Below are 57401 nucleotides of genomic sequence, written 5' to 3' on the forward strand. Positions count from 1 at the left end.
TTTGCCTCTTGACAATGTCCTGCTCATATTAAAAGGAACGTCCCTAACTGCCGCATCCGGAGTAAGACAACGCCGCAGGCAGAGGACCGACAGCGAGTGGGGCTCATTTGAGGCAAGGTGACGTGAAACGAAAGGGCGCTGACCTTCTGGTCGCGCCCTTGAAGTTGAACGTCAGATTGTCCAAATGCGGCCCGCGTAACTAAACCCGCTCCGCGATCTCGTGGATGAGGTAGTCGGTCTTTTCCCAGCCCAGGCACGGGTCGGTGATCGACTTACCAAAGACCCCACCATCGACCGGCTGGTTGCCGTCCTCAAGGTAAGATTCGATCATAAAGCCCTTGACCAGTTTGGAGATGGACTCGTTGCGGCGGCAGCTGTCGAGTACCTCCTTGCAAATGCGGTACTGCTCCAGCGGGCGCTTGCCCGAGTTGTCGTGGTTGCAGTCGATGACTGCCGCCGGATTGGCGTAGCCGGCATGCTCGGTATAGCGCTCGGCCAGGCGCTCCAGGTGCTCGTAGTGGTAATTGGGGTAGGTGCGACCGTCGAGACCGATGTAGCCACGCATGACGGCGTGCGCGAGCGGGTTGCCGTCGCACTCGACCTCCCAGTTGCGGAAGATAAAGCTCTGATGTGCCTGGGCGGCGTAGATGGAGTTGAGCATAACGGTGGTGGAACCGGCGGTGGGGTTTTTCATGCCCACAGGCACCGAAATGCCGCTCGACACCAGACGATGCTCCTGGTTCTCGACCGAGCGCGCGCCCACGGCGACGTAGCTCAGCAGGTCGACGAGGTACTGGTAGTTGGACGGGTAGAGCATCTCGTCGGCGGTAAAGAAGCCAGTCTCCTCGATGACGCGCAGGTGCATGTGGCGGATGGCCTTAACGCCTTCAAGCAGGTCATCGGGCGCCTCGGGGTCGGGGTTGTGCAGCAGCCCCTTGTAGCCGGTGCCCTTGGTGCGCGGCTTGTTGGTATAGACGCGCGGAATGATGATGAGCTTGTCCTTGACCTCCTCGGCGGTCTTGGCCAGTCGGTTCATGTACTCAAGCACCGAATCCTCGCGGTCGGCAGAGCACGGGCCGATGATGAGCACCTTGCGTGCGTCTTCGCCGGTAAAGACCTTGGCGACCTCGGCGTCGAATGCCTGCTTTTTGGCGGTAAGCTCGGCGGAAAGCGGCATTTCCTCGCGGATCTCCATGGGGATCGGCAGCCTGCGCTTGAATTCCATGGCCATATGGGGCCTCCTTTATCAATTAACGGCAACAATTGGCAAATTCTCGAATGCTCGGCATTATCCGCTGTCGCACGCTAAAGTGCAAGTGAAACCTGCCGAAAAGGGACAGGTTTATTTTGGTCGGTTTTATCTGGGGAAATGTCGGCGCTCGCCGGAAGGGGAGGGCCAACGTACGGCACGCTGGAGCAAGTTGGATCTTCTGCGGCATACCCTGTGGACAAAAAATGGCAAATATGAGTACTGTTGCTAGCGTAGTATCATATCGATCTTACAAGATAATAGACACAACAGTAAATATGTTCATTAACGTTGGCACACAGAAGTATGCTACCGGGCATTTTGATCAATTTGAAGGCATATCTAGGCCGCAATGAGGTCGTTTGGGGCAGTTTTGGCTGTTACTAAAAAGGTGACAGTACTCATATTTGCCATTTTTTGTCCACGGGGCCTTGAGGGAGGGCGTCAATCAGGTCCCAGGGGAGGCGGTTCGAGGGCTGCAAAACAAAAACGGGGACGCAGATTGTCCTGCGTCCCCGTTCTCGGGCGTTATTCGTTCCCTGCGGCAGAATTTACGCCGCTTCGTCGAACTGCGAGTTATACAGGTCGGCGTAGAAGCCACCCTGGGCGAGCAGTTCGTCGTGCGTGCCCTTCTCGACGATGTCGCCGTCGCGAATCACCAAGATCACGTCGGCGTTGCGGATCGTGGACAGGCGATGCGCGATGACAAAGCTCGTGCGGCCCTGCATCAGCGCATCCATGGCGCGCTGGATGAGCTCCTCGGTGCGGGTATCGACGTTGGAGGTCGCCTCGTCCAAAATCAGCGCCGGACGGTCGGCTAAAATGGCGCGGGCGATGGTCACGAGCTGGCGCTGACCCTGCGACAGGTTAGTGCCCTCCTCGTTGATCATAAAGTCGTAGCCACCGGCGAGCGTATGGATAAAGTGGTCGCAGCGTGCGGCGCGTGCGGCGGCCTCGACCTCGGCGTCGGTCGCATCGGGGCGTCCGTAGCGGATGTTCTCGCGGATGGTGCCGTTAAACAGCCAGGTGTCCTGCAGCACCATGGCAAACTCGCCGCGCAGCGCCGCGCGGTCCCAGTCGCGCACGTCGATGCCCTCGACGCGCAGCGAACCGCCGTCCACGTCGTAGAAGCGCTGCAGCAGCTTAATGAGCGTGGTCTTGCCAGCGCCGGTGGGGCCGACGATGGCGATGGTCTGACCGGGCTGCGCCTCGCAGCTAAAGTCGTGGATGATGGTCTTGTCCGGCGTGTAGCCAAACTTGACGTGGTCGAACTCCACGTGGCCGGGGCGCTTCTCGGGAATCTGCGCGTCGGCCTTCTGCTCCTCCTCGGCCGCGGCCAGGAACTCAAAGACGCGCTCGGTGGCGGCGGCCATCGACTGCATCGTGTTGCTCACGTTGCCCAGCTGCTGCACGGGTTGCGTAAAGTTGCGAACGTACTGGATAAAGCTCTGGATGTCGCCGGGTGTGGCATTGCCGGTCAGCGCGAGCTGCGCGCCCACCACGACGACGCCCACGTAGCCCATGTTGCCCACCAGACTCATAAGCGGCATCATCAGGCCCGACAGGAACTGAGAGCGCCAACCGCTCATAAAGAGGCGGTCGTTCTCTTTGTCGAACTCCTCGATCGAGGCCTCGGCGCGGTCGAACACCTGAATGACGTTCTGGCCGGCAAAGTCCTCCTCGATGATGCCGTTGACGGCGCCCAGGACCTGCTGCTGCTCGCGGAAGTACGGCTGCGAGAAGTGAATCATCACGGTCAGGATAATCGCGGCTGCCGGCAGCGTGAGCACGGTGACGCCGGTGAGCGGCAGACTGATCGACAGCATCATGACGAGCACGCCGATAATCTGCGTCACCGATGTGATGAGTTGCGTCACGCTCTGGTTGAGTGACTGACCCAGCGTGTCGACATCGTTGGTGATGCGGCTGAGCACGTCGCCCTTGCTGTGGCCGTTGAAGTAGCTCATCGGCACGACAGCGATCTTGGCGGCGATCTCCTTGCGCATGCGATAACAAATCTTTTGCGTGACGCCGGTCATGAGCCAGCCTTGGATCAGGCTGCAGGCAGAGCTCGCCAGATACAGACAGAGCAAAAAGCCGAGCGTCTTGGCGATCCAGGCAAAGTCGACATCGCCGGTGCCGTTGACCTTGGCAACCAAGCCCTCGAACAGCTTAGTCGTAACCTGGCCAAGCACCTTGGGCCCCACAATGTTAAAGATGACCGAGCACACGGCAAAGGCGACGGCGGCAAACACGGCAATCTTGTGCTGGCCGATATAGCCGAGCAGCTGCCTCATGGTGCCCTTAAAGTCCTTGGCCTTTTCGCCACGGCGCATGCCACCCATGCGGCCCATGGGACCACGCTGGCGGGTGGGCTTGGGAATCTGAGTCTTGGTCTCGTCTGCCATTAGCGCTCGCCTCCTTCCATGACGGCTGCAATTTCTTCTTGGGTAAGCCCCAGCTCCTCGGCGGAAAGCTGCGACTGTGCAATCTCCAGGTACGCCGGGCAGCCGTGCAGCAGCTCCTCGTGCGTGCCGGTGCCCACTACGTGACCGTCGTCGAGCACGATGATCTGATCGGCGTGCATGATGGTCGCGATGCGCTGGGCCACGACCACGAGCGCGGCGTCGGTAACGTTTTTGGCAAGCTCCTCGCGCAGGCGCGCGTCGGTCTTGTAGTCGAGGGCGCTAAACGAGTCATCGAACACCACGACCTCGGGCTTTTTGGCCAACGCGCGGGCGATGGCCAGGCGCTGGCGCTGACCGCCCGAGACATTGGAGCCGCCCTGGCTGATGGGGGAGTCGTAGCCGCCCTCGCGCTCGGCGATAAAGTCCTCGGCCTGTGCGATGCGTGCCGCCTGGCGCATGTCATCATCGCTCACCATGTCGCCGGCAAATTTGAGGTTGCTCTCGACGGTGCCCGAGAACAGGCGACCCTGCTGCGGGATGTAACCAATGCGGCGGCGCAGCTCGGAAAGGGTCATGTCGCGCACGTCGATGCCGTCGAGCGAAATGCTGCCGCCCGTGACGTCGTATAAGCGCGGAATCAGCTGCACGAGCGTGGACTTGCCCGAGCCCGTGGAGCCAATGATGCCGAGCATCTGACCGGCATGCGTGGTGAAGTTCACGCCGCTGATGACATCGGCGCGGGCATCGGGATACTGGAAGCTCACGTTGCGGAAGGTGAGCTCACCGCGCGGCGCGCTGGCCGCGGGCAGTTTGGGCGAGGCAGGGTCGTTGATGCTGGTGGGGCAGGTGATGACCTCTTCCACGCGCTCGGCTGCGACCTCGGCGCGGGGCAGGATGACCGAAACCATGGTGAGGATCATAAACGCCATGACGATCTGCATGGTGTAGGAGATGAACGCCATCATGTTGCCGACCTGCATCACACCGTCGGACACGCCCTGCGCGCCAAACCAGACGATAAGCACGGTGATGCAGTTCATAACGAGCATCATGAGCGGCATCATAAAGCTCATGGCGCGGTTGGTGTAGAGCTGTGTGGTCATCAGGTCGAGTGATGCCTTGTCAAAACGCTCGAGCTCATGCTCCTCGCGGTTGAACGAGCGGATGGGCATAAGACCGTCGAGCAGCTCGCGGGCGGTAAGGTTCACACGGTCCACAAAGCTCTGCATCTTTTTGAACTTGGGCATGGTGAGGCCCATGAGCACGCCGACGACGGCCGAGACCGCGATGATGGCCACGGCGATGGTCCACTCCAGGCCGGTGTGGTTGGCCAGGACGCGCATGACGGCGACGATGCCCATGACGGGCGCCATGAGGCACATGCGGATAAACAGGGTTGCGGCCATCTGAATCTGCTGAATGTCGTTGGTGCAGCGAGTGATGAGCGAGGCCTGGCTAAACTTGCCCACCTCGGCCGGCGAGAAGTGCATAACCTTGTTGAAGGTCTCGCGGCGCAGGTCGCGGGCGATGGAGCAGGCGGTGCGCGAAGCCACGGCGCCGGTCAGGATGGTGGCGACAAGCGACACCAGGCACAGGCCAAACATCGTGGTCGCCATGCGGCCCAGGTAGGCGTTCTGCACGTCGGCGGGGTTGATGCCCTGTGCCTTGTACTCGTCCTGCACATAGCTCACGGCGCGCTGAGTGACGATGGAGCCCGACATGGAGCCCATTTTGTCCGCCATTTCGTTGGCGCCCTCGACGAGCTTGCCTTGGTCGATGAGGCCGCCTTCAACGCCTAGACGCAGGCTCTTCATGGTGATCTTGCCGCCGTCGGCATCAATCTGCTTTTGCATGTTCTGCGCCGCTGCGGCCTTCTGCTGCATCTCGGCGAGCTGCTCGGGCGTCATTGCCGCCATCTGCTCGGGGGTGGGCATGGCCTGGGGGTCGCTGTTGTCTTTCTCGCTGGACGCGCCCATCATGTCGCCCATGGAGCTGGCATCGATGCCTTGGTTGAGCGAAAGTACGACGGTCTCGGGCAGGCTCATGATGTCGGCAATCTTGCTGCCGTCGGCGCGCTCGTCCTCGGTGCCCTTGTACGTGCGGATGCCGTTCTTGTCCGCCTTGCCAAACGCAGCCTCTACCGTCTTGGCATCCTTGGCGCTCATAAAGAGTTCGAGGTCGTCGAGCGATTCGGCGCGAATGGTGTCGGGCACGGGCGAGGCGATGCCGCCTTGCTGCACGCCCACGTCGACGATGTCGCTCATGTAGGTAGGCAGTGCCAGATCGGCGTTGCAGCTGATTACGATAAGTACGATAGCTGTGAACAGTGCCAGGACATGCTTTTTAAAGAGCTTGAGAATCCTCACTCGGCATCTCTCCTTTCTTGATTGCGGTCGATAATTTCGTTGAAACGCCTTAGAAGGCGCACCATCTCTTGGGTATCTGTTTCGCCGAGCTGCTCGAGGAAGGCCGCGGTGCGCTCCTCGAATTCCCGACGTTTGATTTCGAGATTCTGGAATCCCTTATCGGTCATCGTGACGTGTACACGACGACGGTCGGTCTTTGAGTGCTCGCGCTCGACCCAGCCCTTGGCTTCGAGAGTGCGTAAGATATTGGCGATGCGGGCACTCGAGACCCAGGCGCGATTTGCGAGTTCGCTCGGCGTGAGCGAACCGCCAGCGAGCATGAGGGCGCGCATGACAGCCATCTCGCCGCCGAGAGCTTTGTCCGCAGAGCGCGAAATGCGCTGATGCATGCTGCCAAACTCAGTTAAGAGTTGACGCCCAAGCTCATGGAAATCGGTATCTTCCACCGAAAACCCCTAACACTAGAAACTATTTTCGGTGGAAGATGATACCCGCATATTCGGGCCTCATTCAGTGGGCAATATAAAGAGCGCATAAAGAGTTAAAAAATTCAATTGCTGAAGCGTTTCAAAGAACTATTATGCCCGCGGTTAGGCGAGGGGTTGTCACCACCATGACGACTGGGACTCATTAATCGCCACGTGCGATGCTCCAACTTCCCGCAAGGAGACACCTTATATAAAGGGGGATGGAGTCATGGCATTTGACTTCACGGGCAAGACCGCGATTGTCACGGGTGGCACTCAGGGCATTGGCCTCGAGATCGCCAAGGGCATCGTCGCGGGCGGCGGACACGTCGCGCTCATCGCAAGGAACGCTGCCAAGGGCGAGGCCGCTGTGGCCGAGCTTGGCGAGGGCAACAAGTTCTATCAGCTCGATGTTGCCGATGCGCCTAAGGCGCGTGAGACCGTCGAGCAGATTTTTACGGACCTGCCGCAAACCAACATCCTGATCAACTGCGCTGGCGTCATCAGCACCAAGAAGTTCGACGAGATCGATGACACCGAGTGGCGTCGCACCATCGACATCAACCTCAACGGCGCCTTTACCATGATGAACGCCGTGTACCCGCACTTTAAGGCGGCCCATGCCGGCACTATCGTCAACGTGAGCTCTGTTGCTGGCAAGATCGGCGGCGGCCTGCTCGGCACCGCTGCCTACGCCAGCTCCAAAGCCGGTGTTAACGGTCTAACCAAGGCAGTCGCCAAGGAAGGCGGCAAGTTTGGCGTCCGCTGCAACGCCGTGTGCCCGTCGCTCACCCTTACCGATATGACCTCGATTCTCTCTGACGAGAACTCTCAGCGCATCATCAACGGTATTCCTCTGGGCCGCGCCGCCCAGGCCAGCGAGCCTGCGCAGATGGTGCTCTTCTTCGCTTCCGACCTCGCTAGCTTCGTGAACGGCGAGATCGGTGACTGCGACGGTGGCATCGTTCTGGACGGGTAATACCCCGCGACGTTAATTCGGCGACGGCTCCTGCGACTCGGGACCGTCGCCTTCTTTCTGACAAAGGCGCGTGCGGCTACGATTCGCATGCATCCAAAGGAGATATATATGAGTGAATCGACTGCGGTGGAGGCGCCGGCGGCAAAGGAGCCGTTCTTTAAGATGTCCTCCATCCCGGGTGCCAATATTTTGGTGCCGCTTTTGCTGGGCTGCCTGCTCAACACGCTATTCCCCGACCTGTTCAAAACGCTCGGCAGTTTTACGCTTGGCATGACTCAGCAGGGCGCAGGCCCGCTCGTGGGCGCTTTTTTGCTCATCGTCGGTACGACGATTTCGTTTAAGAGTGCTCCTGCCGCCGCTGCCCGCGGCGCCATCATCATCGCCGTCAAGCAGATCGTGGTCGTTGCCGTGTCGCTGCTCATCCTTTATGTATTCAACGACAACCTGTTTGGCATCTCTGCCATGGTGATGCTGGCCGCTTGCACCGGCGCCAACAACGCTATGTACGCTGGCCTGATGGGCACCATGGGCAATGAGGCCGAGCGTGGCGCCGTCGCCATCACCACGCTGGTTGTCGGCCCTCCGGTCACGATGATCGTGCTCGGCGCTGCCGGTCAGGCTCCGATCGGCTGGTCGCTCGTGGGCGCCATCCTGCCGATCGTCGTCGGCATTATTCTGGGTAACCTCTTCCCGAGCTTTAAGAAGATGATGGCACCGGCACTTTCCGCCATCATCGTGCTCGTCTTCTTTGCCATGGGCTCGACCATGACCTTTGGCCAGCTCATTAATGGCGGTCTTCCCGGTATTCTGCTCGGCGTGATCTGCTCGGTGGTCTTTGCAATTCCCGTCATCGCGGTTGATAAGCTCACGGGCGGTACGGGTGTCGCAGGTGCAGCCATTTCGAGCTGCGCCGGAGCCAATGTGGCCACGCCTGCTGCCATGGCAAGCGTCAACGAGACCATGTACGGCGGCGCGGTGCTCGCGACGGCTACGGCGCAGGTTGCAGCATGTGCTATCGTGACGGCCATTTTGACCCCGCTGGTCACCAGCTGGTGCTACAAGCATTTTGAGGGTCAGGGCCACAGCAAGGCAACGACCGACAAGGCCGCCGCAGCCGCCTAATGCCAAGCGGCAATCAAAGCTAAATAACTAACCATGCCACAGGGCGGTCCCGGGGGAAATCCCGTGGCCGCCCTGCAGTTTTTGCGGGGTCTCTGGAACACTTTACCCTGATAAAGCTGGCATAACAGCTAGAGTGAACGTCGTACAAAGGCAAGGAAAAATACCAAACAAATCGGTGAACGGTAGTTGTTCGCGCTCGCATTTCCTGCGGGTTTGTAAAAAACGCCTTTATGATATAAAAAAAGAAACATATAACAGCCCAGATGGAGAGGGTCGCTATGTTATCCTTCTCAAACGGGTGAAATCTTGGGTTTTGGGTTGTAGTTCCAAGGTGGACAAACGTTTTCCCTGCACCAACGTGTGGTGAAGAACGGAAGAAGCCGGTAGTGCAAGCCGAACATTCAAGAATTCAATAAGCAGCGGTGTGAGAGAGCGCCGCATTACACGTAACTAGGAGCGTGGTTACACAATGCAGGAGGCATGGGAAGGCTTCAAGGAAGGCATCTGGACGGGAGAAGTTGACGTCCGAGACTTCATCCAGAAGAACTACACCCCCTACGAGGGCGACGAGTCGTTCCTCGCCGGCCCGACCGAGCGTACCAAGGAGCTGTGGGGCGAGGTTCTCGACCTGCTGCTTAAGGAGCGCGAGCAGGGCGGTGTCCTCGATATGGACACCAAGACCGTTACGGGTATCGTGAGCCACCCCGCTGGCTACATCGATAACGCCCACCGCGAGAAGGAGACCATCGTCGGTCTCCAGACTGACAAGCCGCTCAAGCGCGCGCTGCACGTCAACGGTGGCATCCGCATCGCTTGCCAGGCTGCCAGCCAGCACGGCTATAAGGTCGACGAGAACGTTGTCGAGCGCTACACCTTCGAGCGCAAGACCCACAACGCTGGCGTCTTCGATGTTTACACCCCCGAGATGCGTGCTTGCCGCTCGGCTCACATCATCACCGGTCTGCCCGATGGCTATGGCCGCGGCCGCATCATCGGCGACTACCGTCGTGTTGCCCTGTACGGCGTCGACTACCTGATCAAGGACAAGGAGGCCCAGAAGGCTTCCACCCCGACGGTCATGACCGCCGACAACATCCGCGATCGTGAGGAGCTGCAGGAGCAGATCCGCGCCCTCGGCGAGCTCAAGATGATGGCCGAGACCTATGGTTTCGACATTTCCAACCCTGCTACCAACACGCAGGAGGCCATCCAGTGGATGTACTTCGCCTACCTCGCTTCCGTCAAGGAGCAGAACGGCGCCGCCATGTCCATCGGCCGTACCTCCACGTTCATCGACATCTACGCTGAGCGCGACCTTGCCAACGGTACCTTCACCGAGGAGCAGATCCAGGAGTTCGTGGATCACTTCATCATGAAGCTCCGCATGGTCAAGTTTGCCCGTACCCCCGAGTACCAGGCCCTGTTTACCGGCGATCCGCAGTGGGTCACCGAGTCCATCGGCGGCATGGGTGTTGACGGCCGTACGCTCGTTACCAAGATGAGCTACCGCTACCTGCACACGCTCGAGAACATGGGCACCAGCCCCGAGCCCAACATGACCGTTCTGTGGTCGACCCGTCTGCCCGAGAACTTCAAGAAGTTCTGCGCCAAGACTTCTGTCGCCAGCTCCTCGATCCAGTACGAGAACGATGACCTCATGCGCGTCTATCACGGCGACGACTACGGCATTGCCTGCTGCGTGTCCTCCATGCGCATCGGCAAGGAGATGCAGTTCTTCGGCGCCCGCGCCAACCTGGCCAAGTGCCTGCTGTACGCACTCAACGGCGGTGTTGACGAGGTCTCCAAGAAGCAGGTCGGCCCCAAGTACCGCGCCGTCGAGGGCGACACGCTCGATTACGACGACGTTGTGGCCAAGTACAACGACATGATGAAGTGGCTCGCTGGCGTGTACGTCAACTCGCTGAACATCATTCACTACATGCACGACAAGTATTGCTACGAGCGTATCCAGATGGCTCTGCACGACAAGCACGTGCACCGTTGGTTCGCTACGGGCATCGCTGGCCTTTCCGTCGTGGCCGACTCCCTGTCCGCCATCAAATACGCCAAGGTCCACCCCGTCCGTGACGAGAACGGCATCATCGTCGACTTCGAGACCGAGGGCGAGTTCCCCAAGTACGGTAACGACGACGACCGCGTCGACCAGATCGCTCACGACGTTGTGCACCAGTTCATGGAGTACATCCGCATGAACGACACCTACCGCAACTCCGTGCCCACGACCTCGGTTCTGACCATCACCTCCAACGTCGTGTACGGCAAGAAGACCGGTTCTACGCCTGATGGCCGCAAGGCTGGCCAGCCCTTCGCCCCGGGTGCTAACCCCATGCACAAGCGCGATAGCCACGGCGCCATCGCTTCGCTGTCTTCGGTTTCCAAGCTCCCGTTCCGCGATGCTCAGGACGGCATCTCCAACACCTTCTCCATCATCCCGGGTGCGCTCGGCAAGGAGGACCAGGTGTTCTTTGGCGATATCGACCTTGATCAGCTGGGCGAGTAACTATTGTTAGTGCTATACTAACAATAACGATTACTGATTAGTGCGCCGGTTTCGGCCGGCGCCTATCGATCGAAGGAGACACATTATGAAGGTTTCTGAAGTTTCCGAGACTCAGGCCGATAACCTGGTCCACATGCTCGACGCTTACGCCGAGAAGGGTGGCCACCACCTGAACATCAACGTCTTCAACCGTGAGACGCTGCTCGACGCTCAGGCTCACCCCGAGAAGTACCCGCAGCTGACCATTCGCGTTTCCGGCTACGCCGTGAACTTCCACACGCTCACCAAGGAGCAGCAGGACGAGGTCATTTCGCGTACCTTCCACAACAAGTTCTAAAGGGGTTTAACTCCCGCAGGATCGCCGGGGCTGTTTGGGCTACCTCCCAAAACGTCCTCGGACATGCAAGAAGCCCTCGCTGCGCACTTCGTGCGGCGAGGGCTTCTTGCGTCCTGCGGAATATTTTGGGAGGTAGCCCAAACAGCCCCGGCGGGGTCCTGTGTAGTCACCCTTTAGGCGGAACTCTCCTAATGGGTTGAGCGTTCTGGATTCTTGCTTGCTACCGTTTATCGCGTATAGCCACCGTTTGCGGAATAAGTAACACTCCTTAATAAACCGTGTAGAATCTCAGATAAGCACGGAGTTTTCCAGGGAGACGCTGTCCTTTGTTGTGTGCAAGGGGCGGCGTCTCTTTGGCGCTTGGAGGCCGTTCTGCAGCAGGACGGCGGACGTGCGTCACATATTCAAAAGCCAACGTCGAGATGGGTTGTGATGATAATGGGCAAGTACGTAATCGTGGTTGAGTCTGGTTCGGATGTGACGCCGGAGCTCTGCGAGCGCTATGGCATCATGCGCGTGCCCATGCATGTCACGATTGGTGACGAGACCGTCGAAGACGGATCGATCGACCCGCTTGAGATTTACTCGCGCTGCAACGAGTTTGGCGTGATGCCCAAGACCAGCGGTTGCTCGCCGGCGGATTTTGCGCATGTGTACGACCGCATTCACGCCGAGCAGCCCGACGCGACCATTTTGCATCTTGCGTATTCCGAGGTTACGACCTGCTCGCATCAGTCGTCGAAGATTGCGGCAAAGGGCCGCGATTACGTCTTCTCCATGGATACGCGCTTTGTGTCGGTGGGCCAGTCGCTTGTCGCCGTTGAGACCGCCAAGTATATCGAAGCCCATCCGGATGCCACCGTCGACGAGATTTTCGCCTTTACCAATTCGGTGATGGACCGCGTGCTGCTGGGCTTTGTTCCTACGGACCTTGCCTTCCTTAAGGCGGGTGGTCGCTTGTCCAACGTCGCGTTTCTTGGCGCCCATCTGCTCAAGATTAAGCCCTGCATTGAGGTAACGGGTGGCAAATTCGTGGCGACCAAGAAGCTCCGCGGCTCTATGCTCAAATGTGCCCGTGCCTTTATTGACCACATGGTTGCGAAGGGCGATATTGATTACTCGCACATTGGTTTGGCGTATTCAGTGGGCCTTTCCGAGGAGCTGCGCGACGATATGGAAGTCTATGCGCACGACCTGGGCTTTAAGGACGTTACCTGGACTCAGGTCGGCGGCGTCATCTCGAGCCACTGCGGCCCGACCGCCTTTGGCGCGGTGCTTACGCTTAAGGCGTAGGGCCTGGCGTCTATCGATTTCTATTGCTTCGGCGGCGAGCGGGTTGTGACAACCTTCCCGCCGCTTTTGCGTGGAGTCAAATAGGACGATCAAATTGACCGCTAAACCGTTTCGCCATCAGGCGTATGGGCTAGAATGGCTCTGGCATTTTAATTGGTTGCATCCAAGGAGAGGCAAGGTAGCGCGAATGGCAGAAATGACGCTTGAGGGTGTGGACGCTCGTCCCGAGGACTCTGCGTATGCCCTGGGTCGCGTGCATTCGATCGAGACGATGGGAACGGTCGACGGACCCGGCATCCGCTTTGTGGTGTTTGTTCAGGGCTGTCCCATGCGCTGCGCGTATTGCCACAATCCCGATACCTGGTCTGTTAACGGCGGCACGATGGTGACCGTCGAGCATCTCATGGACGAGTTCCAGAGCAACCATGAGTTCTACCGTAGCGGCGGCATTACCGTTTCGGGCGGCGAACCGCTCCTGCAGCCCGAGTTTTTGGCCGACCTGTTCCGTGCAATGCACAACAACCCCGATGGCCGCGTACACACCTGCCTAGACAGCTGTGGCTATGCATTTGATCCCAAGCATCCGGAGAAGTTCGATGCTGTTCTCAACGAGACCGATATGGTGCTGCTCGACATCAAGCATGCCGATCCGGTTGAGCATAAAAAGCTGACCGGTTGCGATCCTGCGCGCATCCTGGCGTTTGGCGATGAGCTTGCCCGTCGCAAGATTAAGGTTGTTATTCGCCACGTGGTGGTGCCGGGTATCACCGATACGGCGGAGGAATGCGAGAAGCTCGGTCGCCTGATCGCTCCATGGCACAACGTGGTGGGCCTGGAAATGCTGCCGTATCACACGATGGGTGTCGTCAAGTACGAGCAGCTGGGTATTCCCTATAAGCTCGAGGGCGTGCCCCAGATGGATACCGCGCGCATGCCCGAGCTGCGCAACGCCGTCATGGCCGGCATGAAAAAGCGCCGTGCGGAGCTCAGGTCGGCCATTGGCTAACAAGCCCGTCCCAAATTGACTACCCTTTAAGATGTGCAACAAGGTGGGTTGGGTCAGCGAGGATGGTTACTATTCGACATGCGATGCGGGCCTTATCGACATCGATGGCCGTACCTATGTCATGAGCGTCATGACATCGATGCCGTGGAGCGACCGCTCGAGCGAGGTTACGGCCGCGATTGCAAAGGCTCTGTTTGATACGCGAGCTGCACTGGCTTAGCGTGTTCGTTTGGCGAGGTCAAACAAAATGCTGGTACCATACCGTGGTTGAGAATTTCGTATAGGTTTGGGGAATGGTATGGCTACCATCGCGATTATCGGTGCGCTCGAAAAAGAGATCATGCAGATTAAGGAAGAGCTGAGCGACGTTTGCGAGGCGCGGGAGGCAGGCTTGACCGTTGTGAGCGGTGAGCTCGACGGTCTGACAGTTGTCGCCACAACGGCGGGCATGGGCACGGTGAACGCCGCCGCTGCAACACAGCACCTCATTAGCAAGTATGCTCCGCAGGCTGTTGTGTTTTCGGGCATTGCGGGCGGTTTGAACCCCAAGCTCCATATCGACGACGTGGTCATTGGCAAACGCCTACGCTATCTGGATACCGATACCGCGCTTATCGCCGAGTCCGCACCGGGGCTCGAGGAGTTTGGCTCGACACCCGCGCTGGTCGATATTGCCGTCGACGTGCTTGCTGAGCGTGGGTTTGTTGATGCTTCGACAAATGCAGCCGCTTCGAACGAGGGAGCCAAACAATTCCTGGTCGGCACGATTGCCACGGGTAACCGCTTTGTGACGGGCACCGCCATGCGCAACGACGCTATCGAGGCGACGCATGCCGATTGTGTCGGCATGGAGGGCGCGGCAATTGCCCATGTCGCAACCAAAAATGGTGTCGATTGCCTGGTGTTGCGCGCTATCAGCGATAATTGTGACGAGGCGTACGATGCAATTTGCGACCGAGAGTTCGATCTGTTCGAGTACGCGCGTGTCGCAAGTGACATCACGCTCGATATCGTCCGCCGCATTGCTGCTGCGCAATAGCGCGCTCTTTTGTAAGAACCTACGACCAAGGAGTGTCCATGGCCGATTCCATTAACTACCAGCTTGCCAAGTTCGTCGCCAGCTACGGCAAGGTTTCGCAGATTCCCGAGTCCACCTGCCCCGAGGTGAGCTTTGTCGGCCGCTCCAACGTGGGCAAGTCGTCGATTATGAACAAGCTCTTTGGCCGCAAGAACCTGGTCAAGGTTTCCAGTACGCCGGGCAAGACGAGCAACATCAACTTCTTTGAGGCCGACGACGTGCATTTCGTGGACCTGCCGGGTTACGGTTTCGCCCGTCGCTCCAAGGCCGAGCGCGACCGCTGGGCCGAGCTTATTGGCGACTTCTTTGACTCCGAGCGCAGCTTTAACCTGGTCGTATCGCTGGTTGACATTCGTCACGACCCCAGCAAGCTCGATCATGACATGATCGACTACCTGCAGGGCAACGAGTTCAACTTTATCGTCTGCCTCACCAAAGCCGACAAGCTCAGCCGCACCCAGCAGGCCCGCCAGGCAGCAGCCATCAAAAAGCAGCTCAACGTCCCGGCCGAAAACGTAATCATCACAAGCTCCCAAACCGGTGTGGGCATCGACGAGCTCAAGCGCCGCATTGCCGAGGCGTGCCTCTAATAAGTGCTTCAGTCTAGCAAGAGCCCCTACCAATAAAAAGCCAAACTATCAGCCCGGCGCCCCTTCAAAGCGTGGGTCCCTGTAGACATCCTCAGCAAGGTAGGCGCAGGGACGGTCGGGATGTTCCCTCAAAATCATTCCGCAGCGCGAAGGCCCCTTGTCCGTCGCTCCGTAGGAGCAGGACAAGGGGCCTTCATGCGCGAGGACGATTTTGAGGGAACATCCCGACCGTCCCGGACAGGTATATGAGGAGGATGTCTACAGGTACTCGATTTGAGCGCCTTCCGTGTCGCACGTCAGAATATGCGTATCGCACTTGGGGAACTGCTCGCGCAGCTTGACCTGCAGGAACTTCGCCACGATGGTATCGTCGGTTACGGCCATGAGGGTCGAGCCGGAGCCACTGATCCAGATGGTCTTGGCGCCGCCGTTAAGGCAGGTGTCGCGCACAGCGTTGTAGTCGGGAATCAGACGGCGACGATAGGGTTCCTGGATACGGTCGTCATTGGCGGCGGCAATCAGGTCCAGATCGCCGGTCTCGAGACCGCGCGTCATGCCGGCGATGCGGCCCATCTGCCATACGGCGGTGGAGAGTGGAATCTCCTGCGGCACAACCTTGCGCGCCTCGCTCGTATGCACCTCGTAGGGCGGAATCACGGTAATAAAACGCAAGCGATCGCTCACCTCGTAGCGCAGGCACTGGGGGAGCGAATCAGTCGGCGTAAAGGAGCAAACGGCGCCGCCCAGGATGGCAGGGGCGACGTTATCGGGATGGCCCTCGACCTCGGTGGCAATGCGGACGAGCTCGGCACGGTCGACGGTGTGGCCCGTCAGCGCGGCGGCCGCCATGATGCCAGCGACGACGCAGGTGGAGCTGGAACCCAGGCCGCGAGCGACGGGTACATCGGTCTGGATGTCGATGGCAACGGGGAAGGCCTGCTCGCCCCAGGCGGCCAGAGCATCGACAAAGCTCACATAGACCAGGTTGTTCTCGTTTTGGAACTCCTCGGGGCAGCCCGTGATGGTGAGCTTGTCGGTACGCTCGAAGGTGAAGTGCGAGTAGAGGCTGACGGCCATGCCGAGGGTGTCGTAGCCGATGCCTAGGTTGGCGCTGGTTGCTGGGACGGTGATTTTGATCATGTGGGTCCTCCTGGGCGGGTCTGGCCGTTTAGTTCGCTGCTCGGGCAGTCCTGGCTCGCTCGGAAAGCACATTAAGTGCTTTCCGGCTCGTGCGGAACTCGCGACGAACTAAACGGCCAGACCCGCTCGCATGCTCGTCATCATCCCGAAAGCTTAATAAAAAGAAGGTGCGCCGGCTTTCGACGGCGCTTAATAAGGGGTTTAGTTGGTGCTCATTCGTTTTGCTGCAGACTCGACGTAGCTTGCCATCTCATCGACGTCGCAGACGTCTTCGAAGCGGACGGGCTTGGACTCGAGTTCGGCGAGCTGGGTCGGGGCGACCGTGTTGGTGGCCTGCTCGAGCACACGCATAGCCTCAAAATCATCCTCGGGAACGTCGAGGCCCAAGGCGTCGCAGCAGGCTCGCGGGAACTTGTAGGGGCTGGCGGTCGAAAGCAACACGCGGGCCTTGGCGCCCTCGGCGGGAGCGACCTTTTCGAAGACGTGATAGCCGCAAGCGGTGTGCGGGTCGATCACGTAGCCGTTCGCGTCCCAGCAGCTCTTGATGGCAGTGAGGACCTCGTCCTCGCTGGCCCAACCGCAACCAAAGACGCTCTGAATCTTTGCCAGCAGGTCGGCGGGAACTTCGTAGCGACCAGTCTGTGCCAGCTGCTCCATAAGGCCGGCAACGAGCTCGCAGTCGCCGTCGGACAAGAAGTAGAGCATGCGCTCCAGGTTGGAGCTAATAAGGATGTCCATCGACGGCGAGATGGTCGTGAAGAACGGGCGGTTACGGTCGTAAACGCCGGTGGTCAGGAAGTCGGCAAGCACGTTGTTCTTGTCGCTCGCCACGACGAGCTTGGCGACGGGCAGACCCATGCACTTGGCGTAGTAGCCGGCCAAGATATCGCCAAAGTTGCCGGTGGGCACACAGAACTCTACGGCGTCGCCAGCCTCGATAGCGCCGGCGCGCAGCAGTTGCGCATAGGCGGCAAAGTAGTAGACAACCTGCGGCACCAGGCGGCCGACGTTGATGGAGTTGGCACTCGAAAGCACAGTGCCGGCGGCTTCCAGGCGCTCGGCAAGCTCCTTATCGGCAAAGATGCGCTTGACGGCACTCTGGGCATCGTCGAAGTTGCCGCGGATGCCGCAGACGGCGACGTTATCGCCCTCCTGCGTGGACATCTGCAGATTCTGCACGCGGCTGACTTTGCCTTCGGGATAAAAGACGGTGATGCCCGTGCCCGGGGCGTCGGCAAAGCCGGCGAGTGCTGCCTTGCCCGTGTCGCCCGACGTGGCGGTGACGATCATGATGCGCTCGGCGCCGCCGTCCTTGGCGGAAGTGCGGGCCATCAGACGGGGGAGCATCTGCAGGGCGACGTCCTTGAAGGCGCTTGTGGGGCCGCCAAAGAGCTCCATCACATAGGTCTGAGGGACGTCAGCGCCCGGTGCGGCGTCGAGTTTGACGAGCGGCGTGACCTCTTCGCTCGCGAACGTGCCGCGGTATGCCTCATTCACACAGGCCGAAATTTCTTCGGTCGTGTAATCATTCAGTAACATTCCCAACACATCTTGAGCGATTTCAAAGTACGATTTATCTGCAAGCGAGCTGATATCGACCTGCTGGGTGCCGAGCTCGTCCGAGACAAACAAACCCCCGTCGGGAGCGATGCCGGTACGGATTGCCACCTTACTTGAGCACGATAAAGTGCGTCCTCGTGTACTATGATAAGTTCCCATATAACACTGCTCCTCGGATGCCTTGGTCCCAATCGGTGAAACCATGGTATCAGAGCGCGCAAAATAGGTTCGCAGAGGCTTTTTAGAAAGGTAACCTCCAGCCCATGATTAAGATTGCCAAGTTTGGCGGCTCGTCGGTCGCCGACGCCGAACACTTTAAGAAGATCAAGGCCATCGTCGATGCCGATCCGGCCCGCCGTTTTGTGGTGGTTTCTGCCTGCGGTCGCCGTTTTAAGGGCGACACCAAGGTGACCGATCTGCTCTACTTGGTCAACGCGCACGTCAAGTACCACGTGTCGTGCGAGGAGCTGCTCGAGGACATCGGCCAGCGCTATTTTGATATCGCTGACGAGCTGGGGCTCACCTATCCCATCCGCGAAGAGTTTGCGGCCTTTGCCGAGCGTGCTCGCTCCGGTGGCTACTCTACTGAGGAGCTCGTAAGCCGCGGCGAGTACTTTACCGCTCGCCTGATGGCCGAGTACCTGGGCCTGCCGTTCCTGGATGCCGCGACGGTCGTGGCGTTCCATCATGACGGTACGCTCAGCATGAACCGCACCGCCGAGCTGGTGCAGGAGTACGGCCAGCAGGGCGGCTTTGTTATGCCCGGTTTCTACGGCGCGACGCGTGAGGGGCAGATCAAGCTGCTCGACCGTGGCGGCGGCGATATTTCCGGCTCGATTCTGGCCAAGTGCCTTGGTGCCGACCTGTACGAGAACTGGACCGACGTTTCGGGCTTCTATTCTGCCGATCCGCGTATTGTTCCCGAGGCTCAGCCCATTGCGCGCGTTACCTACGAGGAGCTGCGCGAGCTTTCGTACATGGGTGCAAGCGTCCTGCACGAGGAGGCCGTGTTCCCCGTGCGCGAGGCAGGCATTCCGCTGGTCATCAAGAACACCAATGCGCCGCAGGACCCCGGCACCATCATTAGCGAGACGGCTGACGAGGGTGAGGCGGAGCCTATCATTACCGGCGTGACCGGCAAGCGCGGCTTTGTCGCCATCAACGTTGCCCGCGACCGCACCAAGCCCCGTGTCGGCTTTATGCGCCGTGCACTTTCGGTGTTCGAACGCTATGACGTTTCCGTCGAGCATATGCCCACCGGCGTCGACCGCTTTGGCGCCGTGGTGCAGGAGCAGGATGTGCACGACTCGCTGTACTCGCTCGTGGGCGACATTCAGCAGGAGGTCGAGCCGCTCGAGATCGAGGTTGTCGAGGGTTTGGCGCTCATCGCGACCGTCGGCCGTAACCTTCGCGGCCGCGCAGGTATCTCGGGCCATCTGTTTGGCATGCTTGGTCAGGCCGGCGTGAGCGTACGTATGATTTCGCAGAGCTGCGACGAGATCAACATCATTATCGGCGTAGAGGAGAAGGACTTCGACCTGGCGATTCGGACCATTTACCGCGCCTTCTCCGACGAGAACGGCATTGTGAAGGTCTCCGACCTGGAGGCTCCCGTGCCGGTCGATCCCGCTCCGGCCGCGCTCCACAAGTAGCTGCTATCCCAGTAGATTTTTGGGACTTGCTTCAAAAACTACGGCGGGGCGTTTCGTTTCGGTTTCGTTTCGACGGGGCGGGTTTCGTGCCCGCCCTGTTCTTGTATACACTGGCAACAATAATCGGCCTGCTCGGCGTGCGGGCAAAAGCCACAGCCTTTAAAGGGGGAAGCATGAAACAGTACACGGTTGCTATTTTGGGCGCGACGGGAGCCGTGGGCACCCAGATGCTTGAGTGCCTCAACGAGCAGGAGTTTCCGGTCGGCAAGCTCAAGCTGCTAGCGAGCGCGCGCTCTGCGGGCAAGACCGTCGAGTTCCGCGGCGAGCAGGTTGTGATTGAGGAGGCTTGCCCCGAGGCCTTTGAGGGCTGCGACATCGTGCTCGGCGCCGCCGGCGACGATATTGCGAAGGAGCTACTGCCCGAGGCCGTCAAGCGCGGCGCCGTCGTGGTCGACAACAGCCACGCCTTCCGCATGGATCCCGAGGTGCCGCTGGTCGTGCCCGAGATCAATGCCGACGACATCAAGTGGCATCACGGCCTTATCGCCAATCCCAACTGCGCGACCATCATCGGCCTGGTTCCCACGTGGCCGCTGCACCAGCTTGCTGGCGTGAAGCGTATGATCGTGTCCACGTATCAGGCAGCTTCGGGCGCTGGCGCTCCCGGTATGGCCGAGCTCGAGGCTCAGCTTGCCGCCCTGGGCCGTGGCGAGGAGATTCCCGAGCCGCGCGCGTTTGCCGCCCAGCTGGCGAGCAACCTGATTCCGCAGATCGGCGGTGTCAAGGAGGAGGGCTTTACCTCCGAGGAGATGAAGTTGCAGAACGAGGGCCGCAAGATCATGCACCTGCCCGAGCTGCGCGTGAACTGCACCTGCGTGCGCGTGCCCGTGCTGCGCTCGCACTCCGAGAGCGTTACGCTCGAGTTTGAGCGCGACATCACGGTGGAAGAGGCCCGTGCTGCGCTGGCTGCCGCTCCGGGAGTGAAACTGGTTGACGACATGAGCGCCGAGGATGCACACGACCGCTTCCCCATGCCGATGGACACCTCCGACCAGGATTTGATTTGGGTCGGCCGTGTGCGTCGCGACATCTCGAACCCCGAGGCCGCGCGCGGCATCACCTTCTGGTGCTGCGGCGACCAAATCCGTAAGGGCGCGGCAACCAACGCCGTCCAGATCGCTAAGCTGCTCTGCGAGTAGTGCGACCTGTCCGGCGGGGTCCGGGCTTAGTTTTCAGAACGTCCTCGACCATGTGTGGCGCCTTGTCCTGCTCCTTCGGAGCTGCGGACAAGGCGCCACACTGGTCTGCGGAGTGTTCTGAAAACTAAGCCCGGACCCCGCCTGCGGCGACTCGGCTGCGAGCGGCCTGCGATGGAGCCGTTGCTGGTTGGGGCCGCTGGGCTGATGTGGGGGCACGTGGTTGTTGCGGGCCCTAGTCCCGGCGGCGGCCTCGGCGCTTTGCGCCTGCCGCCTTGGGGGGGGGCTGCGGAGCGCGGCCGGCAGCTGCGGCGCGTTGCGCCTGCTGCCTGCGGGGACTTTGGGGTCGTGCGGCAGCTGGGGCGCTGTCGCGCCTGCTGCCTTGGGTGACTTTGGGGTCGATTGGGGTTGTCTGCACAATTCGCGGTATTATGTTGCGGAGTTTTGAAAGGAGCCGCTGGTGGTCACGACGACATTTGCCTCGCCTTTGGGCGAAATCTTGCTTGCCGCTGATGGCCGCGGTCTGACGGGGCTTTGGTTTGAGGGGCAGGAGCACTTTGGTTCCACGCTTCTCCGGGAAGACTCCGAACATGTTGAAGGCGCCGACGCGGTTTCCGGTACCGGTGGCATGTTGCCGGTGAGTCCGGCAAATGGCGCGGCTTCTTCGGTGCTTGAGCGTTCTTGGGCTTGGCTGAATGCTTATTTTGCGGGGCAGGAGCCTCGGTTTACGCCGCCGTTGCATATGATCGGCACGGCGTTCCAGCGCGAGGTTTGGTTTGAGCTGCTTTCAATTCCGCGTGGCGAAGTCGCTACGTATGGCGAGATCGCTCAGCGTGTTGCGGCTCGACATCGTGTGCCGGGAAATGAGGCACCCGTCGTGTCTCCTCGTGCGGTGGGGGCTGCGGTTGCGCGTAATCCCATTTCGATTATCGTGCCGTGCCATCGCGTGGTCGCGGTCGACGGATCGCTCAACGGATATGCTGGCGGCCTTGATCGCAAGGAGTGGCTGCTTCGGCTTGAGGGCGCGTACGAGGAATAGCGCTCGAACGCTTTGCATAACTAGGACGCCGCGAAAGGACGAGCCTCCGTCCTTCTACGGCCGGCATGCGTCCAGACGCTTGGCATCTGCGCTTTAAGTTTGGCTAAGCCATATCTTGCGTATTTGAAAACGCGCAGGTTGAGCCGCTAGGGCTGTGCTAAGGCAGCTTTCGGTGCGCTATTATCGGCAGTATCGAAACCTGTATTTCCATGCGCCAAAGGAGCAACTATGAAGCTGATGCTTGCCGAGGACGAACCTGGTCTCTCCCGCGCCCTCACCGCGATTCTTCAACATAGCGACTACGAGGTCGACACCGCCCTCGACGGCTTGACGGCGCTCGAGAATCTACTTGCCAACGACTATGACGCCGCAATTTTGGACATCATGATGCCCGGCATGGACGGCATCGAGGTGCTCAAGCGCACGCGTGAGGCCGGCAAACGTCTGCCCATCATTATGCTTACGGCAAAAAGCGAGGTGTCCGATAAGGTCTAGGGCTTGGACGCCGGCGCCAACGATTACCTGACTAAGCCGTTCGCCGCCAAGGAGCTACTTGCTCGCATTCGTGCCATGACGCGTGCCGCCACGGCAATTGACGCCACGACGCTCAGCGTGGGCAACGTGCGCCTCGACACGGCATCGTGCACGCTTGCGGGTCCCTTGGGTGAGGAGCACCTGGCCAATCGTGAGTTTCAGCTTATGGAGCTCTTTATGCGCAACGCCGGCACGCGCATGCCCACTGAACGTCTGATGCTCGAGGTTTGGGGTGAGGACGCGCCCGAAGGCGCCAACGTGGTGTGGGTCTATATCCCGTACCTGCGCAAAAAGCTGACGGCGCTTGGTGCCAACGTTGCCATTCGCGCGTCGCGCAACCAGGGCTATTCGCTCGAGGTTGTCGAGGAAGGCGAATAAGCGTGAGCGCGAGCGCGTGGTGCAAGCGCATGACGGAGTGGTTTCACGCCGCCTCGAGTAGTACGGGGCGGGCTAATTCTGTTGACGCATTGGGCCGCCGTCTGCGTCGCAAGTTTATCCTCGTTGCCATGGGCGCCGTGACCGTGGTGCTCACGCTTATCATCGCCGGCATCAACATCGTCAATTATTCGCATGTCTGCAAGATGGCCGACGCTCGCCTGGACTATATTTTGGCGGGCAAGGACGGTATCGATTGGGGGGACGAGCCTAAAGCCGAGCCCGCTAATGGCAAGGATGCCGGCGATAGCCAAGCGGGCGTTCGCATCAGACACTTCGAAGGCATGACGGCGGAGTCTCCCTTCGACACGCGCTACTTTACGGTGACGATTGACGCCGGACAGGTTGCCGATGTCAATACGGCCCGCATTGCCGCGGTTGGTGCCAAGCGCGCCGCCAGTATTGCCGCAAGGCTGCATGCCAAGGGCTGGACCTCGGGCTTCTCTGGCAATTATCGTTATACGACCGACGTCCAGGACGACGAGATCACCTATGTGTTCGTGGACTGCTCGCGCGAGCTTGCAAGCTTTCATTCGTTTTTGAGCGCGAGCGTGGCGATCAGTTGAATTGGCTGGCTGGCGGTGCTGGCAATTGTGGCGGGTGCCTCGGGCGCGGTGATTCGACCGATGGTCGAGAGCTACAGCAAGCAAAAGCGCTTTATTACCGATGCGAGCCACGAGATCAAGACGCCGCTGGCTGTAATTGACGCCGCCAATGAGGTACAAGAGATCGAGAGCGGCGAAAGTGAGTGGACGCAGAGCATTCACGAGCAGGTTGCGCGGCTGACGGCGCTCACGGAACGTCTAGTGTTTTTGGCACGTATGGACGAGGGCTCGGCGGGCTTTACCATGACATCGATCGATCTTTCGGAGGCCGTGGACAAGGCTGCGGCGCCGTTTGAATCGGTGGCGGTTTCGCGCGGCAAGCGTCTGTCGACGTCGATTGCGTGCGGCGTGCGGGCCCATGCCGATGCTGCGGCGGTGGCGCAGGTGGTTGAGCTGCTTCTGGACAACGCCACGCGCTATGCGAGCGAGGGCAGCGTGATTGAGCTGAGCCTGCGTGCCGTTTCGCGCGTTCAGGGTAAGGGCGCCACCGAGCTCGTCGTATCGAACGCCGTGGACGAGCTGCCCGAAGGCGACCTAGATCGATTGTTCGACCGCTTCTATCGTGCGGACGTGTCGCGCAGCTCCAAGACGGGCGGCTCGGGCGTGGGCCTATCCGTGGTGCGTGCCATCGCCGAAGCCCATGGCGGGAGCGCTTCTGTCTGCGGCCACGGTAACCAGATCACCTTCACCGTCCGCCTCTAAGACCTGCCAAAAAGGGACAGGTTTATTTTGGCAGGTTTTATCTGTGCAGACGGCAGCGGAGGCTGGCGGTGATCGGCGCCATGAACGCCACCGACCCAAATAAACGCACCTCTAACTGCTAAAATATGGACATCGTTGTTCGGCTCCCGAAGGAAAGGAGACGGTCATGCAGTACGAGATCGGCGGAGGGGCTTTCCCGGTTGTTACGTGCAACCTTAGCGACGGCGAATCCATGATCACCGAAAGCGGTGCCATGGTCTGGATGACCCCCAACATGGAGATGTCCACCTCGGGCGGTGGTATAGGCAAGATGTTCTCTAAGGCTTTTTCGGGTGAGGCGTTGTTCCAAAACATTTGGACCGCGCACGGCGATGGCATGATTGCGTTTGGCTCTTGCTTCCCCGGCCGCATTATACCGATCGAGATTGGCCCTGGTAAGAGCTGGATTTTGCAGAAGCGTTCGTTCCTTGCCGCGGAAAGTGGTGTTGAGCTGAGCATCCACTTTAACAAGAAGGCAAAGACCGGCGTCTTTGGCGGCGAGGGTTTTATCATGCAAAAGCTCACGGGCTCGGGTATTGCCTTTGCCGAGATCGACGGCGACCTAGTTGAGTACGAGCTTGCTGCTGGCCAGCAAATGATTGTAGATACCGGCAACGTGGCCGGCTTTGAGGAGACGGTGAGCATCGACGCGCAGATGGTCAAGGGCGTCAAAAACATCATGTTTGGCGGTGAAGGCGTGTTCAACACTGTGCTCACCGGTCCGGGGCGCATCTGGCTGCAGACAATGCCCATTTCCAATCTTGCGGCAGCAGTGGCTTCGATGACCAACAACAATAACTAATCGTGTATAGGATGACGCGCGCGGCGGGCCCGGCCTGTCGTGCGCGTTTTTTGGTGGCAAACGCCCTGTTTATCGGGTGCGGCTGTGCTCCTGCAGCGCATAGATCGACTTATCCATGTTGAACAGGTAGGCCACGACGCAGACAATAAAGAACGTCGGCAGACTGCTAAAGCCAAAGACCTCGCAGCCAATAAAGATGGGCGCGAGCAGCGTATTGGTGGCGCTGCCAAAGACGGCGGCGTATCCCAGCGCGGCGCAGAGCTCGACGGGCATGCCGAGAATCCCGGCGAGTACGACACCCAGGCTGGCTCCGATGGAGAACAGCGGCGTCACCTCGCCACCCTGATATCCTGCGGCAAGCGTGGCGATGGTGAGTACGAATTTGAGCGCCCAGTCCCAAGGCATGATCGACGCCTCACCGTTGTCACCCAGTGCCGCGGATATCAGGTTGGTGCCAAGGCCGCAGTATCGCCCCTGCCACAGCGCGAACAGAATCGCCGACAGCGCAAGGCCCATAACGGCAACGCGTATGTAAGGGCTGGGGAGCAGCCGCGCTGCAAGGGTCTTGGCATGGGCAAGGCACCAGGCAAAAGCTCCACCTACCATACCAAACGCGATACCCAACAACGCCAGTCGTCCAAGACCGGGGAGGTCGAGCGCATACGAGGCGGTAACGGCGACCTCAAACTTCTCGAGCCCCAGAGCGCCGGAGGTCATGCTTGCGGCGAGCGAGGCTGTAAGCGCGGGAAACAGCGCGCGGTATTCCATGCGTCCTGCGACCAGTACTTCGATCGCAAAGACCGTGGCGGCGAGGGGCGTTCGAAAGAGTCCGGCAAAGCCGGCGGCCATGCCGATAAGCAAAAACGTGTTGCCGGGTTCTCGGAAAGGTAGACGTCGGCCGATCCAATGCGAGACGGTTGCGCCGATCTGCACGGCTACGCCTTCGCGTCCCGCGCTGCCGCCAAAGAGATGCGTGGCCCACGTGCTCAGCATAATGAGCGGCACCAGACGCGGGGAGATGGCGTCCTCGCGTTCGTGACCTACGTCGAATACTAAGCTCATGCCCCGATCGGTGCCTTTGCCCCAGGTGAGGTAGGCAAATACGATGGCCAAGCCCATGAGGGCGAGGAAGGGAAGGAGCAGTACGATGTGCTCGTCACGGAAGGCGCCGATTGCCAGGAGCACACGACCAAAAAGGGCACAGATGGCGCCAACGATAACGCCGATAGGGATTCCGACGGCGCCCATGAGCACGAGACCGCTATAGGTGTTGACCAGGCGTTTGATTCTGCTCGAAGCGCTGCTTTCTGACATTTTGCTTTCCGACACTTGCTCTCTTGATAGAAAAAGAGCTGGAGTTGCGCATCGTTGAGAGGCTTTCCAGCTTTAGCAAAACAAATTTATAAGATGCGACGGGCCGCGTCAAGATAATCACCGGACGGCCTAGGAGGCGGCTGGTTGGCTGGCTTAAAACCTAGCGCGTGAAATGACGCCCCACGCTATTCAGCGCGCTTGATAGGATGACGAACCACGGTCTTAAGTTTCTCCGGTGCGCATTTGCGTGGATCGGAGAGATAGATTTCGTGATGTAAACGGGTGTCTGAGAAGTCGGGAACATAGCCCAGCTCGGTCGTGTATTCATGCATAGCGTCTACGGTCGCCGGTTCGTTGTCGTAGGGCCCGGTGTGCATGCATTGAACGCAGAGACCCTCGTCAACTTTAAGCAGTTCGACGGCGGAAAAGTCCAGTTTCTTTTTGGTCGTGGCTTCCGCGACTGCCCAGTCAAAGTCATCTCGGGTGACGAAATCAGGCAGGCGGATGCACGAGATAAAGTTGAAATTGTCCTTGTGTACATAATCGATGTCGCCGCTCGGGGACTCTTGCCACCAGAAACCCTCGAGCGGCGGTACCACAAAGTCGAAATAGCCCTCGATACTCCTTGAGCCTTTCTTCGACATCTTGACGGTATAGGCGATGCCGTAAAGTAGCGGCAGGGCGTTTTGATACTCGCCACCTTCGGTATTTGGGTCGCCCTTTCCGCGAACGGCAACGTAGCTCATAGGCGGGACTGTTACGATGCTCGGCTTGCTTGCAGGTTTGTAGAGCTCCTTGCATTCCTTCTTAAAGTCGAACGCCATGTTGGCCGCCTTTCTGCGTATTGGCCTGCTTAGATAGTTGAATCATATCATAGAAACGAACAGCTGTTCGAATGATTTGGCTGACAGATTGAGATGCGTGCGTTGTGTTTGGCGGTCGGCCTGACCCCGTTGATGATTTCTCGGCCTCCCCGGCGCCCTATCTATAGCTGCCGTTTCCCCATATAAAACCTGCCAAAATAAACCTGTCCCTTTTTGGTAGGTGGGAAATGGGTAATACTAAAGAGTTATCCGACCAGATGGGAATTAATCGATGGCCTATATCGAATTCAAAGACGTCATCAAGGCATACGGCGAGGGCGATGCCCGCATCCACGCGCTCGACGGCGCGAGCTTTACGGTCGAGCGCGGCGAGCTCGCCATCATTTTGGGTGCTTCGGGTGCCGGCAAGACCACGGCCCTCAACATTCTGGGCGGCATGGACACGGCAACTTCTGGCACCGTGACGGTGGACGGGCGTGACGTGAGCTCTGCCAACGAGGCTCAGCTTGTGGAATACCGTCGCGCCGATGTTGGCTTTGTCTTTCAGTTCTACAATCTGGTCCCTAACCTGACGGCGCTTGAGAACGTCGAACTCGCGGCGCAGATCTGCCCCGATTCGCTCGATGCCGAGCAAACGCTTCGCCAGGTTGGCCTGGGCGACCGCCTCGCTAACTTTCCGGCGCAGCTTTCGGGCGGCGAGCAGCAGCGCGTATCCATCGCCCGCGCGCTGGCTAAGAACCCCAAGCTGCTTTTGTGCGACGAGCCTACGGGTGCACTCGACTACAAAACCGGCAAGCAGATCTTGCAGCTGCTACAGGACACTTGCCGCAAGCAAGGCATTACGGTCATCATCATCACCCACAACTCTGCGCTGGCGCCCATGGCCGATCGCCTGATCCGCTTTAAGAGCGGCCGCGTGGAGAGCGAGACGATCCAGCAAAATCCTGTGCCTATCGAGACGATCGAGTGGTAGCGCCCATGAATCAGGACCGCCAAAACAGTCAACGCCGCGACGCGCAGAACACGGAGCGCGAGCAGGATTTTACGACCTACCGTACCGCCCAAAGCTCAAACGATATGGTGCCGACGGTTTTTCGCCGTGGCATCTACCGCACGATTCGCGGCAGCCTCAAACGCTTCCTGTCTATCGTTGTGATCACCGCGCTTGGCGTGAGCGTGATGTGCGGCCTTAAGGCGGGCTGCGAGGACCTGTGTGATTCGGTCGACGCCTATTTTGACCAGCAGAATGTCTATGACATCAACGTGCAGTCGACCTATGGTCTGACCGGTGACGATATTGCCGCGATCCAAGAGGTCGATGGCGTCGAGACGGCCGAGGGCATCTATACCGAGACCGCCTATACCGCCGTGGGTACGACGCGCGAGCGTGTCGTCGTACAGAGCCTCTCCAAAGAGAATATTGACCAACCGGTGCTAGTGCGCGGCGAGCTGCCCGAGACTTCGGGCGAAGTGGCAGTGACCTCACGTTTTTTGAAGGCTTCGGGCAAGAAAATCGGCGATACGGTGAGCTTTGCCGCCAACGATGCGAGCTCGTCGAACCAAAGCGCCAAGGACCAGTTTGCCGATGGGGACTACACCATCACGGCCGAGGTTCTCGATCCTACCGACGTGAGCTCCGACTCGACAGTCAACGCCTTTCGCGCTGCTTCGACTGCGGACTACAAGTTCTACGTGAGCGAGGATGCCGCGACATCTTCTTCCTACTCCGCTGTCCACGTGGTCGTCGAGGGAGCCAAGAGCCTCAACTCCTATTCGGATGCCTACTCGGCAAAGATCAATGAGGTCAAGGGCAATATCGAGAAGATCCGCGAGGAGCGTGAGAAGGCGCGCGCCCAGGAGCTGACGGTCGACACACCGGCGAGCTTGGACGCAGCTGAGCGTCAGGCGAATATGGTCTTTGGGATCGAGCAGGACAACATCAATCGCATGGCCGAGGGCAGCGACGAGCGTGCGCAGGCGCAAGCCGACCTGGACCAGCGCCGTGCCGCCGCCGACCAGCAGTTTGCCGATGCCCGCGCCGAGCTCTCTGACCTGGGCGAATGCACCTGGTACATCCAGGACCGCGGCAATATCGCAAGCTACTCGAGCGTCGAGAGCGATAGTTCTTCGATCGAGGCCATCGCCACGGTGTTCCCGTTCATCTTCTTTATCGTCGCCGTGCTTATCAGTCTCACCACCGCCACCCGCATGGTCGAGGAGGAGCGCACGCTTATTGGCCTGTACAAGGCGCTCGGCTATTCACGCGGGCGCATCCTGTCCAAATATGTGGACTACTCGCTGTGGGCGTGTCTGATCGGTGGCGTGCTCGGCAATATCATCGGATTTGTGGGTCTGCCGCTGTTCTTGTTTACGGTGTTCGACGACATGTACTCGCTGCCCCAGATGCTGCTTTCGTACGACATCGTGTCCTCGATCGTTTCGGTGGCGCTGTTTGCCGTGGGCGTGGTGGGAGCCACGATTATCGCCTGCCGCCACGAGATGGCCGAGACCCCTGCCTCGCTCATGCGTCCCAAGGCTCCGCGCGCCGGCTCGCGCATTCTGCTCGAGCGCATTGGCTTTATCTGGCACCGCATGGGCTTTTTGAACAAGGTCGCTGCACGCAACCTGTTCCGCTACAAAAAGCGCGCCTTTATGACCATCTTCGGTATCGCTGGCTGCACGGCGCTCGTGATCTGCGGTATGGGCATCCGCGATACGTCGGTGGCGCTTTCGCCCAAGCAGTACGGGCATATCACGCGCTACGACCTGCTGGCGGTCGCCAATCCCGACGATTTTTCGCAGACGTGCGCGGCGCTCGACGAGCGAAGCGCAGCCAAGGATTCCGACGTGACCGTGACTTCGACGCTGCCGATTATGACCGACAACGTCACCTTTACATTTGGCGGCAAGAGCGAGACCGTGCAACTGATCGTGGTGCCCGATGACCGCGCGAACGACCTGGACGACTACGTGTGTCTCGAGGACGAGTCCAAAGAACTGCTCGCCCTGCGTGGCGGAGATGTGTATTTGAGCAAGAGCTCTCAGCTGGTGCTGGGGATCAAGCCGGGCGATACGGCACACGTCCAGGATTCGTCGCTCAATGTTGCCAAGGTCAAGGTCAGCGACATTTCGCTCAACTATCTGGGCAACACGCTTTACATGACGCAGAGCACCTATGAGCGCGCATTCGGTCGAAGCGCGCGCCTCAACGGCATCCTTGCGCTGCTTAAGGGTTCGTCGGCCGATCAGATTGCGTTTACCAACCGTCTTAAGAGCGATGGTTGGATTACGCTGTCGAGTACCGCCGAGCATTGGGAAAACTATGAGGCAAACTTTACGATTATCAATTCGGTCGTGGTGCTTGTGACCTTTATGGCGGCGTGCCTGTCGTTTGTGGTGGTATTCACGTTGTCTAACACCAACATCTCGGAGCGCGAACGCGAGCTGGCGACTATCAAGGTGCTGGGCTTCCGTCGTGGTGAGGTACACCACTACGTTAACAAGGAGACGCTGATCCTCACGGCGATTGGCGCCGCGCTGGGCGTGCCGCTGGGTGGCCTGCTTGCCGAGAGCTTTACGTACATCCTGCAGATGCCGTCGCTGTACTTTGACGTCGAAGTCGAGCCGCTGAGCTACGCGCTTGCCGTGGTGCTTTCCTTTGGCTTTACGATCATCGTCAACCTCGCCACCAACCGTACCCTCAACAAGATCGACATGGTCGGCGCCCTCAAGAGCGCCGAGTAACCTGCCAAAAAGGGACAGGTTTATTTTGGCAGGTTTTATCTGGGCGAACGCCGGACAACCATTAGGTGGCCCGGCGTTCGCCCCGTTTTGCTGGGGATGTCTGTCGTTCAGTGCTCTTACTGGCCAATCCAGTGTTGCGCATAGCTCTTAATGTCCTCGGTAAAACCGTCAAGGTCGTCAAGGGTGATCACGCTGTCGATAAGCAAATTGGCTATCTCGCGGTGCATTGTGCTGCGGCGAATGTCGTTTGCAATTACGCCTGAGGACAGCTTGTCTCTATTGAGGCGCTCTTCTAGTGTCCAAAATCTACTGGACGCTTCGCTGTCGCCGTTCAGCATCTCAACGTACTGGGCGATGAGCTTTTCCATATAACGTTCTTGCCATTGAGGAAGCATTTTCTTAAATAGCTTCCAGTCGCTTTCGGCTACGTCGCGCATATGTCCTCCGCTCGTCAAACGGGCTTTCCATTTGCCTTTCATTCTATTTGGTTTTCGCTCACAGGCGTGGATGAGAGGCTCTCTTTAGCCTTCGAGATTGGGCTTGTATGGGTCGTATGCCACAAAATGGGCCTATCTACTACGTTTGCTACCACACCCTCGACCGTGACAAAGATTATGAAATTAAAACCGCAGGTAGAGGGCTTGCCAATTTTCGGAAAAGGCGGGTATGGTCGGCCCTCTCGAGTTAAACGTAGTAAATAGGCCCTTTTCTTGGCGCGCGGTCAGCTCAATGCTAATCTCCGTGCCGGAACTGACCCAGTTGTTTGTAAGTTGCGGTGATATACGGACTGTTTGGCGCTTTGGAGCTTCAAAACAGTCCCTATCTCACCGCAACTTGGAAGGGGCAGGCGGTGTCGGATGAGTGGCGCTGGCTGGTTGGGGTGGTTTAGGCCTGTTTGCGGCACTTCCATTGTTTACGGCACCAACGCATGAGTGCTTTTACGACCGGGATGGTGATGAGTATTACCCAGGCGGGATGGGGTTGCCCCAGGCAGAGCCACATGTAGAGGAACCATGCCTCGGCACTGACTGAATAGACGACATCGATCAGCTTAGATAAGCGGCGTTGATCGATAAAGTCGCCAAGCGCGTAATAGACGGGAATCAAAAAGACGAGGAAGAGGCCCGTAGCCCATGTGCTGTAGACAATGCCGAGCACCAGATAGGCGAGAGCGACAAGTGCGGGGAAGGGGAATTTGTTCCATGCACGTCCGACCTTGGTGTGGAAATGCTTGCCATGATGGTCGAGCTTGTCGTGCGCCTCCTTCCAGCTGGAAAACGTCTCGCCGTCGATGGTGACGGTGCCATCGTCATTGGTATGCATGCTATGTCCATCGTCCTCAAGCGTATCGATATACAATCCGTCTGGCCCCACATGGACCTCTTCACCCTTGCGCTCGTTAGCCACATGGATGCCATTCCAACCAACATGGACCTCTTCGCCTTTGTTGGGATCAATAACGTGGATGCCGCGCGCGAGGGAAATATCGACAAGTGGCTTATCGCTGCAATCAGCGTGCTCAGCAGAAGCCTCAGCCTCATCTGAAGCTTTGGTGCCGGCGTTGCTGTTCCGTGCCTCATCATCAGTCTGCGAGTCATCAGTGCTATCCACCGCCTCCCCATACAGCAGCTCATCCAGCGACACGCCATACAGCGCGGCGAGCGCAATAAGGTTATCGGTATCGGGCGAAGATTCGCTGCGCTCCCATTTACTGACAGCCTGACGACTCACACCCAGCTGGGCGGCAAGCGCCTCCTGAGAAAGCCCGGCAGCCTTGCGGCGATCAACGAGCCGCTGCGCCATCGCAAGATCCATGGTGGTTCCTTTCGTTTGATGGTCGAATCGAATGAGCCGAGTATGCCGAGAACAACCGGTAGCGACCACCATTTCTAGTTAGAATCTGCCCCAACCCTACCGCAACTACCGGTAGCAATCCCTAACGACCAGCCATTTTAGGACAAATGTCAGTGCAAGTAGCAGCCAAGAGTCCCCACTCAGTAAGTTACGGTGGAATAGTTTCTAGATTCAGCCATTTGCGGGCTAAGCGGGAACTATTTCACCGCAACTTAATTTCAGACCAGGCACCCGCAGCAAGAAGACGAATAGCCCCGGCGAGTATGTAAACGCAGGGCCCTCCGACCCCGCCCGACGATTTCGATTGGCGACCTTTGACGGAGTCAAGGGAGGAGCCAAATCGAAATACGTCGGGCGGGGTCGGAGGGCCCGATGGGGTGGATTCCAGCCGAGGCTATTCGTCGCCGAAGCTGATGCCCAACGCCTTGGCCTCGCGTACCAGATCGCTCTGGGGGTTGACATGCTTGAGCTTGCCGGCGACCTCCTCGAGCGGCATGTGGCACATCTTGCCGTCACGCAGGGCAATCATGTAGCCAAACTCGCCGCGCAGGCAGCCAAGCGCTGCCTCGACGCCGCACTGGGTCGCAAAGATGCGGTCCTGGGCGTCGGGCTGACCGCCGCGCTGCGTGTGGCCGGGGATGGCGACGCGGGTCTCGCGACCGGTCTTGGCCTCGATTTCCTTGGCGATGTCGTAGACGATCGACGGGCTCGTGCGCTCGGCAAGCTTCTTCTTGTACTCCTTCTTGGACAGCGCCGCGTCCTCCTTGGAGATGGCGCCCTCGGCGACGGCCACGATCGTAAAGCGGCTGCCGGTCTCCATGCGATGCTCGATGGTCTTGATGACGTTATCCATGTCGTAGGGGATCTCGGGGATCAGGATAACATCCGCGCCGCCCGCGACGCCGGCATACAGCGGAATCCAACCGACCTTGTGGCCCATGATCTCGATGACAAACACGCGACCGTGGCTCGAGGCGGTGGTGTGGATGTCGTCGATGCACTTGGTGGCGACGTCGATGGCGCTCGTAAAGCCAAACGTCATCTCGGTGCCCCAGGTGTCGTTATCGATGGTCTTGGGCAGGGCGATAACGTTGAGGCCCTCTTCGCGCAGGCGGTTGGCAGTCTTGGTGGAGCCGTTGCCGCCCAGCATAAACAGGCAGTCGAGCTGCAGCTTGTGACAGGTGTGGACCATCGCCGGCACCTTCTCGACGCCATCGGCCTCGGGAACATCCAGGCGCTTGAACGGCGTGCGGCTCGTGCCCAGGATGGTGCCGCCGCGGGTGAGGATGCCGCTAAAGTCTGCCGGCGTCATCACGCGAAAACGGCTGTAGATAAGGCCCTGGTAGCCGTCCTCAAAACCGTAGATCTCGATAGGCTCTTCGCTATTGGTCATGAGTGTTTTGACGATGCCGCGCATAGTGGCGTTGAGCGCCTGGCAGTCGCCGCCACTGGTAAGAAGACCGATTCTAAGCATGATGAATCCTTCCGGGCAAGTTATAACATGCGCATAAGTTTACCCCCGCACACTGTTGATACGGGGGTAAAACGTGTTAGCTCAAGCGTATAGAAATGTAAACAACGTCAGGCGAGCGTAAGGTCGACGGGCCTGGCTCCCTACAGCGCGAAAGCGTCGACGTCGTCCCAGTGGCGGCGCAGCGTGATGGCGGCAGCGGGCTCGGTGTTGTCAAAGACGACCGACCACTGCGTGTTGCTGGTGATGTCTTCCGGATTGGGCTCTTGCGCCGCAGCGCGCAGGGCCTTCCAAGCGACTGCCTCGTCTTGGGCACCGACATGGGCGTCGAGGACATCGGCGATAGCGATGGCGCGTTCCTTGCCATGGCCCAGCTCACCGTTCTTTTGGTTGGGAAGCACTTCGTCGCCATAGCAGGCGTAGAAGTTCGTAACCTGGCGTACAGGAGTCGCTTTGAAAGCGCGGTCCGGATCGCGCGGATCCCACTCTACTACGCGCGCGTCACCGGCGGCGTCGTTGATAAAGAAGTGGTAGTCGCGTCCGGCCATGGCGTGCATGTCGTAGGCAGAAAGCAGGTCGACGGCCTCCTGCGTGGTAGCCGCGCGGTCGAGCACCAGGCGGATGGCGAGCGAAGTGTTGATGACGGGGCGCTGCGTGTCCTGGTCACAGGGCTTGGAATCCAGGGTGAGTACGGCAATGGACACGCCGCATTCGTTAACACCGTCGAGCTGGGCAAACGGGCCCATCAACGCCGCGGCGCGTCCGGCGACGGAGTCAAGCGGAGTGTTATCGCCCAGGTTGTTAAGGGCGGCAAACCCGATGGAGGCATAGCCGCCGCGTGGGTGATTGCGCACCAGCAGCGCCGAGGTGTCGTCCTTAAAGTCGTAATTGCGACCGGTGCGCACGCGGCCTTCGGCATCTACGGCGACAAAAGCGCTGCAGGCAAACTGGGGCGCCTGGACATGTGCCGGCACACCGGGCAGCACCTGCGCCACCACGGCATCGATGTAGGCCTGGTCGTCGCGCACGCCAGCGGCGATGATGCGATCAAGATCGTAGTCGTAGGCGATGTCGATTGCGTACAGGTCATAGCCATCCGCGTTGCCGGTCAAGCGTTTGAGTGACGCGGCGGACTTGATTTGTTTGTGATAAACGATACCGGTGGCAGCAGCAAGGCCGACGGCGACTCCCGCGACACCGCAGGCGATGGCAATGTTACGTGGCTTCATGACGGCTCCTTTCGTCCTGTTAGCGTAATTGTCGCAAAAGGAGCGCGGACATGATGGCTTAACTTGGCGAGCGGCGCGGGATTAAACATGGAATGAAAGGCACGGCACTGGCGCGGCGGGGTATGCTGGAGGGGACCATCAACCCAGCGAAAGGGGAGAGCATGACGGATCAGGAAACGCCCGAGCGCGCGCACGTGACGGCCGACGATATCGAGGCCGCCAACGACCTCATCGACTTTATCGAGGCGTGCCCCAGCATGTTCCATACGGCGGCGACCATTATGGCCGAGCTCGACGAGGCGGGCTTTACCTACCTGCCCGAGAATGCGGCGTGGGATATCGAACCGGGCGGGCGTTATTACACGCAGCGCAACACCTCGAGCGTCGTTGCCTTTAAGGTGGGCGAGGACCTGGCCGCGACATGGGGCGAGGACGGCGTTGCCGGTGACTATCATTTTCAGCTGACGGCGTCACACAGCGATTCGCCGACGTTTAAGGTCAAGGCCGTGCCCGAGCTCGACGGCGCGGGCGAGACGCTGCGCCTGAACACCGAGGCCTACGGCGGCATGATCGACTACACCTGGTTCGATCGCCCGCTGGCACTCGCGGGCCGCGTGCTGGTGCGCGAGGGCGACCGTATTGAGAGCCGCCTGCTCGCCACCGAGCGCGAGGTCGCTATCATTCCGAGCCTTGCCATCCACATGAACCGCGGCGTTAACGAGGGCTTTGCTCCCAATCGAGCCGTCGACCTGTGCCCGCTCATCAGCGCCGGCGAACTCAAACAGGGTGACTTCGATGCCCTGATCGCCGAAGAGCTGGACGTTGAGCCTGAGCAGATCCTGGGTCGCGACCTGTTCCTGGTCAATCGTCAGGATGCGCGCATTTGGGGCTGGGCCGACGAGTTTATCTCGACGCCCAAGCTCGATGACCTGGCCTGCGCCTACACCTCGCTGCAGGCATTTTTGGGTGCCGAGAATGCGCACGACATCTCGGTCTTCTGCTGCTTTGATAACGAGGAGGTTGGCTCCGAGACCAAGCAGGGCGCCATGTCGACGTTCTTGGCCGACGCGCTGCGCCGCATCAACGGGTCGCTGGGCTTCGATGACGAGTCGTATCACCGTGCGCTTGCCGCCTCGATGCTCGTGAGCTGCGACAACGCGCATGCCGTGCACCCCAACCACGCCGAGAAGTGCGATGCGCGCAACCAGGTTGTGCTCAACGGCGGCATCGTCATCAAGGAGGCCGCCAACCAGCACTACTGCACCGATGCCTTTAGTCGCGCGGTGTTCCAGGCCATCTGCGATGACGCTGACGTACCCACGCAGGCCTTCGCAAACAAGAGCGATATGGCGGGTGGCTCCACGCTCGGCAACCTGTCGAACATGCAGGCGAGCATGCATGCCGTGGACGTGGGCCTGCCGCAGTTGGCTATGCACTCGAGCTACGAGACCGGCGGCGTACGCGACGTGATGTACGCCATCCGCGCCCTCACCGCCTTCTACGAGCGAAACCTAACCATCAACGGCGCCGAAAGCGTGGAGCTCTAAAACCTGCCAAAAAGGGATGTTAATTTTGGCAGGTTTTATCTGGGCAAATGCCGCAATGCCAACAGCTGGACGGAATTGTTAAGACACCGCTGGTCGAGCAAACGTCAGCGAGCGACGTCCAGAGCGAACAAGTTGGCATGAAAAAAGGCGAGGCATTGACCTTCTGGTCATGCCTCGCCTTTTGAATGACAAATTGTCGTTCTGGACGTCGCGCAGCGTCGGCCGGTCCGCCGTTCGTAAGAACGGCGGAACCCTAATGCTCGATCCAGCAGCGCAGGGTCTCGCCTGCCTGCAGGTGACGCAGATTCTCCGCGGCGATGTCGACCACGTTATTGAGCGTGGCCTCTAGGTGGAACCAGCCGGAGACATGCGGCGTGATGAGCATGTTGGGCGCATCCCACAGGGGGCTTGCCGCGGGCAGCGGCTCGGGGTCGGTGACATCGACCGCGGCGCCGGCAAGGTGTCCGGACTCGAGTGCTGCAACCAGGTCGTCGGCAACCACAAGGTCACCGCGGCCGCCGTTGGCAAAGAAGGCACCCGGCTTCATCGCGGCGAAGAACTCGGCATTCGCAAGACCGCGGGTCTCGGGCGTGCTGGGCATAAAGGATGCGACGATATCAGCCTCGGCCAGGCGCTCGGACAGGGCGTCCATGCCGTCCATGTCCTCAAATACAATGGGGTAGACGAGCGGATGACGCTTGATGCCGCGGACGTGCGCGCCCATGTTGCGGCAGAGCGTGGCGAAGTGACCGCCAATGTCGCCCGCGCCCAGCACCAGCACATTGGCATTTTTGAGCGAGGTGACCGGGCCCAAGTCCTCCCAGCGATGCTCGCGCTGCAAGTCGTGGTAGCCGGGCAGGCGCTTCATCATGGAAAGGACCATGGCAAACATGTGCTCGCTCACGGCCTGACCGTAGGCGCCGATTGAGCAAGACAGCTTGGCTTCAGCCGGCACGGTGCCGGCGGCAAGGTAGTCGTCATAGCCCGCGGTCTGCAGTTGCAGCAGTTGAAGGTGCTCGCATGCGGGGAGCATGGCGGGGTCAACGTTGCCCAGAATCACGTCGGCGTCAGCGACTTGCTCGTGCGTGACAGCGCCGGCGCTCGTGTAGATAAAGTCCTCGCCCGGAGCGCTCGACTCGAGGATCGCTCGATGGCGGTCGTTGACGGGCAACAAAACCAAGATGTTCACAGCAGTCCTCTCCGTTCAACCTGCCAAAAAGGGACAGGTTTATTTTGGCAGGTTTTATCAGGCAAAACGTTCAAACGAAACGCCGGATGCATGGACGGTTGCAAGTCCATGCATCCGGCGTCCGTGCGGCTACCAGCTCAGCAACTCGTAGCCGTCCTCGGTCACCACGAGCTGTACCTCGCACTGGGCCGAATCGCTACCGTCCTTGGTGCGCACACACCAACCGTCACCCTTGCTAATCTTGATGTCGGGCGCTCCGGCGTTGACCATGGGCTCGATGGTAAAGACCATGCCCGGGGCCATGATGGTGTCCACGTCGGGCGCCTCGGTGGTAAAGCCCACAAACGGGTCCTCGTGGAACTCCTTGCCAATGCCGTGTCCGCCGTACTCGCGCACCACGCTAAAGCCGGCGTCCTCTACCGTCTTTTGCACAGCCTCGGCCATAACAGAGAGCGGCAGCCACGGCTTGACGGCGGCCAGGCCCGCTTCCACGCTGGCGCGGGTCACGTCGACCAGGCGCTGGCGCTCGGCCGAGACCTCGCCGATGCAGAACATGCGGCTCGAATCGCTAAAGTAGCCGTCCAGAATCGTGGAGCAGTCCACGTTGATGATATCGCCCTCGTGCAGCACGTCCGTATCGCAGGGGATGCCGTGACAGACCACATCGTTGATCGAGGTGCATACGCTCTTGGGATAGCCCTCATAGTTGAGGTCGGCCGGCGTGCCACCGTGCTCGATGGTGTAGTCGTAGATCATCTGGTCGATCTGGTTGGTGGTCATGCCCGCGGCGATGTGCTCGCCCACGTAGTCGAGCACGCCCACGTTGATGGCGGCCGAACGCTTAATGCCTTCGATATCGGCGGGCGTTTTGTAGAGTGTGCGGGGCAGAACCTCCCAGCCCTCTTCCCACAGGCGCTCGAGGCGCTCGTCGAAGGCGCTATGGCATTTCTTATATTTTTTGCCGCTGCCGCACCAGCAAGCATCGTTGCGGCCGGGCACGGGTCCGTTGTCAAACATGGCTAACTTCCTTTCATTCGCAGCTAGTATAGTCCACCCAGGCGTCCATAAAAGTTGCGGTGATATAGTTCCGATTTAAGCGGTTTAACAGCACAAATAGGAACTATATCACCGCAACTGATGGGGCGGGATGGCGGGCACTAGCTGCTGCGTGGTTTTGCTAGTAGCTCACCTGGCAGGGGATGCCGAGGGCGCGCACGCGCGCGGCAATCTTGTCGAGCACCTCGGGCGCCGCTTTGGCAAGGCCGGCGACCGGTGTCTCGCGCGCCACCGTGTAGATGGTCGCTTCTTGCGGGCGAATGCGCTCAAGCGCCGCGAGCCAGGGGGCAACGTACTCCTCGCCGGTGTTGTCGATGAGCTTGCCCTGATACTCGCCGGTCAAAAAGATCGTCTGGATAATAACGTGACCGTCAAAGCTTGCGAACGTCTCGATCTGGTGCTCGACGTCGTAGGGGCCGACAGGCTGGTCGAGCAGCTGGATAAACGCCGGGTCGACGGTATCGAGCTTAAGAATGTTGTCGTTGACCATCATGAGCGCATCGTGTACCTGGGGACGGTCGGCGCGCGTGCCGTTGGAGAGCACGGCAATCTTGGTGTTTGGGGCCAGCTGGTCGCGAAGCGCGACGGCACCGGCGATGGCCTGCGGAAACTCCGGCGCGGCGGTGGGCTCGCCGTTGCCTGCGAAGGTGATCACATCGGGGAGCTCGCCCTCGGCTGCCATCTCGCGCAGCTTTGCCTCGAGCGTGTCGAGCACCACGGCAGCCGTGTTATACGGCTCGTGGCAGGGGCGCTCGGCGTTGAGGCCGTTTTCGCAGTAAATGCAGTCGAACGTGCAGATTTTGCCGCTGGCCGGCATCATGTTGACGCCGAGCGAGAGACCAAGGCGACGGCTGCGAACGGGCCCAAAGATGGGGCTGGCATTCAAAAACGTAGACATAGACATATGCTCCTCAAGACAATTGTGCCTAAGCATAGCATCGGCTCCGAAGCAAGGTGCGGGCTCTTGCTTTACAAGTTTCGTTTTTGCACGTCGCTCATTATGCCGTGCCATGAAAAGCCTCAGGTCGGGTACAGTTAATCTGTTAACAAAGCGTAAAGCAATGCGGGTCTATCCAACCGTGCTGACGGGCAACTGGATGGGCATTGACGATGGGAACACAGTATGGATTATACGGTTGAGAATGCGGGCACCACGATCGCCTGTCGCGAGTATGCCGGCCCGGTTGTATCGTCCGATACGCCCGCCTTGGTGTGCGTGCACGGCGCCTGCGTCGACGGCGTCTTCTTTGACGCCATCGCCCGCGAGCTCGCCTGTGACTACCGCGTCATTGCCTACGACCGCCGTGGTTGCGGCGAGAGCGGCGACGCTGCAGACGGACGCTACGACCTCGCCGCCCAGGCTGCCGACCTGCAGGCCGTTATCGAGCATATTGGCGCTCCGGCAAACGTGCTCGCGCACAGTGCCGGTACGCTGGTGACGCTGGAGCTCCTCCGTGCAAACCCTGCCATAATCTCGCGTGCGATTCTGCATGAACCCGCCGTGACAAACGAGGGTGCCGGCCTGGGCGCGGCCCCGGTTTTGCTCGAGATGATCGCCGCGGGAAAGGTCTCGAGGGCATTACGGGCCTTCCTGGGCGCCATCGGCGATTCGGACCCTGAGGCTCCCAAGTTAACCGAGGCAGAAGCCAAGCATGCCCTGCGCAACGGCCGCAGTTTCATGGCAAACGAATACGAGACCACTATGACCTACGTTCCCGATTGGAATCGCGCCCGCGCATCGAAAACGGTGGCCGCCGTATTCCTGGGCGAGCTCTCGATTGGCACGCCCCGCGAGGCGGGCACGAGGACAGCAGCTGAGCTCTTGGACTGTCCGCTCGTAACGGTTCCCGGCGCGCACAACGGGCTGCGCGATCGCCCGACAGCGACCGCGCAGGCTGCCCGCGGCATCTTGGGGCTCTAGCGGCCGAATCATCAAACGGGCTTCTTTCGTAGACGTTTCGGCTGTGTTAACAAAGGTGCTCAAAACCCAACGTCTGCGGCTTCAACCCTACCGTCTGCCAACTCATGAAAAAGAAACGGTATTCACGTGTGTACCTGCATCGACAAGGTGCTACCCTTGTAACATTTGGCACCCACTGCTACCAAGCAAAACTACTGAAAGGGCCCCCTATGCTCAATAATCACGAGGCCAATCTAACCGACGAGGAGGCTGCCGCCGAGGTCGCCCGTGTCGCGAAAACCTACCCCGTGGTACGTTTGCTGTCTGTCGATCAGATTAAGGGCGATCCTAACTGCCTGCTCGCCGGCGAGCGGTGTCCCTGTCTGCGCCAGTCAAGTCTTGAAGCCTTGGCGGCAGGTTCCGAAGAGGTGTCGGAACGGCTGCTCAACGATGGCGTTGAGTACCGCGCTCGCCTGCGCCCTCTGAAGGTCGAGGGCGAGCCTCACGTCCTGCTGATGGTGCGTCCGATTGATGAACAGGAGACCGCAGAAGAGGACCTTGTCTACACCGACGTGCTGACGAGCGTGCGCAATCGCCGATATTACGAGGAAAAGCTTCGCAGCGCCCGCATGCAGGCCGGTGTGGCCATGATCGACCTTGATGATTTTAGGGTCTTCAACGATACCTGTGGCCGTCATGCCGGCGACCTTGCACTCGGTGCGGTGGCGACGGCCATACGAGGCAGTATTCGTTCGACTGATGAGCTTGTCCGCTATGGTTGCGATAAGTTTGTGGCCGTCATGCCCAATATCCCCTCCGATGACTTCGCCCGTCGTCTGCGTCACGTATCCGATGCCGTTCATTCCGCGATTATTCCGGGCCATGAGCGTGTTAGCTTGACAGCATGTGTTGGTGGCGTTCGCATTAATGGCGAGACGGTCGATGAGGGCGTTGGCCGCGCTGTCCAATTACTGAGCCGCGCTAAGGCAAAAGCCGGTACGGTCGTGACCGATACCGATTCCGTCGATACCTTCCAAAGCGAAAAGCCTTCGGTGCTTATCGTCGATGACTCCGAGATGAACCGAGCTATTCTCAGCGAGATGCTCAAGGACGAGTATTGCATCCTCGAGGCCGATAGCGGTCGTGCAGCGCTCGACATGGTCGACCGCTATGGTGATGAGCTGTCGCTCGTGCTGCTGGACATTGTCATGCCGGGCATGAACGGCTTTGAGGTGTTGGGCGATCTGTCGCGCCGGTCGATTATTGACAATCTGCCTGTCATCATGATCTCGAGCGAAGATTCCGACGATGTGGTGCTGCGCGCGTATGAGCTGGGTGCCTCGGACTATGTCAACCGCCCGTTTGACTCCCGTGTCGTGCGCCGCCGTGTAAGCAACACCATCCGCCTGTACGCCAAACAGCGCCGCCTGACGAGCCTGCTGTCCCAGCAGTACAACGAGCGCGTCAAGAACAGCCGCATGCTCATCGACATCATGGCCGGCGTCATGGAGCTCCGCAATGGCGAGAGCGGCAGGCACGTTACGAACATCGAGAAGCTGACCGAGCTGCTGCTTGGCTGCCTGGTCCACCGTAGCGACAGCATCTCCCTCGACAACGAGGAGCGCTCTACGATTGCCCTGGCTTCGGCACTGCACGATATCGGCAAGATGTCGATTGACGATGCGCTTCTCAACAAGCCCGGGCGCCTCACGTCCGAGGAGTTCGAGATTATGAAGACGCATACCACGATCGGCGCCGACATGCTGCATGAGCTGGGCCGCCATCACGCCGGCAATGCGCTTATGGAATATGCGTACCAGATTGCGCGTTGGCACCACGAGCGCTGGGACGGCAAGGGTTATCCCGATGGCCTTAAGGGCGACGATATCCCCATCGCCGCACAGGTGGTTTCGGTGGCCGACGTATACGATGCGCTGACGAGCGTGCGCGTGTACAAGGATGCCATCCCGCACGAGGAGGCGATCCAGATGATCCTGGACGGTAAGTGCGGCACCTTTAACCCGCTGCTGCTCGACTGTCTGCTCGAGGTGCAAGACCGTATTGCCGAAACATTGGCGCGCCCTGCCGAGGTCGTTGCGCTTCCTACGATTTAGTTTGACCAAAGGAGTTTGAATCCATGATTTCCATGCGTGAAGCGTATGAGAAGATCGGCGCCAATTATGATGACGCTTGCACTCGGCTGATGGGCGAGGAGATGCTTGCCCGCTTTGCCCTCAAGTTTTTGGATGACGAGAGCATGGACAAGCTGGAGGCCGCCATGGCGGCAGGAGACGCCAAGGAAGCGTTTATGGCAGCTCACACGCTCAAGGGCGTGAGCCAGAACCTGGGATTCGATAATCTGTACGAGCCGGCGGTCGTGGTGACCGAGGCGCTGCGCGGCGCCGATGCCGTTGACGGCGCTCGCGCGGGAATGCATGCGTTGCAGCAGCAATATGCGGCTACGATGTCGGCCCTGCGCGAGGTGGCCGAGTAAGAGCTCGCGAGCTTTGATGGCTATGAGAGTGGATAATCTCCCGTTTTAGGCCCGGTGGCGACCTCAAAGTGGGAGATTATCCACTCTCGTTCGATACGTGTCCAAAAATCCACTCTCACCCCTTCTGATTGGTGAATGGCCTATGCGCACTGGCGGGGCTTTCCGCATGCAATCCATATCGTTGTTCGATAAACTATTCGGATAACGATAGATTCGATGAGGGTGAGTGTATGTCCAACAGCGTTCAGCGTATGGCCAAGGCGGGCGAGACTGTAAGGAAGCTTGGCTTTTGCATGGCGGTCGTTTTTGCGGGAATGCTCGTCGCTTTTGCCGCGTTGGTTGTTTACGTGATCTGGTATGCGGTTGCAAACGTTGTTTCTGTCGATTCTTTCGGTGTCGTGACGCTTCTCGATGGCGGGAGCATCGTTATCCCAAGCGGGCTGTGCCTGGCACTCGTCGTGGGTGTTTCGCTTGTCGTTTTGTGCGGAATCAGCCATAACATCTCTCGGGGCGTCTCGCCCTTTACCAAGACGCATGTGCGGCTTATCCGTGTTCTCGCGCTTGCCTTTGCTGTTAACGCCGCGGTTTCGCTTGTTGGTGCCTATGGATCGGTCAATCTCACCATTGGCGGACTGGAGCTTTACATCGTGCCTCATTCCTTCGTTATTGAGATTTGCCAAGGCGCTACCTTTGATGCGGGGTCGTTTATCGGCGCAGTTGTCTGTCTGTTTATCTCGGCGATCTGGAGTTATGCCTCGCTGCTCCAAGAGCAGTCTGACGAGCTTGTGTAGGAGGAAACATGAGCTATCTCATCATCGAGCTTGAGACGCAGCTGCTTAAGACCGGAAAGACCAGCGCTGATCTGATTCGGGCGACGGGGCATACTCCGGCGAATATTTCAAAGCTAAGAAACGGAAAAGTAAAAGCTATTCGCCTTAAGACGCTTCTCGAAATCTGTGATGAGCTTGATTGTCAACCGGGAGATATTATTCAGCGCGTGAGCGAGAAAGAGCTTGAGGAGCTTATTGTCGAGCGCGCAAAAAATGTTGTGAGACAGATGCGGGATGGCGGAGGCAACGAGGCGTCGCTTCCGACATCAGTCTTTGCTGTCGATTTGAGTGACGAGTAGCTTAAGGCGAACAACTAAAACGAAATATCAGCGTGAAGGAACCCGTGTCTAACACGGGTTCTTTCTTTTAGATTATCTTGACAAATATGTGTTATCGAAAAACAATAACAACTATGGAAAACGATAAAGGAAGGAACGATATGAGCTGTTTTGCTATCAAGCGGAACAGGAGGACAATGAACGCATCAGCGATAAAGCTATCAAAAGTTTCAAAACGCTACGGGAAACGGCACGTTTTGCATGACGTTTCCTTCGAGGTGGGTCAGTCTGAGCTTTGCGCCCTTGTTGGTGCAAACGGGGCGGGTAAAAGCACGCTTATTAAAATAGTGCTGGGCCTCTGTGGGCCATCGTCGGGGAGTGTGGAGCTCTTTGGAGGCAAGTCGAAAAAAGAGCTGAGTCTGATGCGGACGCGTGTCGGCTATGTGCCAGATTCCAGCGGAGCATACCAATCCCTCAGTGCGGCTGAGAATCTTCGGATCCGATGTGCGGAATGGGGGCTCGATGAGAAACGTGAGGTTCCTCGCGTTTTGAGCCTTGTCGGGCTGGACGTCGATGAGAAAAAGAACGTGGGCAGTTTTTCTCTGGGAATGAAACGGCGGCTGGATATAGCTACGGCTTTGTTGGGCGATACCGACGTACTAATTTTCGATGAGCCGGCAAATGGATTGGATCCGTTGGGCATCGAGAGTATATGGGCCCTTATCGGTCGATTGAATCAAGAACAGGGCAAAACCATGCTTATTTCTAGCCACGACTTGGATGAGCTGGCATCGGTTGCAACATGCTGCCTGTTTCTTCATGACGGCGAACTGCTGAAAAAGGAATCGATGGACATCATAAGGGATGAGGCGTCGTCCTTAAAAGAGTATTACAGGCGCTTGATGAAGGCGGTCTCGCTATGAAGCGGGCGATCCATCCCATAAAGGCAGATATGATGCGTTTGTACAGGATGTTTCCGGCGAAGCTTGGTCTTGCGCTTATGCTGGCGTTCGGCCTTCTCTTCGGTGTCTTTCTAAAAAAACGGAACAACGTTGCTCGCCTTTGGCAATAGCGTTTTTGGGGAGGATATTGGTTTCTTCTGGAATGTAATCGATCCTTCTGCACCCGATGAGTCCCTTGTGCGCAGTGCTTTTGCCGGCACCTCTCTGTTCGTTCCACTCATCGTTTGCCTGGCGATTTTACAGGAGCACGGCTATGAAGAGGGATACCGAATTTCTTCAGCAAGAGGTCTTACCCGCTTTTATGGGGTTCTAGCTCATGCGCTTTCGTCTGCTTTAATAATTGGCGCAGCATATAGTGCGCTTTGCTTTCTTCTGTTTGCAATAGCCATAATACGTGGAGGGCATAGCTACGCGCATGACATGCTGGCTGCATTTTTGCCTGCAATGATAGTCAACACCGTATTGGTGATATCGGTTGCGCTGGAGACGGTGACCATCTATCGGATTACAGGCAGCGCTGTATTGAGCGGGGCTGCAATAATAATCGGATTTGTCATGAGCTTGACGCTCTACGGAGCCTTCCTTCAGGCACCTATACCATCCTTGCGATGGATCTTCTTCCTTCCTGGGCCGTACCTTGGAGTCGGATGCGCCCTTGGGTATAGCGATATGGGGCAACTGGCGCTTCTGGGCTATGGCGTGGCAGCCAGCTGTTTATCGGTATTGATTTACGCTCTCGTGAGCTTTCGTGCTGGGGGTGTGCTCAATGGCTCGTCAGATTAAAAGATTCCTCCATTCAGAATTGAAGCACGTGAGTAAATGGACGTACGCCTTAATCCCGGTAATTTATGCGTGCATGGTGGTATTGCAGCTTAATTCTTTCCCGATGTGGTTCTGCAGCCTCCGTGAGAACAGTTTCTTGGGCTTCTTCCCAGACCCGACGCTTCGGCTATCGGCGGAGGATGTCCTTCTATTTGGTAATGCAGAGGTTTTTCGCGGTCTGCTGTTCAACGTAGCCCCGTTGGCTCATGCATTGTTCTTTCCGTTCATCGCGGCTTGTATTGTGCCGCGCTTTGTCAGTTCGGGCTTTGTCGAGGAACCGTGGGGGCTGTCGGAGGCTCGGGGAGGGAAGCGGGCGTGCGTTACCGTTGCGCGAGCGATGCTGTCTTCTTTCGCCCTATTGGGCGCGTTTATCCTGTCAAGTGTCGTTTTGTACTGTCTTAACTGCGCAATCGTTTTGGATGCTCAACAGTATTTCAACCTGAATATGTTTTGCGATCGACTTCTTCTGGCGAGTGCGGTCTGCCTTGCATACGTGGTCTCTTGCGTGATCGTTGTTTCCTATTTTGGATCCGGCTTCGGTCCTATTGGCATGCTGTTGCTTGTCAACGTCGTAACGATCTACATACAGGTCGGAGCCAATTCCATGCTTCCGTTTCCGTCCTCGATGCTCATGTGGATTTGCGGCGTGACCCCGTTGGGGGACGGTCAATGCGTTTCGATTTTGATTGACTGCCTAATAAACGTAGCAAGCGTTTTTGCCATCTGCTTTACCGTCGACCGATTGCGGTCGAGATTTCTTTGATTGTTTGTGAGGGATAATCATACCGAGCATATCAAATACAGGGGGGGGCGGGCACCGTAGCTGGTGTCCGCCCCCCCCCCTGGCTTAGGAGGCTTTAACCTGAGTGGTTCGCGAGCTAGCGGGCCTGCTTTACCTTAGCTGCTGCCTCGACAAACGACTTCCACAGGTTAAAGTCGGTCTCGAGCGTTTGCCAGGTGTACTCGGGGTGCCATTGCACGCCCAGGCAGAACGGCTGGCCCTCGACCTCGATGCACTCGGGTACGCCATCGGTTGCCTTGGCGACCAGGCGCGTGCTCTTGCCCAGGCGGTCGACGCAGCAGTGATGTGCCGAGTTGGTCTGGATGAGCCTGTGCCCGCCAACCGCGCGCTCCAGCAGCGAGCCCGGCACGACCTCGACGGGATGCACAGGGTCGTTGAGCACGTGGGTATGGCGCCACTGCGTGCGGCCCTCGCGCGCGCCCAGGCTCGGCACGTCCATGCACAGGGTGCCGCCGGTGGCGACATTGAGCAGCTGCGTGCCGCGGCAGGTGGTAAAGAGCGGCTTCTTGGCGCGAAGCACCTCGCTAACCAGCTTAAACTCAAAACGGTCGCGAATCTCGCAGCACAGCGTGGGGTCGTACGGACGCTCGTCGCCCCAGCGTTTGGGGTTGACGTCCGGGCCGCCGGGAATGGCGATGCCGTCGGCGATTTCCACGTAATGACGGATAACATCGATGTCTTCGGTAATAGACATCTGCAGCGGCAGGCCACCGGCGGCAAGGATGGCATCGACAAAGACGCTTGCGATTTCCTCGTTGGGGGAGAGCGTCTCGCTTAAAAACGGCTTTGCCTCTTCCCAGCGTGGTGCGACCAGGATGAGCGGGCGGTCGGCGGGATCGACGTCGACGTGCGGAGTGTAGGACGATGAGGTGTGTGTTCCGATCATGGGTGTGGCTTTCGAATCCGGGTGGACATGGCACAGGGGCGGCGCGGGACAGGTGCTCCAGATGAATTTGCCCGCGTGGCAATGGGGCTAGTGGCCCTTGATGGAGTTGAGGAAGTCCTGGGCGCGCTTGGTCTGGGGATGGTCGAAGAACTCGTCGGGCGTGCCGGTTTCCACGATTTGGCCGTCGGCCATAAACACGACGCGGTCGGCCACGCGGCGGGCGAAGTTCATCTCGTGCGTAATGACGATCATCGTCATGCCCTGCTGCGCCAAGCGCACCATGACCTCGAGCACCTCGTTGATCATCTCGGGGTCAAGGGCACTCGTGGGCTCATCGAAGAGCATGGCCTTGGGCTGCATGGCAAGAGAACGGGCGATGGCCACGCGCTGCTGCTGGCCGCCCGAGAGCTGTGCGGGCACCTTATCGGCCTGTTCGGCAACGCCCACGCGGCTCAACAGATCCATGGCACGCTCACGAGCCTCCTCCTTGGACACGCCCAGCACATCGACCGGCCCCAGCATGACGTTCTGCAGTACGGTCATATGTGCGAACAGGTTGAACTGCTGAAACACCATGCCCAGCTCGGCACGCATGCGGGCAAGGTCCTTGCCTTCCTGCGGCAGGGGCTCGCCTTCGATGAGGATCTCGCCCGAGTCGATGGTTTCCAGACGATTGATGGCTCGGCACATGGTCGACTTGCCCGAGCCCGAGGGGCCGATTACAACGACGACCTCGCCGCGGTCGACCGAGAGATTGATGTCGTTGAGGACGTGCAGATCGCCGTAGTGCTTATCGACGTGCTTGAGCTCGATCAACGGCTGATTGCCGGTGGAAGAGGTGCTCTGTGCCATGGTGCTCGGCTCCTTATGACTCGAAATGGTAAAGCGTTAGCGGATGATGGCCGCGCCGGTCTTGTGCGAGACGTAGACAGCGGCCTTGTTGATCGCGACGTTGATGAGGATATAGATGACCGCGATCACCAGATAGACCGACACGAGCGCGTCGTAGTTGGTAATGAGCACGCGGGCATTTTGCATGAGGTCGGGGTAGCTCACCACATAGGCGACGGTGGTGTCTTTGACGACGACCACGAGCTGCGAAATCAACGACGGAATGATAAACCGAATAGCCTGCGGCAATACGATTTTAAAGGTGATTTTAGCTTTGGAGAGGCCGAGCGCCTGGGCAGCCTCGACCTGGCCGCGCGGCACGGCGTTGACGCCGGCACGGAAGATCTCGGCCAGTACACCGGCTGCGGCGAGCGCGACGGGAAGCGTGAGCATCCAAAACGACGGCAGCGCGATCTTGTACTGGGGCAGCACCAAAAAGAAGAAGTAGATGAACAGCAGGCTCGGCACGCCGCGGAAGAAATCGGTGAGTACGCGGCAGACCAGCTGCAGCGGCTTAATGTCGCTGGTGCGACCGAGCATAAGGGCAAGGCCGAGCACCAGCGCGATGGCGCCGGCGGTGAGTGCGACTTTAACGGTGCCCTCAAAGCCGGCAAGCAGAAACTTCCAGGTGGTGAGGTGCGTAAAGAAATACCAATAGTGGACCGAAAGCTGACCGGTCACATAAAAGCGCTGCAGCACGAGGGCAACGAGTGCGACGACGGCAACCAGCGAGATGGCGGTGCCGATGCGAATCTTGGCGCGCATCTTGGGGCCGGGAGCCTCGTAGAGCGCATCGCGCATGGTGAGCGCGGGAGAGGAGTGCTTGCTCATCGGAGGATCCTCACCTTCTTATCGATGTAGTTGCCAATGTGGCTCACCACAAACGCCGTGCCCAGGTAGCCGAGCGCCGAGATAAAGAACGCGGCGACGCCGCCGAGCGAGCGCGTGTTGATATAGCTCACCACGCCGGTGAGCTCCTGCGGTTTAAGCGGCACCTGACTGCCGAGCGCGGTGGTGAGCATGACGGCGATAAAAAGGTTGGTCATGGGCAGCACGCTCGAGCGCAGTGCCTGCGGGATCACGATCTTGGCAAGGATGCGATTGAAGCTCATGCCCAGCGAGCGGGCGGCTTCCACCTGGCCGACGCCGACGGTGTTGATGCCGCTCATAAAGTTCTCGGAGCCAAAGGCCGAGCCCAGCAACACCGTGGCGACGATAACGCAGGTGCGGTAGGGCAGGACGACCTTGAGCGGCGGCAATGCGTAGACGACGATGATGAGCAACGCAATGCCGGGGATGTTACGGAAGACCTGGACATACAGGTCGCCAAAGACGCGCAGCGGCTTGAGCGGCGACACGCGCATCACGGTGACGGCGACGGCCAGCACCACGGCGATGGCAAACGACTCAAGCGTCATGCCCCAGGTTGCTAGCAGCGCGTCAATGTAGTTCTGGCCATAGAGCGACCAGAGCTCGGAGAGACTCATGCGGACCTCCCGCCGATAAGGAAAGGGGCTCCCGTGTGTACGGAAGCCCCGACAACTCAGTGAAGAAACAGTTTACCGCAATAAAGCGCATCATGCGTTTCCATATGGTTTCGTAGCGGCCGTTACTAGGCGCGTTGCCTAGGCGCCGATCTCGGGCAGCTCGGGAACATTGGTGTCACCCGTGCGGTCACCGATGCAGATCTGCCACAGCTCGGTCCAGGTGCCGTCGTCCTCAATCTTCTTAAGGAAGTCGTTAACGAAGGCGACGCCGTCGGAATCGAGCGGCAGGCCGATGCCATAGGGCTCCTTGCTGCCGAAGGGCTTGCCGGCGATCTTATACTTACCGGGCTCGCGGACTAGGGCGCTCTGCTGCATGTTGTTGTCGATGACGTAGGCGTCAACGCGACCCTGCTGGAGTGCCTGGCGGGCCTCCTCGTCGGTCTTGAACTCCTGCTGGCTGGCCTTGGGAGCGAGCTCCTCCAGGATGGCAGGGCCGTTGGAGCCGGACTGGACGGCGACGTTCTTGTCGGCCAGGTCGTCGACGCTCTTGATGTCGTCGTTGTCGGCGAGCACCAGGATGGCCTGCTGGGTGTAGTAGTAGGGACCGGCAAAGGAGACGAGCTTCTTGCGATCGTCAGTGATGGTGTAGGTGGCAAAGACGGCGTCGACCTGGCCGTTCTGCAGGACGGACTCGCGCGTGTCCGAGGTCACCTGGGTGATCTCGACCTTGTTCTCGCCCAGAATGTAGTTGGACAGGAGCTGTGCGATACCGGCGTCGAAGCCGCGGGTCTGACCGTCCTTCTCGTTGAGGAGGGAGAAGAGCGTGGAGGTCTGGACGCCACCGATCGTAAAGACGCCGGCATCCTTGACGGCCGTAGCCCAGGTGCTGGCGGCGATGGCGTCGTCATCGGCCTTGGGGCCGTCGTTGACGAGCTTGTCGAATGCCTTGGCGTCGAGCGTGGCGGAAACCTCGGTATCCTCGGAGCTCTTGGAGGAACCGGCGGCGGAACCCTTGTCAGCCTCGGCGCTGGTGTCGGAGCAGCCGGCAAGACCAAGGCCGGCGACGGTTGCGAAGGTGGCGGCGACGAAGCCACGGCGGTCGAGAACGACCTGCTGGGAGAGGTTCTTGCTCATGGTAGAACACCTTTCTCAATAAAATCCCTAGCGGTTGAGTAGAGTTATACCCTATCCCGCTCAGACGGGTCAACACGAAATAACTCAGAAACATACTTACCTTATGGGTTATTCTACCTACCATAAAGGGACAGGCACCTTTGTGGTGGTTCTTGCAGATGTGGTGGCCTGTCTCGCTGCTTTGTCTCAATCTGTAACAGTTAGACGAGGAAATGGGTTCTACCTGTTACAGATCGAGATTTTCTCTTCAGGGGGATTTGAATGTCTCGATCTGTAACAGTTAGACGGCCAAAAGGTCTCTATCTGTTACAGATTGAGACAAAGGTCAGGGGCAAAGACGGTTTGTCTAGATCTGTAACAGTTAGACGGGAATTCGGGCCATAGATGTTACAGATTGAGATAATCGCGTCGCGAAAATATAAACCTCCGCAGGGGTGCTTCCCTTGCGGAGGTTTTTTACTCGTTGAGTAGCCTTACGGCTTCGGCGGCCATGTTCTCGACCGTCATGCCGTTCTGAGCGAGCAGCTCGTTGGGGTCGTAGCGGTCGGGGAAGCCCTTGGCGATGCCGAAGGTGCGCGTGCGCACGGGCGTGCAGGCCAAGTAGCACGCGACGCGTTCGCCCCAACCGCCGTCCAAGATGCCGTCCTCGAGGGTGACGACAACGCGATGCTCAGCGGCAAGGCTGTCGAGGAACTCGCGGTCGAGCTCGGTTGCAAAGCGCGGGTTGACGAGTGTGGCCTCGATACCGTACTCGGCGGCCAAGCGGTTTGTCACGCGCTCGCCCAGCTCAAAGAAATCGCCAAGCGCGAGCACGGCCACGTCGCGTCCCTGGCGTACCACGTTGTAGCGCGCGACGCCGTAATCGTCGTCCTCGGCAGGCGCCAAGTCGGGGCGGCTTACCAAGCCAATGCCCGGCACGCGAATCGCCACGGGATGCTCGCGGTGGTCGAGCGACCAGCTCAGCATGGACAGGTATTCCTCCATGCAGGCCGGCGCTAGGTAGCGCATGTTGGGAAGAGCGCCCAGCATGGAAATATCGAAGAACGAAAGGTGCGTCTCGGACGTGGTGCCAAAGATTGACGCACCGAACACCAGGATGGTTGCGGGGGCGTCGTTGAGGCACAGGTCGTGCCACAGCTCGTCGTAGGCGCGCTGCAAAAACGTGCCGTACACACCAAAGACTGGCTTGGCGCCCGAGCGCGCAAGCGCGGTGGCAAAGGTCACGGCATGTTCCTCGGCAATGCCCACGTCGACAAACTGCTTGCCTGCCGCGGCGCGAAGCTCGGGTGTAAAGCCCATGATGTAGGGCGTGGCAGCCGTGATGCCCACAACCTGCGGATCGCGCTCGATGGCGGCGCTGAGCGCCTCGCCCGTAATGTCGGCATAGGTGCGCGGCGCAGGCTCGCTCGGATGGCCCGGGCAGAGCTTGCGCCCAGTCGCCATGTCAAACGGACCCACATGATGCCAGCGCTCGGGGTCGCTCTGGGCTGGCTCAAAGCCCTTGCCCTTTGCGGTGGAGACGTGCAGCACGATGGGATGATCGATATCGCGCAGCTCCTGCAGCGTGTCGACTAGGGCCAACACATCGTTGCCGGTGTCCAGATAGCGGTAGTCGAGCCCCATCGCGCGGAAAACGTTGCGCTCACAGGTGCCGTTGCTGGCGCGCAGCTCGGCCAGATTGCGATACAGGCCACCGTGGTTTTCGGCGATGGACTGGTCGTTATCGTTGACGATGATGATCAAGTTGCTGTCGAGTTCGGCGGCATTGTCGAGGCCCTCAAACGCCAAGCCGCCCGAAAGCGAGCCGTCGCCAATGATGGTAATGACGTTGTACGTATCGCCCGCCAGGTCACGAGCGTGTGCCAGGCCGCAGCCCAGGCTCACCGACGTGGAGGTATGGCCCATGGCAAACAAGTCGTGCTCGGACTCGTTGGGATTGGCAAAGCCAGAAGCCTCACCATAACGCTCCGGATCGATATAAGTGTACGCGCGCCCAGTCAGCGCCTTGTGGGCATAGGTCTGGTGCGAAACGTCAAAGACAATCTTGTCGATGGGGGAGTTAAACACGCGATGAAGCGCAACCGTAAGCTCAACGACGCCCAGGTTGGGGGCAACGTGCCCGCCGACGGCGGCGGAGCTTTCGAGGATTGCCTGACGGATCTCGCCGCAGAGCAGCGGAAGCTCGGCGCGGTCGAGAGCCTTGACGTCCTCGGGCGTTGTCGTTTGCGTAAGCAGCATCGTTGTTGGTTACTCCATGCGAATCGAGCGCCGGCGCTCCCTCGGCCGGCACAATTGCACAAAACAGTCTCGCACATTTTGGCGTTTGATATGTGACGGCGGCGCGGTAATTCGCCAACTGGCGGGGCAAAACGTTTTGTCTGATGCCATACTGGTAGATTCGATGATGATTTTATTCAATGCGTGCAGGCCGTGGCATGCCGCCGTGAGCCGCTGGAAGGAGGCAGCATGTCTGATGCCGTTCGTGCCGAGAAAATCGCGCACGAGGTCGACGATGCCGCCCGTCAGCTGGCCCAGGCGGGCCGCTTGGACCTGACGCACGAGTTTATCCAGCATGGCGACGTGACGGTGTATGCGCATGTGATTTCGGTGGCACGGGCGAGCCTGTCCTTTGCCGAGTGCTTGGGCCGTGCTGGCATTTCGGTCGACCGTGCCTCGCTGTTGCGCGGGGCCCTGCTGCACGATTATTTTCTATATGATTGGCACGACCCCGATCCGAGCCATCGACTGCACGGATTTCGGCATCCATTTTTTGCTCTGGCGCGTGCCGAGGAAGATTTTGAGCTGACGCCGCGCGAGCGGAATATCATCGTGCGCCATATGTTTCCGCTGGTACCGGTTCCACCGACGTGTCGCGAGGCATGGATTGTGTGCCTGGCCGATAAATGGTGCGCTCTGTGCGAGACGGTCGCCGGCCGTCTGCCGCGCAAAGGCGGCGCGAACGATTTGAACGAGGGCTCGAGTGACGGCTCGAGCAAAGATTCGAGCGAAAAGAGGAGAGGGTAGACGGTGGAAACCGCGATCGACATGGCATTTGACGGCGCGACGCTTGCCGCCTGTCCGCTCTCGGCGCTGGTGCTCTCGTTTGCCTTCTACGGTTTTTGCGGCTGGGTGTGGGAGTCGACAGTCTGCGCCATGCTCAACCACGGACGCTTTGCCAACAGCGGTTTTTTGCTGGGGCCGTGCTGCCCTATCTATGGTGTGGGCGGCATAGCCTGCTGGCTTTTGCTGCGCGGGATTCCGGATGCCTCGAGCCAGTTTGTTGCCGCGGCGCTCGTATGCAGCTTGATTGAGTACAGCGTAGGCGTGTTGTTGGAAAAAACAACAGGCGCGCGCTTTTGGGATTACTCGCACCTGCCGTTTAACCTGCACGGACGCATCTGTCTGTACTGGGCCTGCGCGTTTGGCCTGGGTGCGCTGTGTATTTGTCGTTTAGTGGAGCCGGCGGTGTTGGGGCTGCTTGGCCATCTGCCGGTGCTGATTGTGCGGCTGTCCGCCTTTATCGTCGCGGTCTCGATGATGGTTGACGCGGTGTGCTCGTTGGCGAGCTGGCGGCGTCTGTCCGATCAGCTGGAGCGCGTGCGCGCCGACCTTGCCGACCGCATCAACGAGTCGCTTGCCGATGCCTCGGACTCAATGCTCGAGCGCATTCCCGAATCGACGATTGACTCGGTGACACAGACGCACATCCGCAGCCGTGCCGTTAACGCGTGGCTGGCCGAGCTGGGTGACGCCGCGCTCGATGCCCTGCGCGAGAAGGCTTCGATGCCGACGTTTATCGCGGATGGCGCTCGCGGCCTGGCACTCGCTGCCCGCCGCGTGGCCGATGCCGCGCCGAGTATGCCGCGTCCGTCGCTCAGTCGTCGCCTTGCCGGCAAGCGCATGAGCCGTCCGGTGCCGAGTGTGTCACTCAGCCGCCGCGACCTACGCTTCTTCAATGCCTTTCCGCGTCTGCGCATCAATCGCTATGAAGGTGTCATTCGAGCTACCGACCTCCGCGACCGAGCCCGCGAGCTGTTCCGGCGCTAGCTGGGACGGGCGCGCTCACGGCTCCCTTGCTTGCGTATTTCCCGTTCGTTTCGCGCCCGTTGCCGCGCCGTTTCCAAGATTGCGGCACCGTTGGAGATGGCACGATCTGGGTCGAGCCGGTCGAAGAAGTCATCCGCATCCGCACCGGCGAGCACGGCTCCGCCGCGGTGTAGGACAATCTTTCGCCTGACGGGCGTGCCTCTCTTGGGGCACGCCCGTTCTCGTCTACAATATCGTGCAGACGAAGGAGAGGCATGCACATGATCAAGATGTTCGCGAGTGATTTAGACGGAACGCTGCTTAACGCCCTGCACGAGGCAGACGGGACCATCCGACGCGCCATTCGCGAGCTGACCGAGGCTGACCTACATGTGGTTCCCGCGACTGGACGCTCGACCCTGCCGATCGGCGAGCATGGCTTTACGGGCCTGACACTTGACGCCTGCTGCTCTAACGGCTCCATCGTGCGCGACAGCCATGGAGAGGTGCTCAAGACCTGGACTATCGATCCGCAGATTACCGAGGAGCTGCTCAAGGCGTTCCCGGACATTTGCTTTGATTGCTCCACGCCCGATGGCATGTTTTCGAGTGGATCGTTCGAGATGCATCAGGCGGGCTTTAAAAAGGACAGCCCCATCAAGCGCATCGTGATGCGCGGTATGCGTGCGCGTGGCGGGTACCACGAGGAACAGTATTTCGACCAGTCGATCGGCGATATCTTGCGTCACGATGTATGCAAGATCAACTGCCGCGTGATCTCGCCCGAGTTGGAGCGCGACCTTAAGGCGTATCTTGCCGAGCGATCGGACCGCGTGGTCAACGCGCCGTTTGACCCGGTGATGTTCGAGATCACGGATGTGGCATGCAACAAGGGCGAGAGTGTGGCCTGGCTGGCGGGCTACTACGGCATTGCCGAGGACGAGGCTGCGGTTTATGGCGACGGCGGAAACGACATCGCCATGCTCAAGCGTTTCCGCCACAGCTACGCGACCAAAAACGCTAGCGATGCAGCTAAAGCCGCCGCGAGCGCGACCATCGGCAGCTGCATGGTCCACGCCGTTCCCAAACACATGCTCGCCACCATGCGCAAACAAAACTCCCGCACCGTCATCGAATAATGTGACAAAGGGACTGTCCCTTTGTCACAGTGAGGATTAGCTTCTTTAAACACGAACATATATTCGCATATTTAACTGCGCTTTGATAGAATTGTTGCTGTTGGCGGCAGTTCCATGTGCCGGGCAGCGCTCTCCATTTGATGGGAGGTGATGCCCATGACCGATTTGATTGATTTCGTGAAGCTCCTGACCGCTTTGGTCTCGCTCCTCACGACGCTTATCGGACTTTCCGAGGCACTCAAGCAACGTTCGAAGCAACGTAAGAGGGGTCGCCGCCGTTAAGGCGTTGACCCCCTAAAACAAGCAACGGCGCTGCCCAGCTTTCCAGAACTTGGGCTGCCGTCGACACCATTCTACCCACGAATGACATTTTGAACAATCGGCAATGTCGCTTCAAAAGCC

At 59.2% G+C, this 57401-nt stretch carries 54 protein-coding genes; 33 read left to right on the forward strand and 21 right to left on the reverse strand.

The genetic code is table 11. The features are described from left to right. Positions 1-199: 199 nt before the first annotated feature. The 4 genes from DWX63_RS05950 to DWX63_RS05965 form a co-directional block, all read right to left on the reverse strand. Positions 200-1231 (reverse strand): 3-deoxy-7-phosphoheptulonate synthase, encoded by a 1032-nt coding sequence (locus tag DWX63_RS05950; RefSeq protein ID WP_117635771.1) that lies wholly within the window; start codon positions 1229-1231, stop codon positions 200-202. Between the two features lie 569 nt (positions 1232-1800). Next, positions 1801-3657: an ABC transporter ATP-binding protein gene (locus DWX63_RS05955; protein ID WP_117843113.1), complete on the reverse strand. Its 1857-nt coding sequence runs from the start codon at positions 3655-3657 to the stop codon at positions 1801-1803. Further along, a complete protein-coding gene (locus DWX63_RS05960) occupies positions 3657-6023 on the reverse strand; it encodes an ABC transporter ATP-binding protein (protein ID WP_117843114.1) in 2367 nt (788 codons plus the stop codon). The genes DWX63_RS05955 and DWX63_RS05960 overlap by 1 nt, the downstream gene beginning before the upstream one ends. Further along, positions 6020-6469, reverse strand: a complete 450-nt coding sequence (locus DWX63_RS05965) for a MarR family winged helix-turn-helix transcriptional regulator (RefSeq protein WP_117843115.1) — start codon at positions 6467-6469, stop codon at positions 6020-6022. Before DWX63_RS05965 ends, DWX63_RS05960 begins: the two co-directional genes overlap by 4 nt. 250 nt (positions 6470-6719) lie before the next feature. Here DWX63_RS05965 and DWX63_RS05970 point away from each other — a divergent pair, with 250 nt between their 5' ends. The 9 genes from DWX63_RS05970 to yihA all read left to right on the forward strand — a co-directional run bounded on the left by DWX63_RS05970 (position 6720) and on the right by yihA (position 15416). Continuing rightward, the gene (locus DWX63_RS05970) at positions 6720-7469 is read left to right on the forward strand and encodes an SDR family NAD(P)-dependent oxidoreductase (protein ID WP_117843116.1); all 750 of its coding nucleotides are present in this window, start codon (positions 6720-6722) and stop codon (positions 7467-7469) included. 108 nt (positions 7470-7577) lie between these two features. Continuing rightward, positions 7578-8591, forward strand: coding sequence for a 2-keto-3-deoxygluconate permease (locus DWX63_RS05975; RefSeq protein ID WP_082435595.1), 1014 nt, complete (start codon positions 7578-7580; stop codon positions 8589-8591). A 469-nt stretch (positions 8592-9060) separates the two neighbouring features. Next, the gene (pflB, locus tag DWX63_RS05980; protein ID WP_117637024.1) at positions 9061-11112 is read left to right on the forward strand and encodes a formate C-acetyltransferase; all 2052 of its coding nucleotides are present in this window, start codon (positions 9061-9063) and stop codon (positions 11110-11112) included. An 85-nt stretch (positions 11113-11197) separates the two neighbouring features. After that, on the forward strand, positions 11198-11449 hold the full coding sequence (grcA3, locus tag DWX63_RS05985) for an autonomous glycyl radical cofactor GrcA3 (RefSeq protein WP_055252439.1): 252 nt from the start codon (positions 11198-11200) through the stop codon (positions 11447-11449). A gap of 438 nt (positions 11450-11887) precedes the next feature. Continuing rightward, positions 11888-12742 (forward strand): DegV family protein, encoded by an 855-nt coding sequence (locus DWX63_RS05990; protein ID WP_117843118.1) that lies wholly within the window; start codon positions 11888-11890, stop codon positions 12740-12742. 187 nt (positions 12743-12929) lie between these two features. After that, positions 12930-13748, forward strand: a complete 819-nt coding sequence (gene pflA, locus DWX63_RS05995) for a pyruvate formate-lyase-activating protein (protein WP_117843119.1) — start codon at positions 12930-12932, stop codon at positions 13746-13748. Between the two features lie 31 nt (positions 13749-13779). After that, positions 13780-13968 carry a hypothetical protein gene (locus DWX63_RS11215; RefSeq protein WP_117637020.1) on the forward strand — a complete coding sequence of 63 codons (189 nt, stop codon included), beginning with the start codon at positions 13780-13782 and terminating at the stop codon, positions 13966-13968. Between the two features lie 78 nt (positions 13969-14046). Then, entirely contained in the window at positions 14047-14787 is a 741-nt protein-coding gene (mtnN, locus tag DWX63_RS06005; RefSeq protein ID WP_117818108.1) for a 5'-methylthioadenosine/S-adenosylhomocysteine nucleosidase, read from the forward strand. Positions 14788-14825: 38 nt separating this feature from the next. Next, on the forward strand, positions 14826-15416 hold the full coding sequence (yihA, locus tag DWX63_RS06010) for a ribosome biogenesis GTP-binding protein YihA/YsxC (protein WP_089572350.1): 591 nt from the start codon (positions 14826-14828) through the stop codon (positions 15414-15416). 258 nt (positions 15417-15674) lie between these two features. Here the strand turns inward: yihA and thrB are convergent, their stop codons facing one another. Together thrB and thrC are read right to left on the reverse strand one after the other, a co-directional pair. Then, a complete protein-coding gene (gene thrB / locus DWX63_RS06015; RefSeq protein ID WP_117648278.1) occupies positions 15675-16556 on the reverse strand; it encodes a homoserine kinase in 882 nt (293 codons plus the stop codon). Positions 16557-16757: 201 nt separating this feature from the next. Next, positions 16758-18275: a threonine synthase gene (gene thrC / locus DWX63_RS06020; RefSeq protein WP_117843120.1), complete on the reverse strand. Its 1518-nt coding sequence runs from the start codon at positions 18273-18275 to the stop codon at positions 16758-16760. A gap of 104 nt (positions 18276-18379) precedes the next feature. On the opposite strand from thrC, the gene DWX63_RS06025 reads away from it, so the two are divergent. The 8 genes from DWX63_RS06025 to DWX63_RS06055 all read left to right on the forward strand — a co-directional run bounded on the left by DWX63_RS06025 (position 18380) and on the right by DWX63_RS06055 (position 25120). Beyond that, a complete protein-coding gene (locus tag DWX63_RS06025) occupies positions 18380-19768 on the forward strand; it encodes an aspartate kinase (protein WP_099432166.1) in 1389 nt (462 codons plus the stop codon). A gap of 173 nt (positions 19769-19941) precedes the next feature. Continuing rightward, a complete protein-coding gene (locus DWX63_RS06030; RefSeq protein WP_117756859.1) occupies positions 19942-20967 on the forward strand; it encodes an aspartate-semialdehyde dehydrogenase in 1026 nt (341 codons plus the stop codon). A 457-nt stretch (positions 20968-21424) separates the two neighbouring features. Continuing rightward, positions 21425-22003 carry a methylated-DNA--[protein]-cysteine S-methyltransferase gene (locus DWX63_RS06035; RefSeq protein WP_233514485.1) on the forward strand — a complete coding sequence of 193 codons (579 nt, stop codon included), beginning with the start codon at positions 21425-21427 and terminating at the stop codon, positions 22001-22003. A 228-nt stretch (positions 22004-22231) separates the two neighbouring features. Next, a complete protein-coding gene (locus tag DWX63_RS11400) occupies positions 22232-22498 on the forward strand; it encodes a response regulator (RefSeq protein WP_199411117.1) in 267 nt (88 codons plus the stop codon). Between the two features lie 3 nt (positions 22499-22501). Continuing rightward, complete coding sequence (locus tag DWX63_RS11405) at positions 22502-22915, forward strand: response regulator transcription factor (protein WP_199411119.1); 414 nt, start codon at positions 22502-22504, stop codon at positions 22913-22915. A gap of 2 nt (positions 22916-22917) precedes the next feature. Then, positions 22918-23538 carry a hypothetical protein gene (locus DWX63_RS06045; protein WP_117843121.1) on the forward strand — a complete coding sequence of 207 codons (621 nt, stop codon included), beginning with the start codon at positions 22918-22920 and terminating at the stop codon, positions 23536-23538. 60 nt (positions 23539-23598) lie between these two features. Then, positions 23599-24279 (forward strand): cell wall metabolism sensor histidine kinase WalK, encoded by a 681-nt coding sequence (locus DWX63_RS06050; RefSeq protein WP_117843122.1) that lies wholly within the window; start codon positions 23599-23601, stop codon positions 24277-24279. A gap of 166 nt (positions 24280-24445) precedes the next feature. Then, positions 24446-25120, forward strand: coding sequence for a TIGR00266 family protein (locus DWX63_RS06055; protein ID WP_089572342.1), 675 nt, complete (start codon positions 24446-24448; stop codon positions 25118-25120). Between the two features lie 69 nt (positions 25121-25189). Here DWX63_RS06055 and DWX63_RS06060 read toward each other — a convergent pair whose 3' ends face one another. Beyond that, entirely contained in the window at positions 25190-26434 is a 1245-nt protein-coding gene (locus DWX63_RS06060) for a chloride channel protein (protein WP_117843123.1), read from the reverse strand. 185 nt (positions 26435-26619) lie between these two features. Continuing rightward, positions 26620-27258: a GyrI-like domain-containing protein gene (locus DWX63_RS06065; RefSeq protein ID WP_117756864.1), complete on the reverse strand. Its 639-nt coding sequence runs from the start codon at positions 27256-27258 to the stop codon at positions 26620-26622. 271 nt (positions 27259-27529) lie between these two features. Here DWX63_RS06065 and DWX63_RS06070 point away from each other — a divergent pair, with 271 nt between their 5' ends. Both DWX63_RS06070 and DWX63_RS06075 read left to right on the forward strand, forming a co-directional pair. Further along, positions 27530-28231 carry an ABC transporter ATP-binding protein gene (locus tag DWX63_RS06070; protein WP_117629924.1) on the forward strand — a complete coding sequence of 234 codons (702 nt, stop codon included), beginning with the start codon at positions 27530-27532 and terminating at the stop codon, positions 28229-28231. Between the two features lie 5 nt (positions 28232-28236). Further along, a complete protein-coding gene (locus DWX63_RS06075) occupies positions 28237-31002 on the forward strand; it encodes an ABC transporter permease (RefSeq protein WP_233514486.1) in 2766 nt (921 codons plus the stop codon). A gap of 116 nt (positions 31003-31118) precedes the next feature. Here DWX63_RS06075 and DWX63_RS06080 read toward each other — a convergent pair whose 3' ends face one another. From DWX63_RS06080 to DWX63_RS06095, 4 genes are all read right to left on the reverse strand, one after another. Continuing rightward, entirely contained in the window at positions 31119-31439 is a 321-nt protein-coding gene (locus DWX63_RS06080) for a multidrug transporter (RefSeq protein ID WP_117800899.1), read from the reverse strand. Positions 31440-31887: 448 nt separating this feature from the next. After that, positions 31888-32817, reverse strand: coding sequence for a helix-turn-helix domain-containing protein (locus DWX63_RS06085; protein WP_117843124.1), 930 nt, complete (start codon positions 32815-32817; stop codon positions 31888-31890). Between the two features lie 433 nt (positions 32818-33250). Continuing rightward, positions 33251-34330 carry a 6-phosphofructokinase gene (locus DWX63_RS06090; RefSeq protein WP_117843125.1) on the reverse strand — a complete coding sequence of 360 codons (1080 nt, stop codon included), beginning with the start codon at positions 34328-34330 and terminating at the stop codon, positions 33251-33253. Between the two features lie 140 nt (positions 34331-34470). After that, a complete protein-coding gene (locus DWX63_RS06095) occupies positions 34471-35556 on the reverse strand; it encodes a carcinine hydrolase/isopenicillin-N N-acyltransferase family protein (protein ID WP_117843126.1) in 1086 nt (361 codons plus the stop codon). A gap of 161 nt (positions 35557-35717) precedes the next feature. Here DWX63_RS06095 and DWX63_RS06100 point away from each other — a divergent pair, with 161 nt between their 5' ends. Further along, complete coding sequence (locus tag DWX63_RS06100) at positions 35718-37103, forward strand: M18 family aminopeptidase (protein WP_199411121.1); 1386 nt, start codon at positions 35718-35720, stop codon at positions 37101-37103. Positions 37104-37356: 253 nt separating this feature from the next. Here DWX63_RS06100 and DWX63_RS06105 read toward each other — a convergent pair whose 3' ends face one another. From DWX63_RS06105 to DWX63_RS06115, 3 genes are all read right to left on the reverse strand, one after another. Further along, positions 37357-38292 (reverse strand): D-2-hydroxyacid dehydrogenase, encoded by a 936-nt coding sequence (locus DWX63_RS06105; RefSeq protein ID WP_117843127.1) that lies wholly within the window; start codon positions 38290-38292, stop codon positions 37357-37359. 129 nt (positions 38293-38421) lie between these two features. Beyond that, the gene (gene map / locus DWX63_RS06110) at positions 38422-39309 is read right to left on the reverse strand and encodes a type I methionyl aminopeptidase (protein WP_055252493.1); all 888 of its coding nucleotides are present in this window, start codon (positions 39307-39309) and stop codon (positions 38422-38424) included. A gap of 160 nt (positions 39310-39469) precedes the next feature. Beyond that, complete coding sequence (locus tag DWX63_RS06115; protein ID WP_117843128.1) at positions 39470-40246, reverse strand: radical SAM protein; 777 nt, start codon at positions 40244-40246, stop codon at positions 39470-39472. Positions 40247-40471: 225 nt separating this feature from the next. On the opposite strand from DWX63_RS06115, the gene DWX63_RS06120 reads away from it, so the two are divergent. The 8 genes from DWX63_RS06120 to DWX63_RS06155 all read left to right on the forward strand — a co-directional run bounded on the left by DWX63_RS06120 (position 40472) and on the right by DWX63_RS06155 (position 47397). Beyond that, positions 40472-41269 (forward strand): alpha/beta fold hydrolase, encoded by a 798-nt coding sequence (locus DWX63_RS06120; protein ID WP_117843129.1) that lies wholly within the window; start codon positions 40472-40474, stop codon positions 41267-41269. Between the two features lie 209 nt (positions 41270-41478). After that, the gene (locus DWX63_RS06125; protein ID WP_117843130.1) at positions 41479-43362 is read left to right on the forward strand and encodes an HD domain-containing phosphohydrolase; all 1884 of its coding nucleotides are present in this window, start codon (positions 41479-41481) and stop codon (positions 43360-43362) included. Between the two features lie 23 nt (positions 43363-43385). Further along, a complete protein-coding gene (locus DWX63_RS06130; protein ID WP_117758380.1) occupies positions 43386-43742 on the forward strand; it encodes an Hpt domain-containing protein in 357 nt (118 codons plus the stop codon). A 230-nt stretch (positions 43743-43972) separates the two neighbouring features. Next, positions 43973-44533 carry a hypothetical protein gene (locus DWX63_RS06135; protein WP_117758381.1) on the forward strand — a complete coding sequence of 187 codons (561 nt, stop codon included), beginning with the start codon at positions 43973-43975 and terminating at the stop codon, positions 44531-44533. Positions 44534-44541: 8 nt separating this feature from the next. Beyond that, a complete protein-coding gene (locus DWX63_RS06140; protein WP_117802874.1) occupies positions 44542-44871 on the forward strand; it encodes a helix-turn-helix transcriptional regulator in 330 nt (109 codons plus the stop codon). A gap of 113 nt (positions 44872-44984) precedes the next feature. Continuing rightward, positions 44985-45773: an ABC transporter ATP-binding protein gene (locus DWX63_RS06145; protein ID WP_158559624.1), complete on the forward strand. Its 789-nt coding sequence runs from the start codon at positions 44985-44987 to the stop codon at positions 45771-45773. Positions 45774-45902: 129 nt separating this feature from the next. Next, on the forward strand, positions 45903-46595 hold the full coding sequence (locus tag DWX63_RS06150; protein ID WP_117843132.1) for a hypothetical protein: 693 nt from the start codon (positions 45903-45905) through the stop codon (positions 46593-46595). Further along, on the forward strand, positions 46579-47397 hold the full coding sequence (locus DWX63_RS06155; RefSeq protein WP_117843133.1) for a hypothetical protein: 819 nt from the start codon (positions 46579-46581) through the stop codon (positions 47395-47397). Before DWX63_RS06150 ends, DWX63_RS06155 begins: the two co-directional genes overlap by 17 nt. Positions 47398-47512: 115 nt before the next feature. Here DWX63_RS06155 and DWX63_RS06160 read toward each other — a convergent pair whose 3' ends face one another. The 6 genes from DWX63_RS06160 to DWX63_RS06185 form a co-directional block, all read right to left on the reverse strand. Beyond that, positions 47513-48322, reverse strand: a complete 810-nt coding sequence (locus tag DWX63_RS06160) for a gamma-glutamyl-gamma-aminobutyrate hydrolase family protein (RefSeq protein WP_117843134.1) — start codon at positions 48320-48322, stop codon at positions 47513-47515. A gap of 87 nt (positions 48323-48409) precedes the next feature. Further along, the gene (locus tag DWX63_RS06165; RefSeq protein ID WP_117843135.1) at positions 48410-49174 is read right to left on the reverse strand and encodes an amino acid ABC transporter ATP-binding protein; all 765 of its coding nucleotides are present in this window, start codon (positions 49172-49174) and stop codon (positions 48410-48412) included. A gap of 36 nt (positions 49175-49210) precedes the next feature. Next, positions 49211-50044, reverse strand: coding sequence for an amino acid ABC transporter permease (locus DWX63_RS06170; protein WP_117843136.1), 834 nt, complete (start codon positions 50042-50044; stop codon positions 49211-49213). Further along, positions 50041-50700: an amino acid ABC transporter permease gene (locus tag DWX63_RS06175; RefSeq protein ID WP_117843137.1), complete on the reverse strand. Its 660-nt coding sequence runs from the start codon at positions 50698-50700 to the stop codon at positions 50041-50043. The genes DWX63_RS06170 and DWX63_RS06175 overlap by 4 nt, the downstream gene beginning before the upstream one ends. A gap of 138 nt (positions 50701-50838) precedes the next feature. Beyond that, positions 50839-51834, reverse strand: a complete 996-nt coding sequence (locus DWX63_RS06180) for a glutamate ABC transporter substrate-binding protein (RefSeq protein ID WP_117843138.1) — start codon at positions 51832-51834, stop codon at positions 50839-50841. 456 nt (positions 51835-52290) lie between these two features. Continuing rightward, positions 52291-54072 (reverse strand): 1-deoxy-D-xylulose-5-phosphate synthase, encoded by a 1782-nt coding sequence (locus DWX63_RS06185; protein WP_117843139.1) that lies wholly within the window; start codon positions 54070-54072, stop codon positions 52291-52293. A 228-nt stretch (positions 54073-54300) separates the two neighbouring features. Between DWX63_RS06185 and DWX63_RS06190 the strand changes: the two genes are divergently transcribed. The 5 genes from DWX63_RS06190 (at position 54301) to DWX63_RS11615 (ending at position 57281) form a co-directional block, all read left to right on the forward strand. After that, entirely contained in the window at positions 54301-54858 is a 558-nt protein-coding gene (locus DWX63_RS06190; protein ID WP_117843140.1) for an HD domain-containing protein, read from the forward strand. A 3-nt stretch (positions 54859-54861) separates the two neighbouring features. Further along, a complete protein-coding gene (locus tag DWX63_RS06195; protein WP_233514487.1) occupies positions 54862-55881 on the forward strand; it encodes a putative ABC transporter permease in 1020 nt (339 codons plus the stop codon). 26 nt (positions 55882-55907) lie between these two features. Further along, a complete protein-coding gene (locus DWX63_RS11495) occupies positions 55908-56054 on the forward strand; it encodes a P-II family nitrogen regulator (RefSeq protein WP_233514488.1) in 147 nt (48 codons plus the stop codon). Positions 56055-56141: 87 nt separating this feature from the next. Continuing rightward, the gene (locus DWX63_RS06205) at positions 56142-56999 is read left to right on the forward strand and encodes an HAD-IIB family hydrolase (protein WP_117843164.1); all 858 of its coding nucleotides are present in this window, start codon (positions 56142-56144) and stop codon (positions 56997-56999) included. Between the two features lie 156 nt (positions 57000-57155). After that, positions 57156-57281 (forward strand): hypothetical protein, encoded by a 126-nt coding sequence (locus tag DWX63_RS11615; RefSeq protein WP_255413239.1) that lies wholly within the window; start codon positions 57156-57158, stop codon positions 57279-57281. Positions 57282-57401: the final 120 nt, after the last annotated feature.

Origin of the sequence: Collinsella sp. AF20-14LB, from assembly GCF_003459505.1 — a bacterium.
In the GTDB taxonomy this organism is placed as follows: Bacteria; Actinomycetota; Coriobacteriia; order Coriobacteriales; family Coriobacteriaceae; genus Collinsella.

Excerpts from the sequence above, each read along its gene's own strand:
- DWX63_RS05950 (WP_117635771.1), bottom strand. The coding sequence starts at position 1,231 with ATGGCCATGGAATTCAAGCGCAGGCTGCCGATCCCCATGGAGATCCGC.
- DWX63_RS05955 (WP_117843113.1), bottom strand. The coding sequence starts at position 3,657 with ATGGCAGACGAGACCAAGACTCAGATTCCCAAGCCCACCCGCCAGCGT.
- DWX63_RS05970 (WP_117843116.1), top strand. The coding sequence starts at position 6,720 with ATGGCATTTGACTTCACGGGCAAGACCGCGATTGTCACGGGTGGCACT.
- DWX63_RS05975 (WP_082435595.1), top strand. The coding sequence starts at position 7,578 with ATGAGTGAATCGACTGCGGTGGAGGCGCCGGCGGCAAAGGAGCCGTTC.
- pflB (WP_117637024.1), top strand. The coding sequence starts at position 9,061 with ATGCAGGAGGCATGGGAAGGCTTCAAGGAAGGCATCTGGACGGGAGAA.
- grcA3 (WP_055252439.1), top strand. The coding sequence starts at position 11,198 with ATGAAGGTTTCTGAAGTTTCCGAGACTCAGGCCGATAACCTGGTCCAC.
- DWX63_RS05990 (WP_117843118.1), top strand. The coding sequence starts at position 11,888 with ATGGGCAAGTACGTAATCGTGGTTGAGTCTGGTTCGGATGTGACGCCG.
- pflA (WP_117843119.1), top strand. The coding sequence starts at position 12,930 with ATGGCAGAAATGACGCTTGAGGGTGTGGACGCTCGTCCCGAGGACTCT.
- DWX63_RS11215 (WP_117637020.1), top strand. The coding sequence starts at position 13,780 with ATGTGCAACAAGGTGGGTTGGGTCAGCGAGGATGGTTACTATTCGACA.
- mtnN (WP_117818108.1), top strand. The coding sequence starts at position 14,047 with ATGGCTACCATCGCGATTATCGGTGCGCTCGAAAAAGAGATCATGCAG.
- yihA (WP_089572350.1), top strand. The coding sequence starts at position 14,826 with ATGGCCGATTCCATTAACTACCAGCTTGCCAAGTTCGTCGCCAGCTAC.
- thrB (WP_117648278.1), bottom strand. The coding sequence starts at position 16,556 with ATGATCAAAATCACCGTCCCAGCAACCAGCGCCAACCTAGGCATCGGC.
- thrC (WP_117843120.1), bottom strand. The coding sequence starts at position 18,275 with ATGGGAACTTATCATAGTACACGAGGACGCACTTTATCGTGCTCAAGT.
- DWX63_RS06025 (WP_099432166.1), top strand. The coding sequence starts at position 18,380 with ATGATTAAGATTGCCAAGTTTGGCGGCTCGTCGGTCGCCGACGCCGAA.
- DWX63_RS06030 (WP_117756859.1), top strand. The coding sequence starts at position 19,942 with ATGAAACAGTACACGGTTGCTATTTTGGGCGCGACGGGAGCCGTGGGC.
- DWX63_RS11400 (WP_199411117.1), top strand. The coding sequence starts at position 22,232 with ATGAAGCTGATGCTTGCCGAGGACGAACCTGGTCTCTCCCGCGCCCTC.
- DWX63_RS06050 (WP_117843122.1), top strand. The coding sequence starts at position 23,599 with ATGGTCGAGAGCTACAGCAAGCAAAAGCGCTTTATTACCGATGCGAGC.
- DWX63_RS06055 (WP_089572342.1), top strand. The coding sequence starts at position 24,446 with ATGCAGTACGAGATCGGCGGAGGGGCTTTCCCGGTTGTTACGTGCAAC.
- DWX63_RS06060 (WP_117843123.1), bottom strand. The coding sequence starts at position 26,434 with ATGTCAGAAAGCAGCGCTTCGAGCAGAATCAAACGCCTGGTCAACACC.
- DWX63_RS06065 (WP_117756864.1), bottom strand. The coding sequence starts at position 27,258 with ATGGCGTTCGACTTTAAGAAGGAATGCAAGGAGCTCTACAAACCTGCA.
- DWX63_RS06070 (WP_117629924.1), top strand. The coding sequence starts at position 27,530 with ATGGCCTATATCGAATTCAAAGACGTCATCAAGGCATACGGCGAGGGC.
- DWX63_RS06075 (WP_233514486.1), top strand. The coding sequence starts at position 28,237 with ATGAATCAGGACCGCCAAAACAGTCAACGCCGCGACGCGCAGAACACG.
- DWX63_RS06080 (WP_117800899.1), bottom strand. The coding sequence starts at position 31,439 with ATGCGCGACGTAGCCGAAAGCGACTGGAAGCTATTTAAGAAAATGCTT.
- DWX63_RS06085 (WP_117843124.1), bottom strand. The coding sequence starts at position 32,817 with ATGGATCTTGCGATGGCGCAGCGGCTCGTTGATCGCCGCAAGGCTGCC.
- DWX63_RS06090 (WP_117843125.1), bottom strand. The coding sequence starts at position 34,330 with ATGCTTAGAATCGGTCTTCTTACCAGTGGCGGCGACTGCCAGGCGCTC.
- DWX63_RS06095 (WP_117843126.1), bottom strand. The coding sequence starts at position 35,556 with ATGAAGCCACGTAACATTGCCATCGCCTGCGGTGTCGCGGGAGTCGCC.
- DWX63_RS06100 (WP_199411121.1), top strand. The coding sequence starts at position 35,718 with ATGACGGATCAGGAAACGCCCGAGCGCGCGCACGTGACGGCCGACGAT.
- map (WP_055252493.1), bottom strand. The coding sequence starts at position 39,309 with ATGTTTGACAACGGACCCGTGCCCGGCCGCAACGATGCTTGCTGGTGC.
- DWX63_RS06115 (WP_117843128.1), bottom strand. The coding sequence starts at position 40,246 with ATGTCTACGTTTTTGAATGCCAGCCCCATCTTTGGGCCCGTTCGCAGC.
- DWX63_RS06120 (WP_117843129.1), top strand. The coding sequence starts at position 40,472 with ATGGATTATACGGTTGAGAATGCGGGCACCACGATCGCCTGTCGCGAG.
- DWX63_RS06125 (WP_117843130.1), top strand. The coding sequence starts at position 41,479 with ATGCTCAATAATCACGAGGCCAATCTAACCGACGAGGAGGCTGCCGCC.
- DWX63_RS06130 (WP_117758380.1), top strand. The coding sequence starts at position 43,386 with ATGATTTCCATGCGTGAAGCGTATGAGAAGATCGGCGCCAATTATGAT.
- DWX63_RS06135 (WP_117758381.1), top strand. The coding sequence starts at position 43,973 with ATGTCCAACAGCGTTCAGCGTATGGCCAAGGCGGGCGAGACTGTAAGG.
- DWX63_RS06140 (WP_117802874.1), top strand. The coding sequence starts at position 44,542 with ATGAGCTATCTCATCATCGAGCTTGAGACGCAGCTGCTTAAGACCGGA.
- DWX63_RS06145 (WP_158559624.1), top strand. The coding sequence starts at position 44,985 with ATGGAAAACGATAAAGGAAGGAACGATATGAGCTGTTTTGCTATCAAG.
- DWX63_RS06155 (WP_117843133.1), top strand. The coding sequence starts at position 46,579 with ATGGCTCGTCAGATTAAAAGATTCCTCCATTCAGAATTGAAGCACGTG.
- DWX63_RS06160 (WP_117843134.1), bottom strand. The coding sequence starts at position 48,322 with ATGATCGGAACACACACCTCATCGTCCTACACTCCGCACGTCGACGTC.
- DWX63_RS06165 (WP_117843135.1), bottom strand. The coding sequence starts at position 49,174 with ATGGCACAGAGCACCTCTTCCACCGGCAATCAGCCGTTGATCGAGCTC.
- DWX63_RS06170 (WP_117843136.1), bottom strand. The coding sequence starts at position 50,044 with ATGAGCAAGCACTCCTCTCCCGCGCTCACCATGCGCGATGCGCTCTAC.
- DWX63_RS06175 (WP_117843137.1), bottom strand. The coding sequence starts at position 50,700 with ATGAGTCTCTCCGAGCTCTGGTCGCTCTATGGCCAGAACTACATTGAC.
- DWX63_RS06180 (WP_117843138.1), bottom strand. The coding sequence starts at position 51,834 with ATGAGCAAGAACCTCTCCCAGCAGGTCGTTCTCGACCGCCGTGGCTTC.
- DWX63_RS06185 (WP_117843139.1), bottom strand. The coding sequence starts at position 54,072 with ATGCTGCTTACGCAAACGACAACGCCCGAGGACGTCAAGGCTCTCGAC.
- DWX63_RS06190 (WP_117843140.1), top strand. The coding sequence starts at position 54,301 with ATGTCTGATGCCGTTCGTGCCGAGAAAATCGCGCACGAGGTCGACGAT.
- DWX63_RS06205 (WP_117843164.1), top strand. The coding sequence starts at position 56,142 with ATGATCAAGATGTTCGCGAGTGATTTAGACGGAACGCTGCTTAACGCC.
- DWX63_RS11615 (WP_255413239.1), top strand. The coding sequence starts at position 57,156 with ATGACCGATTTGATTGATTTCGTGAAGCTCCTGACCGCTTTGGTCTCG.